Genomic DNA, 57,671 nt, shown 5'->3' with positions numbered 1-57,671 from the left:
GGCGACGAGGCCGACGAGGATCCCGAAGATCGGGCCGAAGCGGCGCAGCGACCGGCGCACGCGGGCCGTCCGGCCGGACTTGCCCGCGGAGTCCTTCGCCTCGTCCGGGGTGCCGGAGGAGGCCGCGGCGGCAGGGCTAGTCATTGGTGAGCTCGCAATCGATGGCCACGATCCCGGTGCCGACGAAGTCGTCGTGCTCGATGCTGAACCGGCGGTTGCGGGAGTGCCGGACGAAGAACGCGGACGTGTTGTCCCACAGCTCACCGCTCAACTGGTAGCCGCCGCCGAGCAGCGGAGGGCTGACCAGGCGTGCGCGCAGCCGGTGTTGGCCCGGGGACGTGTCCAGTGCCATCAGGGGGCTCTGCCGGTCGGACGCGAACACCTCCACGTTCTCGCTGTTGTGGATCGTGTAGGTGAAGGTGAGCTGGGGGATCGGGCGCTTGACGGTGTACAGGAGTTCCACGAAGACGTCCTCGCCGTGCAGGAACGTCGACGTCGTCGCCCCGTCCGCGTTGGTGAGCCGGGTGCGGCGGACCTCGAGGACGTCCGACTTCTCCAGCAGGGCGTCCTCCGCCGCGTCCTTGCGGACCCCCGACCGCATCGAGGCGCGTTCCTTGCGCAGGAACTCCTCGTAGGCCTGGGCGACCGGCCCGACCTCCCCGTCCTCGACGAGCTTGCCGCGGTTGATCCAGATCGCGCGGGTGCAGAACGCCTTCACGGTGCCGAGCGCGTGGCTGACGAAGAGGATCGTGCAGCCGCGCTCCCGGATCTGGCCCATCCGCTCGATGCACTTGAGCTTGAAGATCTCGTCGCCCACGCTCAGTGCCTCGTCCACGATCAGGATGTCCGGCTCGACGCTGGCCGAGACCGCGAACCCGAGTCGGGACTTCATGCCGGAGGAGTAGGTGCGGACGGGCTGGTTGATGTGCTCGCCGATGTCGGCGAAGTCGATGATCTCCTGCCGGCGGGCGTCCGCCTCCTCCCGGGGGATGCCCATCGCCAGGGCGCGCAGATAGATGTTCTCCACGCCGGTGAGCTGGGCGTCGAACCCGCTGGTCAGCTCCAGCATCGCGGAGATGCGTCCGTTCACCCGCACCGAGCCGCTGGTCGGGGTGGTGACCCCCGCGATGATCTTCGACAGCGTGGACTTCCCCGAACCGTTGCGGCCGAGGATCCCCACGATGTCGCCGCGTTCGAAGGTGGCGCTGACCTTGTTGAGGGCGACGAACCGGCCGCCGCTGGGAGCCTTCCGGAACGGGGCGATCGCGCGCGCCAGCGAACTGGAGTAGGTCCGGTAGACCTTGGTGAGGTCCTTCACCTCGACGGCGGGGCCGTCCGTCCTGGCCTCGTCGAACACCACGTCGGCGTGCGGGCTGGTCATCTGCGTCACCTCTACAGGACGTCGGCGAACTCGGGGGCCAGACGGGTGAAGACGAAGCTGCTCAGCAGCGTCAGCACAGCCATCAGGCCCCAGAAGTAGGCGGTGTAGGGAAGGGAGGACGTGACCCAGTTGTGCAGGACGAGGGAGTCCCGGTAGCCCTGGATCACGTAGGCGAGGGGGTTCGCGAGGATGATGTAGCGGAACGGCAGGCCGATCTTGGTGGCCGACCACAGCACGGGGGTCACCCAGAACAGCAGCTGCAGGCCGGACTTGATCAGGTGCCCGATGTCGGCGCTGATCGCGATCACCGCGGAGAACAGGGTCGAGACCACGAGGCTGAGGACGAGCCCGCACAGCATGTAGTAGGGCAGCTGGAACGCCGTGAACGTCAGGCCGTAGCCGCTGACCAGCAGGAGGATGATGTTCAGGCAGATCATCACCAGGTGCACGAGGAAGTGCGAGAGCACCTCCGAGACCGGCAGGGTGGCGACGGGGTAGCTCATCTTTGTGACGAACTGGGAGTTCCGGCGGATCGAGTCGCCGGCCTCACGCAGGCACTCCGACATGAAGAACCAGGCGAGGTTCCCCGGGATCAGCCAGAGGATGTACGGGGCGCCGACCGCGCTGCTCGCGCTGCCGCGCAGTCCGATCGACACCGCGAACCAGTAGGCGGTGATGTAGATGGCCGGCCGCAGCACCGCCCAGGTCACGCCCAGGGCCGAGCCGCTGTACCGCTTGGTGAGCGCGACCTGGGCCATGCCGTAGGTGCGCTGCCAGTTCTGGAAATTGATGAGGGCCAGTTCCCTGGTGGCGCGGATCGACTCGCCGAACATGTGACACTCCCGTGCTGCCGTGTAGGGGAACCAGCAACAGACAGCGGGATTGGACTGTACCCCTGTGCTGCGCGCGATCGGGAATCGGCGCTGCGGCGTGTCAACGTCCGAACAGTGCCTCGCGGCCGGGTGGGGTCATCATCGGGCCCAGCTGGACGGGTGCGGGCAGCCCCTGCGGGACACCGGGGAAGAGCAGGACGCCGCCCTCGGGGACGAGGTGCAGCGACGGCGTGCGACGGGTGCGGAGGGTGGATGCAGTGGTGGCCATGATGGAGAGTCCTCGGGTGGTGCCGCCGGCGCGACAGGGCGCGCAGGCAGCGAGTGGGTTGGGTTGGACGTCAGTGCGACATTCGACAACAACAACCCCGGAGCATGGCGACAGCGACGACGCGCGCCTGGTCCGGACTCATGGCGCACAGCCTAGGGCCGTCCGGGCCCGGCCGTGGAGCGGGGGTCTCGCATGCTGGGAAGGCCGACGGGAGCGCGAGGACCGACAGCGACCGCCGCCGGCCCGCAGTTCCCGTGCGGTCAGTGCCGGCCGCCCGACGGGGCGGCCAGGGCGGGCAGGCGAGAGTCGGCCGCGATCCGGAGGAGGGTTCCGACGACCGCACCGACGATCGCGAGGACAGCGGTCGCCGACCCGGCGGACCCGGTGAGCAGCGCTCCGAGCAGCACGGCGGTGAACGGCTGCCGCATCGCCGCGCCGGTCGCCGCGGCGATGGCCACGGCGGCGAGCGCCGCGACAGCCGAACCGGGCACCAGCAGGGCGGCCGCCCCCGCCACCAGTGCGCCGATCGAGATCGCGGGGAACAGGGGGCCACCACGGAAACCACCGCCGAGGCAGGCGATGTAGGCGACGAGCTTGGCCAGGAGGATTACGACGGCCGCACCCGCCGACCCGAGGGCGAGGTAGCTGGTCATCGACGCCTGACCTGCGAACAGCACCAGGTCGGGTGCCGCGCCGGTCAGGGCCGTGGCGGCGAGGGCTGCCAGACCGACGGCAGCCCCGGCGGCCAGGAGCGAGGGGATCGGGAAGCGTCGGGCGGTACGGTCGATCCGGACGGCGGCGAGACGAGCCACCAGGGCGAGCCCTCCGACCACGATGGCGAGGGGTACCGCGGTGGCCAGGTCGACGAGGGTCACGTCGGGATAGGCGCTGAGCCCGGGCAGCCTCAGCCCGACCTCGCCGAGGCCCGACCACTGCGCGACGCCGACCTGGAGGAGGTAGCCGCTGCCCAGCCCGGCCAGCGACGGCAGCAGGACGGCCGGACGGGTGACCTGCGTCCCGGCGGTCAGCCCGAGTTCGAGCAGGAGCACCATGGTCACCAGCGGGCTCCCCATCACGGCGCCGATGGCCGCCATCGCGCCGACCACCATCATGACCTGGCGCGCCGGGTCTCCGGGGCGTCGGACCAGGCCGGCACCGACAGCGGTGCCGAGGGCGACCAAGGGCGCCTCCGGACCCAACACGGCGCCGAAAGCGAGGCCGGCGAGGGCGGCGAGCAGCACGGAAGCGAGTTGGGCGGGCAGGATGTCGAGCGCCAGGCCGTCCAGCGGCGAGTGCCCGCCGTGCCCGGGTAACCGAACCGCAGCCCACGTGAGCAGGCCACCCAGGACGGGGAGTCCGAGGACGAGCCACCACGGCGCCTCGCCGAGACCGAGCGCCGCGGGCAGCTCGTGCCACAGGACGTGGGTGAGGGCGTGCTCCACCCAGACGAAGGCGGCGGCGCCGGCTCCTGCTGCCAGACCCACCACCGCGCCGAGTACGGACAGCCGGACGATCGCCCCCGCTCTCGCCGGGTGGGGATCCTGACCAGCCATCGCTTCCTTTCGCCTCTGGGTGCAAGCTACTGGACGGGGGCGCCGGACGACAGGTCTGGACCGGCGGTGGTCCGGGTCGGGTGCGTGGGGCGTCGCGATGCCATTCCGGCAACCTGCGACGGAGGATGGGACCGCCTCCCCGCCGTCCACCAGCAGGACGTCCGCGTCGCGCACCCACGGTCTGGGTCGGGGTGAGCGCCGGCAGCATGGTGATGACGCCACGGATCGGCGAGGAGTTCGTCGGCTGGGACCCGTCGCGCGGCGACGAGGTCCTCGGGCTGGTCGACTTCTCGATCTTCCCCCACCTGGACTACCCCGACTGGCCCGACAACAGCCTCGCGAGCGCGCGCCAGTGGGCGACCCACATCCCCGGGCCGGCATACGCGCTGGACGACCAGTCGGCCATCAGCGTGGTCGACGGCACGGTCACGGTCGTTTCCGAGGGACACTGGGAGCAGTTCCACAGCTGAGCCGCCGACTTCCGTCGGGCCTCACTCGGCGGCGCCACCTGCTACGGCCTGGGCACCTCGATCGTCGTCGGCGCACCCGCGTTGCCCGCCGCGTCCAGGCCGTAGATGCAGTAGGTGGCGGGGAGGTCGGACGACTCGAGCGTCAGCGGCACGATGAAGAAGTCCTGGTACGCGCTGGTGTCGGAGCAGTCGACGGTTCCCTTCGCCCCCCAGGTGAAGCGGACCGTGGTGATCTCGGGCGGGATCAGGTGCGGGCGGACGATGACCGTGCCGCCGCCGACGTCCTCGACGTCGGCGTTGGCGGCGAAGAGGGGCGGGGTGCGGTCGACGTCGAACTGCACCGAGGCCGCGCCGGCGTAATCGGTGCCGGCCACCGCGCAGAGGACGTAGCGTCCCTCCTCCTCGGGGAGGTCGACCGGCACGCTGACGCCGACCTGTTCCCAGTCCTCACCGGCCTTCGGGAGGGCCGCGGACGCCGCGCCGGTGTAGGTCGCGGACTGCTGGCAGGCGGTCCCGTCACCGAGCGGGGCGAGGGCGGTGCGGACCGTTCCGGCCGCGCGACCGACCAGGCTCGCGGCCGGCAGGCCGCCTGCCGAGTTCGGCTGGTCGCCCCCGCGGAAGGAGCCTCCGCCGGACTCCGCCCACACGCTCGACGTCGGCAGTGGGCAACCCGCGCCGAGGGCGAACACGCCTGTAGCGTCGAAGCACTTCCCGATGCCGGCCACGCTCTGCGCGTAGCTGGTGTGTTCGACCATCGTCGCGCCGTCGGCCGTGACCTCGCACGGGTGGTTGATCGCGCAGGCGCCCCCGTTGGCCGCGGTCGAGCCGCCCGTCGTCGTGTTGATCATGGCGACGATCGCGGTCGGGGCCCCGTCCGCGCCGACGGTGAACAGCGGCGACCCGGACGAACCCTGGATGATCCCGGGGCAGTCGTTCGACCACGCGCCGAACCACAGCCACAGCGACTCGATCAACGTGTGCTGCGCGCCGAGCGTGCAGTCGCCGCGGCGTAGCACCCACTGGTCGTGGTCGAGGTCCTGCACGGGGACGCCGACGTTCACCACGGCGGCCCCCTCGGCGGGCTCGGCGTCGATGATCCGGACCGGCTTGATGCCGAGGTCCTCGAGCGCGCCGAGGGTGGGCTCCAGCCGGACGATCGCGGCGTCGGTGTGCCGCATCGTGGAGTACTCGAGGCCGACGACGTCGACGCTCACCGTCGCGTCCTGGTTGCCCTGCGCGGCGAGGAACTCGGCCGTCCCGAACCAGTCGATGCCCAGCGTGGTCGCCTGCGGGGAGCGGCCGACGTCGCCGACGCAGTGGCCGTTCGTGAGCACGTAGGCCGGCCCCGTCCGCACCCCGGTGTCGATCAGCGTGCCCGTGCAGTTGGAGCCGGCGTTGAGCGAGGCGACCCCGCTGAACGCCGCCAGCTGGGAGAGCGGCAGGGGGTCGGCCGCGGTGACGGGTGTCGGGGTGGTCACGGACGCTGTCGTCGGGCCGGGCGCAGGGCTGCCCGTGCAGCCGGCTACGAGGAGCAGGAGTGCCAGGCAGCCTGCCGCGGCGCGGACGGGGCGAGGAGTAGCCACGGCGGTGGGCTCAGCGGCCGATGCCGGAGGCGATGATGCCGGTGACCACCACGGAGGTGATCGTCACGGTGGAGAAGCCCGCGACCACCATCTTGGGCAGAATCGAGCCCTCGATCGCCGCGACCTCCTCCGGGGTCTCGCCCGCGCCCTTGGCCGCCTCCTGGGAGAGGATCATCGTGCCCGGGAACCCGTACAGGGAGGTCAACCCGATGGCGATCGACATGGGCACCGAGTAGCCGAGCAGTTTGCCCACGCCTGCCGAGAAGAGCGCGATCCCGATCAGGCCGAACACGAACACCAGCAGCAGCGGCCAGGCCAGCGCGAGCAGGTCGGCGGGACGCAGCGTGGCCAGCGGGCCGAACACCATGATCAGGATGGCCAGCATCATCAGTCCGTACGCGTCGATTCCGGACAGCACGGACGGCTTGAACACGCCGGTCGCCCGCAGCGTGATGCCAAGGATGAGCGCCACCACGAAGGTGTTCAGCGTGCCCTGGGTGAGGTTGTTCACGCCGATGCTGACCAGCACGACGATGCCCACGCAGAACAGCGTCCCCGGGGTGGTGCGCAGGAAGTCGGGGAGGATGCCCTGGGACGCCTGGCCGGCTTCCTCGACGACCGGCGCCTCCAGGCGACCGGCCCGGTACTCGTCCTTCAGCCGCGCGGCCTCCGAGCGCAGGATGATCGAGGTCAACGGGAACCCGATCAGGCCCTGCAGCGCCGCGATCAGGACGGGGAACGCCGCCACGGTGGTGAGTCCGTGGCCCAGCGCCGCTTCCTGGACCATCAGTACGGAGATGGTCCCGCCGGACAGGGCGCCGATGCCGGAGATCATGAAGTCGCGCCCGGTGGCGAGCAGCTGACCGTAGTCGTCAATCCTCGGCATCCCGGTGCCGAAGATCAGCGTGGCGACGACCAGCAGCACGCCGATCCCCACCACCGTCGCGATGCCGATCAGGAGGGTCTTCCACTGCTTCTTGAAGTCGTCGAGGCTGATCACGGTGCCGAGGTGGACGATGATGAAGCCGACCACGACGCCGGCCAGGCCGAGCAGCGAGGACGCGGTGAGCAGGTCCGGCGGGAACAGGCCGGTCATGAACCCGATCAGGAAGATGATCGAGGCCACGAACAGGCTGGAGAGCAGCGACGCCGTCTTCTTCGCCACCCAGTCGCTGATCGTCCAGACCAGCATGACGACCACGAACGCCAGCACCGGATTCATCGTTTCCCCCTTGTGAGTGCTTTGACTTGCTAGAACGGCCAGACCACCGGCACCCAGAACACCGCGACCGCGAGGAACAGCAGGAGCAGCGGCAGGCCGAGCTTCCAGTAGTCGGTGAACCGGTAGCCGCCCGGCTCCATCACCATCGTGTTGGCAGCGGTCGCGACCGGGGTGAGGAAGGACGCGGCGCCGGCGACGGTGAGCGCCATCATGAACGGCAGCACGGAGGTGTGCAGGTCTGCGGCGAGCACGGTGGCGATGGGGGCCATGATCAGCACCGTCGCCGTGTTCGAGATCAGCTGTCCGAGCACCATCGTCAGCACGCACATCGCGGCCAGGGCCAGCGTGGGCGAGGAAGCGCCGATGACGTCCAGCAGCCCCTTCGCGATCAGGTCCGCCGTCCCGGTGCTGATGAAGGCCGTCGAGAGCGGGATCATGCCGCCGACGAGGACCACCGTCGTCCAGGACACCGACCGGTAGGTCTGGGTGGGGGTCAGGACGCCGGAGAGGACGACGGCCGCGGCCGCGAGCAGGCCCGCGACGGCCGGCGGGACGACCCCGGTCGCCAGCAGCACGACCATCGCGGCGAGGATGCCCATCGCGCGCTTGGCGCCGACGCCGAGCGGGACCGCCCTGCGCAGGGTGGCCGGGTCGTCCACGACCAGCACCTCGGGGCCGGCGGTGTGCTCCTGGAGGTGCTCCCACGTCCCGCGCAGCAGGAGGGTGTCGCCAGCCTGGAGGCGCGCGTCTGGGCCGGTCAGGTCCTCGCCAGCTCGCTGCAGGCCGAGGACGACGAGGTCGCCGCTGGGCGTGGTCATGCCGGGGAAGAGGTGCAGGCCGATGAGTTCGGAGCGGGGGGCGACGACGACCTCGGTGAAGCCCTTGCGGACGCCGACGAGTTCGGTCCCCTCAGGGAGCGCGTACTGCGCGCGGAGCGTGAGGGCGTGGTTGCTCACGTCCGCGGGGATCGCGGTCGGGGCGCGGTCGGGCAGCAGCCGGCGTCCGAACAGGGCGATGATCGCGATCGTGCCGACCACGAGCGGCACCCCGACCAGCCCGAACTCGAAGAAGGTGAACGGGCGCGCGCCGGCGTCCGCTGCAGCCTCGCTGACGATGATGTTCACCGGGGTGCCGGTGAGGGCGAGCATCGAGCCGGCGTGGGCCGAGAACGCCAGCGGCATCAGCAGTTGGCTGGGCGTGAGCCCGACCCGGATCGCGACGACGACCACGACCGGGATCAGGGCGGCGACCGCGCCGTTCACGCTGATCAGTGCGGTGAGGAACGCGACCAGCAGGCAGATCACGACGAGCAGGGGGGTGCGCTTCGTGCCGCCACGGCTGACCACCTGCTGGCCGGCCCACGCCGTCACTCCCGTGGCGTCCAGCGCCTCGGACACGATGAACAGGGCAGCGATGAACAGCACGGTCGGGTCGCCGAACCCTGCCAGCGCCTGGTTCAGGGTGAGGACGCCGGTCGCCCACAGCGCCAGGGCGACGCCGAGCGCGACGATGCCCATCGGCATGCGGTTCGACATGAACGCGACGACGGCCAGCACGAGGATCGTCAGGACAATCGCCACGGGACTCACGGCTGCACCTTAGCCGCAGACAGGGCCGGATTCGGGGGATTGGCGACGGTGGTTCCAACGCGCGAACGGCGTGGTTCGTTGTGGAGTCAGAGTGCCCGTCGCGGGGCTAGTGTCTGGGTTGTTCCGCCACGACGAAGGAGTACCGATGGCCAGTAGCCCACACAAGCTCGTTCCCTCCGATTTCACCCCCGTCCCTTCACTCGGACACAGCTGCGACGTGAGCGTCGTCGACGCCTTCGCCACGGACCTCGACGCGGTCGCGGTGCTGGTGCCGGCGGGCAGCGACCCGACCGCGGTCGTCGGACTCGGGGCGGACGCACTGGCCGCGGCGGGCTTCGACGCCTCGCCGGGCAGCAGCCTGGTCGTGGCCAGGGACGGCCACCCGATCGTCCTGGTCGGGCTGGGGGATGTCGACGGCTTCGACGCCGACCGGCTGAGGGACGCTGCCGCCGCGGCAGCCAGGGCGACGGCGAAGAAGGGCGGCCGGATCGGGATCGAGGTGCCCGATCTCGGCGTCGAGCCGCGCGTCGCCGGCCAGGTGCTCGCCGAGGGCGCCCTGTTGGCGCGCTACCGCTACTCGATCCTGAAGGCGGAGCCCAAGGAGGTGCCGCTGGAGCTGCTGCAGCTCAAGGTGGCGGGCGCGGACGCGTCCGAGCTGGCTGCCGGTGTCGCCGTCGCGCGGGTCACCGTCCGCGCAGCGGCGATCGCGCGCGACCTGGCGAACACCCCGCCCGGGCACCTCACCGCCACCGACATCGCCGACGTGGCGGCGGAGCTCGGCGCGGAATTCGGCTTCGAGGTGGAGTCCTACGGCAAGGCCCAGCTGATCGAGATGGGCTGCGGCGGCATCCTGGGGGTGAACGCGGGCAGCGAGGAGGAGCCACGACTGGTCGTGCTCACCTACACGCCGGGCGGTGACCCGTCCGGGCACCTCGGCCTGGTCGGCAAGGGGATCATGTACGACTCGGGCGGCATCAGCCTGAAGCCGTCCGACCCGATGCACCTGCTGATGAAGATGGACATGGGTGGTGCCGCGGCCGTCCTCGGCGCGTTCACCGCACTGCGTGACCTCGGCACGACCGCTGCGGTGTCCGGCTGGCTGTGCTGCACGGACAACATGCCGTCCGGCTCGGCCTACAAGCTGGGCGACGTCCTGACCGCGCGCAACGGCACGACCGTCGAGATCAAGAACACCGACGCCGAGGGCCGGATCGCGATGATGGACGGCCTCTCGCTCGCGGTGGAGGCGGGCGTGGACGCGATCATCGACATCGCGACGCTCACCGGCGCGGCCCTGATGGCTCTCGGCAAGTCGCGGGCTGCCGTGCTCGGCAACGACCAGGGCATGGTCGACCTGGTGCGCGACGCCGCGGCGGCCACCGACGAGCCGGTGTGGCAGTTGCCGCTGGAGCGCAAGTACCGCAAGCAGCTCGACTCCGACATCGCCGACCTCTCCAACCTCGGCGGGCCGCACGCGGGGGCCACGACCGCCGCGTTGTTCCTGGACGAGTTCGTGGCGGGCACGCCGTGGGCGCACCTCGACATCGCCGGGACGATGTCGACCGACGCCGACGACGCGTGGCGCTCTGCGGGGGCGACCGGTTTCGGCGCCCGGCTGCTGGCGAGGCTGGCCGCGGACTTCAGCGCCTGAGCGGAGGCCATCCTGCGGCTTGAGTGTGGGTTCGTGCACCGTGTTCGGTGGACGAACTCACACGGTCGCCCTCCGACCCTCACGTCCGGACCGGCACGCGGCGGGAACGGTGGCTCTCGGCGACGAACGCTGGCCCTCGAAGTCCGCGGATGGCTGGTGATCAGGCGTCGGCGCCGTCGTCCGCACGGCACCCCGACACGACGATGGCCCTGACCATTTCACCTGGTCAGGGCCGCCTTCGCTGGTGTCCGAGAGAGGACTTGAACCTCCACGCCCGATAAAGGGCACTAGCACCTCAAGCTAGCGCGTCTACCTATTCCGCCACCCGGACAGGGTGTGCCCGGGGATCGCCCGGACAGCCAGAGCACTATAGCCAATCGGCACGCCCGTTGGCGAAACGGCGCCTCGGTCCGGCGCGGACGGGTGGCAGGATGGCGGCATGGACGCCCCTCCCCGTGCCGCTGACGAGGTCGTCGGCCTGTGCCGTGACCTGATCCGCTTCGACACGTCCAATTTCGGCCCGTCCGGGTCGAAGGGGGAGCGGGAGGCCGCCGAGTACGTCGCCGCCCGGCTGGACGAGGTCGGCATCGCCAGCACCCTGCTCGAGTCCGAGGCGCGGCGCACCTCGCTGGTCGCCGAGTGGGCGCCCGTCGGTTGTGACACCTCCCTGCCTCCACTGATGATCCACGGCCACACCGACGTGGTGCCCGCGATGGCGTCGGACTGGCAGTTGGACCCGTTCGCCGGGGAGGTGATCGACGACTACGTCTGGGGACGCGGCGCCGTCGACATGAAGGATTTCGACGCCATCGTCCTGGCCGTCGTCCGCGAACGGCAGCGGACCGGACGCCCACCGCGCCGTCCGATCCGGCTCGTGTTCACCGCGGACGAGGAGGCCGGCGGCCCGCGCGGCTCCGGCTGGCTGGCCGAGCACCACCCCGACCTGCTCGCCGACTGCTCGGAGGCGATCGGGGAGGTCGGCGGTTTCTCTCTCACCGTCAACGAGCAGCGCCTGTACCTCATCCAGACCGCCGAGAAGGGCCTGGCCTGGCTGAACCTGATCGCCGACGGCACCGCCGGCCACGGCTCGATGCGCAACGACGACAATGCGATCACCCACCTCGCCGAGGCGGTCAGCAGGGTCGGCAGCTACCGGTGGCCGCCACGGATCCGTCCCGCCCAGCAGCAGTTCCTGGACGCGATCGAGACCGCCCTCGGCGTCCGCATCAGCACCGACGACGCCGAGCAGACCCTCGCCCGGCTCGGCTCGATCGCCCGGATGGTCGGTGCCACCATGTCCCACACCGCCAACCCGACCATGCTCGGCGGCGGCTACAAGGTGAACGTCATCCCCGGCCAGGCGACCGCCGGCATCGACGGACGGTTCATCCCCGGCCACGAGCAGGAGTTCTACGACACGATCACAGAGCTCATCGGCGAGAAGGTGCGCTACGAGGTCGTCACCGGCGACGTGGCCGTCGAGACCACCTTCGACGGCGACCTCGCGGCCGCCATGACCGCCAGCCTCCAGGCCGCCGACCCCGGCTCGCTGGCCGTGCCGTTCATGATGAGCGCAGGCACCGACGCCAAGGCATGGTCGAAGCTCGGCATCCGCTGCTTCGGTTTCGCGCCGCTGCGGCTGCCTCCCGAACTCGACTTCGTCGCGCTGTTCCACGGCGTGGACGAGCGCGTGCCGGTCGAGTCGCTCCAGTTCGGTTGTCGCGTCCTCGACGACTTCCTCGACCGGGCATGACTGTCCCGTCCCGGGCCACGTCGTTCGGCGCCGGCGTCGCCGCCTACGAGCAGGGCCGCCCCGAGTACGTCGACGAGCACGTCGCCTGGCTGCTCGACGGCGTGCGGGGACGCGTGCTCGACCTCGCGGCCGGCTCCGGCAAGCTGACCAGGGCCGTCACGCGGCTCGGCTTCGACATCGTCGCTGTGGACCCGGACGCGCAGATGCTCGCCCGCAACACCGGCGTCGAGACCCACTTGGGCACCGCGGAGGACATCCCGCTCCCGGACGCGAGCGTGGCCGCGGTGACCGTGGGCCAGGCGTGGCACTGGTTCGACCCCGCGCCCGCCGGGCCCGAGATCGCGCGCGTGCTGGTTCCCGGGGGCCGGCTCGGGCTGATCTGGAACACCAGGGACGTCACCCACCCCTTCGTCGCGGAACTGTCCACCATCATGGGCGCGTCCCCCGCGGAGCTGATGGTGGACGGCCAGGACGTCCCGCCCGCGCCGGGCTTCGGGCCGTTCGAGCGGGCGCGCTGGGATCGCGTCCGCTGGATGACCGGGGACGACCTCGTCGCCATGGTCGCCTCCCGCAGCCACTACCTCGTGGCGGACGCCGCCACCCAGGCGCAGATCGTCGCCGGCGTCCGCGACCTGCTGGCCCGGCACCCCCACACCGCCGGCCGCGACCGCTTCGAGTACCCGCTGCACACGACCGCGTACCGCGCGGACGCGCTGGCGGGCGGCTGACCGGCGGAGGGAAGGCGGGATCCCGGGTCGAACCCGGGATGACGGGGTGGTGGGGCGGGCGGACGCGCTAGCGGGCGGCTGATCGTCGGGCGCGGGAGGGCGAGATCCCGGGTCAAGCCCGGGATGACAGCTAGTTGGGCGGGATGACGGAGGCCTGCGGGCCTCAGCCCAGCGCGGCCAGGTGCTCGCGGGCGTGGCGGTGGCCGAGGAGTTCGTAGCCGACCACGACGATCGCGGGGGCGATCGCGACGATCATGACGCAGACCCCGAAGGGGGCGCCGGACGCGGCCAGGCCGAGGGCTACCACCAGCGTCACCACCACGCCGGCGAACAGGGCCAGGTGCAGCAGGTCGAGTTGCCGCACGAGCACCGCGTAGAGGACGAACAGCACAACCATGAACACCATCACCGGCATCGCCACGGCCTGGACGGCACCGAACGTCCCGACCTCCGCCGTGCCCTCGACGACGTACGCGGCGACGTCGAGGCCCGCGCCCATCGCGGCGACCGAGGCGAACAGCGGCAGGTGGCCGTAGCCGAACAGGAACGCCGCCCCTGGCCGCCGGTGCAGGATCTGCGCGAACGGCACGTTGAAGTAGACCCACCACACCCCGAAGGTGAGCACGGTGCCCGCGGCCACCAGCACGATCGCGTCCGGTGTCCAGCCGTACTCTGCGATCACCGGCTGGACGGCCGAGATCGTGCCCAGCACGCCCTCGCCGAGGGCGATGATCGTCAGCAGCCCGTACCGCTCGGCGATGTGGTGCGGGTGCCACGGCGTCCGCCCGGCCCTCCGCTCGGCGAGGAACGGGCCACCCAGTTCGACCACGTACAGCACGCACGCGCACGCCAGCGTGACCGGCAGGGACGCGTGCGAGACCGCCAGGGCCACCCAGCCGACCTGCGCGATCGCCGTGTAGGCGATGTACGCCTTCGCCGTCCTGCGGTACCGCGGTGACTGGACGGCGACGCGGGTCCACTGCACCACCAGCGCCAGCCGCATCACCACGTAGCCCGCGACCACCACCCGGTTCTCCAGGCCGTGGCCCTCATCCAGCGACTCGAACACGTCCGACAGGCCCAGCGCGAGGACGAGCACGCCGACCATCTGCACCATCGTGGTCAGCCGGTAGAACCAGTCGTCGGTGTCGAAGGCGGACGCGAACCAGCTGAAGTTGATCCAGGCCCAGATGATCGCGAACATCACGAACCCGAACGCGAGCAGCGCCACCCCGACGTGCCCCTCGGCCAGGACGTGGGCGAACTGGCCGGCCGCGATCCCGATCGCCGCGACGAACGCCAGGTCGAGCAGCAGCTCCAGCGACGTCGCAACGCGGTGGTGCTCGCCGGGTTCGCGCCCGGTCATCGGCCGCATCGGGTGGTTCAGCTGCGGAGTGGCCTCGGTCACGGTTCCCCTTCCCGGTTGGTGGCGACAGCATGCCCGACGCCGTCAGGGACGCCATCCGTCCCGACCCACGGTCAGACCGGACGCTCTCCCTGCGCCGCCCGCGCGACATAGGTCTCGATCCGTCGCGCCCTCGTCTCGGGACGCTTCGCGAGCGCGATCTGGCTGAGCACCATCTTCCGCACCCCGGCGGGGTAGGCGTCCCACGTGGCCCTGGCCACGGGATCGGCGTCCAGCGCCACGGCCAGCTCTTCGGGCTCCTCGAGGGCCTCGACCGAGTCGAACACCGTCCACAGGCCGTTGGCCTTCGCCTTCTCGATCTCGGCCAGGCCGGCGGGCTGCAGGCGTCCCTCGCGCTCCAGGTCGGCGACCCTGGCCTTGTTGGACGCCGACCACGGGCTGCCCGGACGCCGGTGGGTCATCCACAGCATCGAGCGGGTCTCGTCGAAGGGCCGCGACTGCCCGTCGATCCAGCCCCAGCACAGGGCCTCGCGGATCAACGCGTCATAGGTGAGGTGGACGCGTCCCGAGTTCGGCTTGCTGATCACCACCCAGACGCCACCGTCTCGTTCGTGTTGCCCGGCCAGCCAGTCGTGCCAGTCCGCAAGGCTCGACGGCTCGAACCGTTCGGCGTCCGCCATTCCCATGTCCGCTCCTCCCGGCGTCCTGTCGTCGTTCCGTCAGGGCGTGATGGTGGGTTCGTACCCCTCCCGGCCCGCGTTCGGACCACCGGAGACGTCGTCGAGGGCGGAGACGATCTCCGCGGGCAGCTCCAGCTCCTCGCAGGCGAGGTAGGGCTCGAGCTGCGCGACCGTCCGCGCACCCAGCAGGGGGGCGGTCACGCCCGGCGCGTCGCGCACCCACAGCAGCGCCACCTGCGCCGGGGTCAGGTCGAGCCCGTCGGCGGCCGTCGCGACCGCGTCCACCACCGCGCGCGAGCGGGGTTCGAGGTACGGCTCGACGAACCACGAGAAGTGCTCGGACGCGCCCCTCGACCCGCGTGGACGGCCCGTCCGGTACTTGCCGGTGAGGACGCCGCGTCCCAGCGGCGACCACGGGAACAGGCCCATCCCGAACGCCCGCACGGCGGGGAAGACCTCCACCTCGGCCCGCCGCGCGAGCAGCGAGTACTCGACCTGCGCGGACGTGATCGGCGTGCGGCCGGGGAACGCGGCCTGCCAGGTCGCGGCCTGCGCGGTCTGCCAGCCGACGAAGTTGCAGACCCCCGCGTAGCGGACGTCGCCGGCGGCCACGGCGGTGTCGATCGCGGCCAGCGACTCCTCCAGCGGCGCCTGGCCCCAGGCGTGCAGCTGCCACAGGTCGACGTACTCGGTGCCCAGCCGGCGCAACGAGCTGCGCAGGTCCGACAGCAGCGCGGCGCGCGAGGTGTCCACCACGCGCGCCCCGTCCCTGATCCCGAAGCCCGCCTTGGTCGCGATCACCAGGTCGTCGCGGTCGACGTCGCCGGCGCGCACCAGCCGCGCGAGCATCCGCTCGGCGTCACCGGCGGCGTAGGCGGCCGCGGTGTCGACCAGCGAACCGCCCGCGGCCACGAACGCCCGCAGCAGCGGCCGCGCGTCCTCGAGCCGGGTCTCCCTGCCCCAGGTGAGCGTGCCGAGCCCGAGGCGGGACACCGCCAGCCCGCTGCTCCCCACCGACCTGCGCTGCATCGTGCGACCCTACGGCTGCAGGACGCCGCCGACCAGCAGGCCCGCCACGAGGGCGGCCAGGGCCAGCCGGTACCAGACGAAGATCGAGAAGCTGTGCTTGCTGACGTAGCGGAGCAGCCAGTGGATCACGGCCAGGCCGATGCCGAAGGCGAGCACGGTCGCGAGGATGGTCGGGCCCCAGGCGAGGGTCGGGTCGTCGGGGATGTCCTTCAGCTTGAACACGCCGGAGATGAACACCGCGGGGATGGCCAGGAGGAACGCGTACCGGGTGGCGGCCTCCCTCTTGTAGCCGAGGAACAGCCCGCCCGCGATCGTCGCACCCGAGCGGGACACCCCGGGGATCAGGGCGAGCGCCTGCGCGAAGCCGAGGGCGATCCCGTCCCACCAGGTCAGCTGGGTGAGCTCGTAGCGGTTCCGGGCGACCCGGTCGGCGACCCACAGGACGATGCCGAAGCCGGCCAGCATGGCGACCGTGATCCACAGGTTTCGCAGCTGGGTGTCGATGGCGTCCTCGAAGAGCAGGCCGAGGACGCCGATCGGGATCGAGCCGATGATCACCAGCCAGCCCATCCGGGCGTCCGGGTCGTCGCGGGGGACGCGGCCCACGAGCGACTGCGCCCAGCGGCCGATGATCCGTCCGATGTCCTTCGCGAAGTACAGGATGACGGCGGTCTCGGTGCCGAGCTGGGTGACGGCGGTGAACGCCGCGCCCGGATCGTGGCCGCCGAAGAAGAGCTGCCCGACGATCGACTGGTGGGCGCTGGAGGAGATCGGGAGGAACTCGGTGAGTCCCTGGACGATGCCCAGCACGATCGCTTCCAACCAACCCATGTCGTGGGTCCCCTTTCGGCTCGCAGGACACCTTAGCCGGGCGGCCGGTCGGTCCCGTCGTGCGGTCGACACCGCCGGGTAGGCTGCGGCCCATGCGTGCCTGGATGAGTGTCGACGTGCCTGCGCTGCCCGGTGCGGGGCGGGGCAGGGTATGGGTGCACGACACCGTGAGCGGCCGCCTCCAGCCGGCTGGCCCGGAGGCCGGCGAGGCCCGGCTGTACGCCTGCGGGATCACGCCGTACGACGCCACCCACCTCGGCCACGCCGCCACCTACGTGGCCGTCGACCTGCTGCACAGGGCGTGGCTGGACGCGGGACTGGGCGTCCGCTACGCCCAGAACGTCACCGACGTCGACGACCCCCTGCTGGAGCGCGCGGAGGCCACCGGCGTGGACTGGGCTGCACTCGCGGAGGACCAGATCGAGCTGTACCGAACCGACATGGCCGCGCTCCGCGTGCTGCCCCCCGTTCGGCTGGACGGGGTGGTGGAGAACATCGACCGCGTGACCGACCTGATCGGCGTGCTGCGCGATCGGCAGGCCGTCTACCAGGTCCCCGACCCCGTGTATCCCGACTGGTACTTCTCCGTCACCAAGGCCAGCAACCTGCTGGAGGGGACCGGGATCTCGATGCTGGAGGCCGAGCACGTCTTCGCAGAGCGGGGCGGCGACCCCGAGCGTCCGGGCAAGCGGCACCGGCTGGACTGCCTGGTCTGGCGGCAGGCCCGTCCGGGGGAGCCGGCGTGGGACTCGTGGCTGGGCCGCGGGCGTCCGGGCTGGCACATCGAGTGCACGGCGATCTCTCTCGCGGAGCTGGGTGAGGACTTCGACGTCCAGGCCGGCGGACGCGACCTCGCCTTCCCGCACCACCCGATGTGTGCGGCGGAGGCCAGCGTTGCCACCGGCCAGCCGATGGCCAAGGTGTTCCTGCACACCGGAATGGTCGCCCTCCACGGCGAGAAGATGAGCAAGTCGCTGGGCAACCTCGTCTTCGTCAGCCGGCTGCGCGCCGAGGGCGTCGACCCGATGGCCATCCGGCTGGTGCTGCTCGCCCACCACTACCGCAGCGACTGGGAGTACACGGACGCGGCGCTCGCCGACGCGCAGGCACGGCTCGACCGCTGGCGCGCCGCGGTGGCCCGTCCGTCCGGCCCGGACGCGGGCGTCGTCCTCGAGGCCGTCCGCACCGCGCTGCGCAGTGACCTGGACGCCCCTGCTGCCCTCACCGCGATCGACGTCTGGGCCGGCGCCGACGGCGACGACGCGTCCGCCCCCGCGGTGGTTCGCGACCTCGCCGACGCGTTGCTCGGCATCGCCCTCTGATCCGGGAGCCCGCCTGACCCGGGCTCTTCGGTCGCCGCATCGCCGATGACGCGATCCTGCCGTTGGTCGCGTCCCAGCTGTCCCTGCCGTCACGTTCCGGCCGAATCGTGGCCGGATCACGTCACGTTCGCGGACGAGCGCCGACTCGCGCCGAGGTGCGACGGCCGGGGGGCCGTGCCGTCGTGTCCCGAGGGAACGTGGCGCGATCCTGCCGCTGGTCGCCGGAATCGTGACGGGAGCGACGGGTGGGACGCGGAGAGTGGCGGGATCGCGTCAGGCGACGCCGCCGGGGTGACGGACGTGCCGCGCCGGGGCTCCAGGCGCTCCTCCCACAGGTGGCGCGGACGGCGAGTGCGCCCTTCGCGAGCGCACCGGTAGGCTGGGCCCTCGTGAGCAAATCCTTCGAAGACCTCTTCGCCGAGCTGCGCCACCGCGCGGCGACCCGTCCGGAAGGTTCCGGCACCGTACGGGCACTGGACGCGGGCGTCCATGCGATCGGCAAGAAGGTCGTGGAGGAGGCCGCCGAGGTGTGGATGGCCGCCGAGTACCAGAGCACGGCGGAGGCCGCGGAGGAGATCAGCCAGCTGCTGTACCACCTCCAGGTCCTGATGATCTCGCTCGGGCTCGAGCTCGAAGACGTCTACGAGTACCTGTGAACGGATCAGTGGTGAACGGAACAGACCTGCTCAAGATCGCCGTGCCCAACAAGGGCTCGCTCGCCGAGTCGGCCAGCTCGATGCTGCGCGAGGCCGGCTACCGGCAGCGCACGGACGCCAAGGAGCTCGTCCTCGTCGACGACGCCAACGGCGTCGAGTTCTACTACCTGCGTCCGCGCGACATCGCCGTGTACGTGGGGGAGGGCACCCTCGACCTCGGGATCACCGGCCGCGACATGCTGCTGGACTCCGGCGCCGAGGCGGACGAGGTGATGGCGCTCGGCTTCGGCGGCACCCGGTTCCGGTTCGCCGCCCCCGGGGGGACCACCATGACCGTTGCCGACCTCGCCGGCTGCCGGATCGCGACGTCCTACCCGGGCCTGGTCCGCGACTACCTCGGCCGGTACGGCGTGACCGCACGGCTGATCCACCTCGACGGCGCCGTGGAGTCCTCGGTGCGCCTGGGCGTGGCCGACGTCGTGGCGGACGTGGTCGAGACCGGCACCACGCTGAAGCGGGCGGGGCTCGAACTGTTCGGGGACCCGATCCTGGAGTCGGAGGCCATCCTCATCCAGCGGCGAGGGGCGGACGCCCCGGCCGGGCTCGGCCTGCTCCAGCGGCGGATCAACGGCGTGATCACCGCGCGCGACTACCTGATGGTCGACTACAACGTGTCGTCGGACAACATGGAGGCCGCGTTCCGGGTCACGCCGGGGCTGGACGCGCCGACCGTCTCCCCGCTGGCGAAGGACGGCTGGTTCGCCGTCCGCGCGATGATCCCGGCGCGCGAGGCGCAGCGGATCATGGACGACCTGTGGGAGACCGGCGCCGACGCGATCCTGGTCACCAGCATCCACGCCTGCCGGCTGTAGTGGCCAGCCTCGGCCGGCCGAACGCGGCGTACGCGGGCGACCGCGGGGACGCCGACCCGCAACTGCGCGCGATGCTCGCCGCGGCCGTCGACCACGAGGGCTACCTGCGCGCGGTCGCCGCGCTCTGCACGGCGCGGTTCCTGCTGCCGGTGATGGCGCTCGGCGACGACGGGGGCGATGCCCCCGATCCGGACCGGCACGCCGAGCTGGGTGCCGCCGTCCTGCGACTGCCGGACGGACGCTCGGCGATCCCGGCCTTCACCGGCCTCGACGCGCTGGGCTCGTGGCGTCCGGGCGCGCGTCCCGTGCCGTGCCGACTGGACGAACTGGCGTCCTCTGCGCTCGAGCAGGGCGCCGTCGCCGTCCTGGTCGACCTCGCCGGACCGCACCCGCTGGTGATCGAGGGTGACCTGCTGGCCGAACTCGGCCGCGGGCGCCGCCTCGTGGAACTTCCCGACGGCGGCTGGGGCTGGCTGTTCGCCGAGCCGGGGGACGATTCGGCACCGGCGGGCCGGACAGGGTAGAGTGGACCCGATCGACCGCCGCCGAACAGGTGGCCGTCCGCACCAAGTGGAGTCCTGAACTCCCACCCGATCGCCTCCGGTGACGGGTCGGTACGCGGGGTCGCGCCACCGGCGCGTCCCGTTTCTTCAGGGTCTCCGCCTGCGCGGAGGCCCTTTTCCGGTTCCGGAACCGATCACGCCCCACCATCCAGCTTTGGAGGAACACATCAGTACTGAACCGCGGATCAACGATCGCATCCACGTGAACGAGGTACGCCTGGTCGGCCCTGCGGGCGAGCAGGTGGGTATCGTGCGCATCGAGGACGCCCTGCGCCTGGCCCGGGAGGCCGACCTCGACCTGGTCGAGGTGGCCCCGATGGCCCGCCCGCCGGTGGCGAAGTTGATGGACTACGGCAAGTTCAAGTACGAGGCGGCCCAGAAGGCCCGTGAGTCCCGGCGCAACCAGACCAACACGGTCATCAAGGAGATGAAGCTCCGGCCCAAGATCGACAGCCACGACTACGACACCAAGAAGGGTCACGTCGTGCGCTTCCTCAAGGCCGGCGACAAGGTGAAGATCACCATCATGTTCCGCGGCCGCGAGCAGAGCCGGCCCGAACTCGGCTTCAACCTGCTCAAGAAGCTCGCCGACGACGTGGCCGAGGACGGCTTCATCGAGTCGGCGCCCAAGCAGGACGGCCGCAACATGCTGATGGTGCTCGCGCCGACCCGCAAGAAGACCGAGGCCCGGGTCGAGGTGGAGGCGGCGAAGGCCGCGAAGGCCGCCGACCGTGCCGCCCACGCCGAGGCCGACCGCCAGGCGGAGGCCGAACTCCGTGCCGCTGCAGCCGCCGCGGCGCAGCCCAAGAAGAAGCGGGGGCCCGCGGACAACATGGACCCCGACATCGACCTGTAGAAGAGAAGAAGAGAAGGACGACGCTATGCCGAAGATGAAGACGCACTCGGGCGCCAAGAAGCGGTTCCGGATCACCGGTTCGGGCAAGGTCATGCACCGCCAGGCCGGCAAGATGCACCTGAACGAGCACAAGCCGACCAGCCGCACCCGTCGCCTCGACGGCGACAAGGTCGTTGCTCCGGGGGACGCCAAGAAGGCGCGTCGCCTGCTGGGCAAGTACAAGGCCAACTGAACCACCCGACCCGAAAAGCACTGAGGAGTAACCGCCATGGCACGCGTGAAGCGTTCCGTCAACGCGCAGAAGAAGCGTCGTGAAGTCCTGGACGCCGCATCCGGCTACCGGGGTCAGCGTTCACGGCTGTACCGCAAGGCCAAGGAGCAGCTGCTGCACAGCTACACCTACGCCTACCGTGACCGTCGCGCCCGCAAGGGCGACTTCCGGTCGCTCTGGATCCAGCGGATCAACGCGGCCTGCCGCGCCGAGGGGATGACCTACAACCGCTTCATCAACGGCCTGAAGAACGCCGGGGTCGAGGTGGACCGCAAGATCCTCGCCGAGCTCGCCGTCAGCGACAGCGGCGCCTTTGCGGCGCTGGTCGAGGTCGCGAAGGCCAACCAGCCCGCCCAGGCCGCCTGAGCAGAAGCACCTTTCCAACGGCCGGGCCCATGATGGAGGGGCCCGGCCGTTACCCATCCAGTGAAGGACCGACGATGACCGTCGCTTCGATCGAACTCCCCGAGCCGTCGCAGGCCGTCCTGCGTGCCGCCCGGGCCCTGCAACGGCGCGCGGAGCGCAAGGAGACCGGGAGGTTCCTGGTCGAGGGTCGACAGGCCGTGCGGGAGGCGCTCGCCGTGCCGGGCGTCGTCGAGGCGGTCTTCTTCCGCTGGGCGGCGGCGATGGACAACATCGACCTGTTCGAGCAGGCCAGGGCCGCCGGCGTCACCTACTACGGCGTCAGCGAGCAGAACCTCGCGACCCTCACCGACACGGTCACGCCGCAGGGCGTGGTCGCGGTGGCGCGGACGATCGACGTCCCGCTGAAGTCCGTCCTGGGCAAGCAGCCGGACCCGGGCAAGCCCCGCAAGAAGCACAGCCGCAAGAACGTCTCGCTGGTCGTCATCTGCGCGCAGGTGCGCGACCCGGGCAACGCCGGCACGGTGATCCGGTGCGCGGACGCCTTCGGCGCGGACGCCGTGATCCTGAGCTCCGACTCCGTCGAGCTGTACAACCCCAAGACCGTGCGGGCCAGCGTGGGGAGCATCTTCCACCTGCCGATCGTCGTCGGCGCCGACCTGACCGAGGCCATCGACGCCTGCCGCGCGGCCGGCATGCAGATCTTCGCGACGGACGGCGCCGCGGGCACCGACCTGACCGACCTCGACGCGCAGCTCGACCGACCGACCGCCTGGGTGATGGGCAACGAGTCCTGGGGACTGCCCGTCGAGCACCTGGCGCTCGCCGACCACACCGTGGCCGTGCCCATCTACGGGCACGCCGAGAGCCTTAATCTGGCCACTGCTGCCGCGGTGTGCCTGTACGCGAGCGCGAGCGCGCAGCGCGCGTCCAACTGAATCCGAGGAGTACCCATCCATGGCGCCTGACCAACCGGCCGACCTCAGCCAGAACGCGATCGACCGGGTGGTGGCCGACGCGCTGGCGGCGTTCGCCGCCGCGGGAACGAGCGCGGAGTTGAAGGCCGCCCGGTTGGCGCACGCCGGCGAGCGCTCGCCGCTCGCCCTGGCCAACCGTGCGATCGGCACGATCCCCGGTCCGGAGCGCAAGGACGCCGGCCAGCGGCTCGGCGCGGCGCGCGCCGCGGTGAACACCGCGCTGGCCGCCCGCGAGGAGGAGATCGGCGCCGCCGAACTGGCCCTGCGACTGGTCGAGGAGCGCATCGACGTCACGCTGCCGGTCGAGCTCGGCCCGCAGGGCGCACGGCACCCGATCACCGCGCTGATGGACCTGATGGGCGACGTGTTCGTCGCGATGGGCTGGGAGATCGCGGAGGGCCCGGAGGCCGAGGCCGAGTGGCTGAACTTCGACGCGCTGAACACGCGTCCCGACCACCCGGCCCGCTCGACGACCGACACGCTCTTCGTGGAGCCGCTGGCCAACCACGTCCTGCTGCGGACGCAGACCTCTCCCGTGCAGGCGCGGACGATGCTGGACCGCGAGCCGCCGATCTACATCGTGTGCCCCGGCAAGGTGTACCGGGCGGACGAGTTCGACGCGACCCACGTCCCGGTGTTCCACCAGCTCGAGGGGCTGTGCGTCGACAAGGGCATCACCCTCGCGCACCTGAAGGGGACGCTGGACCACCTCGCCCGCTCGATGTTCGGCGACGACATCGCCACGCGGATGCGTCCGCACTACTTCCCGTTCACCGAGCCGTCGGCGGAGGTCGACCTGCAGTGCTTCGTCTGCCACGGCGCCTCGGTCGGCAACCCGGACGCGCCGTGCCGCACCTGCAAGTCGCAGGGGTGGATCGAGTGGGGCGGCTGCGGTGTGGTGAACCCGCGCGTCCTTGTGGCCTGCGGCATCGACCCGGAGGTGTACTCCGGGTTCGCCTTCGGGATGGGGATCGAGCGGACGCTGATGTTCCGCAACAACGCCGCGGACATGCGGGACATGGTGGAGGGTGACGTGCGGTTCAGCCGCTCACTGAAGGGGATGGCACGATGAGGGCGCCGCTGGGCTGGCTGGCAGAGCACGTCGACCTGCCGGACGGCATGACCGGGCGCGAGCTGTCCGAGGTGCTGATCCGCGCCGGCCTCGAGGTCGAACGGGTCGACGAGGTCGGCTCCGACGTCAGCGGCCCGGTCGTGGTCGGCAGGGTGCTGGCGTTCGTCGACGAACCGCAGAGCAACGGCAAGACCATCCGCTGGGTGCAGGTGGACGTCGGCGCCGAGCACAACCAGCCGCACCCGGACCACCCGCAGGGCTGCCGCAGCGTGGTCTGCGGCGCGCACAACTTCGCCGTCGGTGACCTCGTGGTCGTCTCCCTGCCCGGCGCGGTGCTCGCCGGCGGCTTCGCGATCGCCGCCCGCAAGACCTACGGGCACGTCTCGGACGGGATGATCTGCGCCGAGGACGAGCTGGGCATCGGCAGCGACCACACCGGCATCATCGTGCTGCCGGCCGACGCCGGCCTGGCTCCCGGGGACGACCCGGCCGGGGTCCTGCTGCTGCGCGACGACGTCCTGGACATCGACGTCAGCCCCGACATCGGCTACTGCCTCTCGATCCGCGGCCTGGCCAGGGAGGCGGGCCAGAACCTCGGCGCCCGGTTCACCGACGTGGTGGACCGGCCCACGCCCGCGGCCGTCGCCGACGGCTACCCGGTCCGGCTGGAGGACCCTGCCTGCCCACTGTTCGTCGCGCTCGGCGTGACCGGCATCGACCCGTCCCGGCCCACCCCGCGCTGGATGGCGCGGCGGCTGGTGATGGCGGGGATGCGCTCGATCTCGCTCGCCGTCGACATCACCAACTACGTGATGCTTGAGACCGGCCAGCCGTTGCACGCGTACGACGCGTCCCTGCTCAGCGGCCCGATCGTGGTGCGCAGGGCACGGGCGGGGGAGACCCTGGTCACCCTCGACGACCAGACCCGCACCCTCGACGTCGGCGACCTGCTGATCACCGACGACTCCGGCCCGATCGGGCTGGCCGGCGTGATGGGCGGGCAGTCCACCGAGCTGCGTGACTCCACCACCGACGTGGTGGTCGAGGCGGCGAACTTCGACGCGAACACGATCGCCCGCACCCTGCGTCGGCACAACCTGCCGTCGGAGGCGTCCAAGCGCTTCCACCGCGGCGTCGACCCGGCTGCCGCGTACAGCGCCGCGCACCTGGCCGCGCGCCTGCTGGTCGAGCTCGCCGGGGGCACGCTGTCCGCTGCCGAGACCGTCGCCGGCGCGGTGCCGCCGGTGCCCACCCAGGTGATCGACGCCGACCTGCCCTCGCGGATCCTCGGGGTGGAGGTGGTTCCCGACCGGGTCGTGCAGATCCTGACCGAGAGCGGCTGCGCGGTGGCGCTCGAACCCGGAGCAGGCTCCGGTCCGGCGCGGCTGAGCATCGTCCCGCCGACGTGGCGTCCCGACCTGCGCGACCCTTACGACTACGTCGAGGAGGTCGGCCGCAAGGTCGGCTTCGACACACTGCCGTCCGTCGTGCCCGCCGCCCCGGTCGGACGCGGCCTCAGCCGCGGCCAGCGCGCCCGCCGCGCGGTCGGGACGCGGCTGGCCGACGCGGGCTTCGTGGAGGTGCTGACGTTCCCGTTCGCGAGCAGTGACGACCTCGACCGGATGGGTGTGCCCGCCGACGACCCGCGGCGTGCGCTGGTCCGTCTGGTCAACCCGCTCGCCGAGACTGCGCCCTACCTGCGCACCTCGATCCTGCCGGGGCTGTTCGCTGCCGTGGGCCGCAACACCTCCCGCGGCAACGACGACCTGGCCCTCTACGAGGCCGGTTCGGTGTTCTTCGCGGACTCGGGCGACGCGGCACCGCTGCCGTCGGTCGAACACCGGCCGTCGGCGGCCGACCTGGAGGCCATCGAGGCCGCCCTGCCCCGGCAGCCCCGGCACCTCGCCGCCGTGCTCAGCGGGCAGTGGCGACGTCCGGGCTGGAGCGACGGTGGCGAGCCGGCCGGCTGGGCCCAGGCCTTCGGTTTCGCCGACGCGGCCGCCGAGGCGCTCGGCGCACGCGTCGAACGGCGTGCGGCACAGGCTGCGCCCTGGCACCCGGGGCGCTGCGCGGCCCTGGTGGTGGGCGGTGAGGTCATCGGGCATGCCGGTGAGCTGCATCCCGAGGTAGTCGCTGCCTTCGGCCTGCCTGCGCGCGCGGCGGCCGTGGAACTCGACCTCGACGCGTTGATCCGGCTCGCCCCGGACGGCGGCTCGATCGCGCCGGTCTCGGGGCACCCCGTCGCCAAGGAGGACGTCGCGCTGGTCGTGTCCGACGAGGTCGGCGCCGCGGATGTCCGGCAGGCGCTCGCGGACGGGGCGGGGCCACTCCTGGAGTCGATCAGCCTGTTCGACGTGTACACCGGAGGCCAGGTTCCCGCAGGGCACCGTTCCCTGGCGTACGCGTTGAGGTTCCGGGCGCCGGACCGCACCCTGACCGACGCGGAGACGTCCGCCGCGCGCGACGCCGCCGTGGCGATCGCCGCCGAGCGCTGCGGGGCGGTGCTGCGCACCTTCTGAGCCCTTCCCACGCACGCACGAACGCCCTCCCTCCGGGGGGGGCGTTCGTGCGTTCGGGGACGGTGCGGTGGGCGATGGCTCACTCTTACGCAATTCTGCGTAGGACCTGGCGGTGCCCGTATTTGGGCCCACGTGCGTCCCCCCACGAGGGACCGAAATAGTCCCGACGTCCCCTTCAGGGGGACAAACTGTGAAATGAAGACGTCCCCCACCGGGGGACAGAATGTCTTTTTCCGTGATTGTCCACCGAAAGGGTGACCGGGCGGCAACGGGCTCGTCAAATGCCATCTGACAAGGTTATATGCCCCAACCTCCGGGGGATTGCAATCACGCTCCTTAACCACGGTCAAGCGTCCCTGAACTTCCTTCAATCAAAGTTCAGGGACGCTTGTCCGTTGAATCTCGCTGCGGATATTCTCCTGTCACTCATCCGACTATTAGGGGATCTCAGAAAGGGCAACAGCCGTGAAGAACACCACCGAGACCACGCGGCGGAGGGGCCGCAAGGTCGCAGCCGTCCTCGCCGGGGGCCTCGTCCTCGGCGTGGGCACCATGGCGACGCTCGCGTCGTGGAACGACGCCGAGTTCGCATCCGCCAGCTTCAAGGCCGGCGCCTTCAACCTGGAGGGCAGCGTCGACCAGTCGACGTTCAGCGAGCACGCGACCGAGGGGACCGCGGGATCGCTCAGCTTCGGCACCACCTACAACAACCTGCAGCCGGGCGACAGCGTGTACTCCGGCTACGCGATCCGGCTCGACAAGAACTCGACCTACAGTGCGACCGCCGTCGTCTCCCCGGGCACGTTCGCCGGCTCGACGACCGGCCTCAGCTACACCCTGTTCACCACGGGAACCGCCGGCTGCAGCGCCAGCTCCACCTCGACCGGCGTGATCGTCGCCGCGGGCACGGCGCTGAACTCCGTGGGCACGCCGGGCAGCATCTCGCTGGCCAAGAGCACGAACGTCGGCACGTCCGCCGGCGCCACCGTGTACCTGTGCTTCAAGGTCACTGCCGACACCAACCTGGTGCAGGGCCAGACCGCAGCCCCGATCTGGAAGTTCACGGCGACCTCCGGCGCCAGCTGACAGACCGGTTCCGACCCCGGTCCGGTTCGTCTCTCGCGCGAACCGGCCGGGGCCCAGGCCAGCAGGAGACCACACGATGTCCGTTCCCCCCCGCCGCAGGGCCGTCGAGGACGCGCAGGCCACGGCCGCGCGTCCCGGCGGCTTGCGCGCGTTCGGGCGGCGGCTCGTCGACGTGCTGCTGTGGACGCTCGGTGGCATCGGACTGCTCAGCCTCATCGCCGCGGTGGTCGCGCACGTGTGGGGGTTCTCGATCATCCTGTTCTCCACGGGGTCGATGAGCCCGACGATTCCCGCAGGGTCGGCGGCGCTCGTCCGTCTGGTCCCCGCCGCCCAGCTGGCCGTGGGGGACATCACCACCATCGAGCGACCGGGTCAGCTGCCGATCACCCACCGGATCACCTCGATCGCCCCGCTCGACGGCAACCCGTCGACGCGGGTGGTCACCATGCGCGGCGACGCCAACGCCACCGACGACCCCGCGCCCTATGTGGTCTCCGATGCCCGCGTCGTCGTGGCGTCGGTCCCCGGCGTCGCGCAGTCGGTCTCCGGGTTGCGCGACCCGCGGCTGATGGGCCTGCTCACCCTGCTCGCCGGGGTCCTGGTGACGTGGGCGTTCTGGCCCCGGCGCGGGCGCGGTGTGCCCGCGCTCGCAGACGAAGAACCCGAGCTGGCACTGGCGGGTGCCTCGAGCGGCACCGGGCCCTCCGGGGCCCGACCCGCCGGCGGCGGCCGGCGGGACGCCGGCCGGGAGGTGGCGCGGTGAGGAGGGGTGCGCGCTACCTCCCGGTGAAGCCGAAGGGACGCCGGCGCCTGGGCCTGCTGGGCGTCGGCGTCCTTGCGGTGATGAGTCTGGTCTGGCAGCAGCAGGCCACGCTGGCGAGCTACGTGGACGTCGAGTACGGCAAGGCCACCTTCACCGCCGCGACCCTGAAGGCGATCACCCCGACCTTCACCACCACGGCGGCGACCGTGACCGGCACGTGGGACGCCGCCAGCGGTTCGTGGGCGACCCCCGCGTACTTGTTCACCGGCGCGACCAGCTCGAGTGGTGCCAACGCGGCGACGGTCTATTCCGGCACTGCGACGACAGCCACGCAGAGAATCGGCTCCGGGACGCCCGCGTCCTACAGCCTCCCGTTCACCCGGGTCGCGGCCGGTGCCACCCATGCCTGCGGGATCGCGTCCGGCACCGTGTACTGCTGGGGGACGAGCGCCTCCGGTGGCCTCGGCCTCGGCAGCACCACGTCGGCGAAGGTGCCGACCGCGGTCACCGGCGGGGACCTGGGCACGAAGGTCGTCAGCGATCTGGTGGCGGGCACCGACTTCACCTGCGCTGTCGCGTCCGGCAAGGCGTACTGCTGGGGGCTCGGCACGAACGGCCAGCTGGGCAACGGCGGCCAAACGTCCTCGACGACGCCGAAGGCCGTCTCGTCGCTGACCGGCATCACCAGCATCGCGGCGGGGTCTGCGCACGCCTGTGCGGTGGCGTCCGGCAAGGCGTACTGCTGGGGGCAGGGCACCAGTGGGCAGATTGGCAACGGCGGCAGCAACCAGAAGGAGAGCCCGGACCTGGTAAAGACCGACGGGGTGCTCTCCGGGCGCACCGTCGCCAGCGTGGCGGCCGGCGGCTCGCACAGCTGCGCGGTGGCCGACGGGCAGGCGTTCTGCTGGGGCCTGGACTCGTCCGGCCAGCTCGGGAACGGGTCGACGACCGCGTCCAACACTCCGGTGGCCGTGGACACCTCCGGCCCGCTGATGGGGCGCATCGTCTCGGTGCTGACCGCCGGCACCTCGCACACCTGCGCTATCGCCGACGGGAAGGCGTTCTGCTGGGGCCTGGGTACGTCCGGACAGCTCGGCAACTCGGCGAGTGCCACCTCCCAGGTGCCCGTCGCCGTCACGACCTCGACCATGTCGGGAACCGTCACCGGCATCGACGGGGGCGCGGCCACCACCTGCGCGGTGGCCGCAGGCAATGCCTACTGCTGGGGCGACGGCACCAGCTCCGGCCTGGGCAACGGCGGCACCACGAGCGCGAACGCTCCCGTGCAGGCTGTCGGCTCCCTCAGCGGGCGCACGGTGACCCGCGTCAGCGCCGGCACGGCGTTCGGCTGTGCGACCTCCTCCGGGAAGCCCGCCTCCTGCTGGGGACTGGGCAGCAGCTACCAGCTCGGCGACAACGCCACCGCGAACAACACCACCCCGGGCGACGTCACCCTCTCCGGCAAGGCCTGCCCGGACGGCTCGGTGCGCGCCTCGGACACGACGTGCTCGCTGCTCCAGGGCACCGACTACTACTACCGGCTCGGTTACTCGATCGGCACCTGGGCGGCCCCCAACAGCGACTGGACCAAGGCGTCCACGACGACCCGCCCGGGCGTCAACCCGGCGGCGAGCAGCAGGACGAACACGTCGCTGACGCTGGGCTGGGACGCAGCACAGGAACCCGGCCAGGCCTACTCCGAGTACACCGTGGCCCGCTCGACGTCCAGCGACGGCAGCAGCCCCACGACCGTGGCGGTCACCGGTGACACGAGCTACACCGACGCCGGCGGGCTCGCCCCGAGCCGCACGTTCAGCACGGTCTCGGCCGGGGACGGCCACACCTGCGGGATCATCGGCACCGACCTGTACTGCTGGGGCCTGAACAGCAACGGCCAGCTCGGCATGGGCGACACCAACTCCCGTACGGTGCCCACGAAGGTCAGTGCCCTGGACGGCAAGAAGGTGACGGCGGTCTCGGCGGGCACGGCCCACACCTGCGCGATCGCGGACGCGAAGGTCTACTGCTGGGGACAGGGCACGTCCGGGCAGCTCGGCAACGGGGCCAACAACACCTCTTACGTCCCGGTACTGGTCAGCAACCAGACCGGGACACCCACCGTCGTCGCCGCCGGCACCGGCCACACCTGCGCCATCGCCAGCGGTGCCGCGTACTGCTGGGGCAGCAACAGCGACGGCCAGCTCGGCAACAACTCCACGACGAACAGCAACGTGCCGGTCGCGGTGAGCACGACCGGCGAGATGGGCACGCAGACGGTCGCGGCGATCGCTGCCGGCGGCGCCCACACCTGCGCGGTCGGAGTGGACAACCGTGCCTACTGCTGGGGCCAGAACACGTCCTACCAGCTCGGTAGCCGGTACTGCGCGATCACCATCCTGGGCATCTGCATCGGCACCCAGACCGCCGACCGCACCACGTCGGTGGCGGTGGACACCGACGGGGCGATGGGCACCTCGAGCGTGACCTCGGTCACGACCGGGACCTCCCACACCTGCGCGGTCGCCGCGGGCAAGGCGTACTGCTGGGGTCTGTCGGGCAGTGGGCAGCTGGGCAACGGCTCGACCTCCACGTCCACCCGACTCTCCCAGGCGGTGGTCACGACCACGATGTCGGCAACCGTGACCAGTGTGTCGGCCAGGTCCGATTCGACCTGCGCGATCGCGGGCGGTGTCGGCTACTGCTGGGGGCTGGGCACGTCCGGCCAGCTGGGGAACGGCGCCAGCGCGACAAGTTCCTCACCGGTGGCGGTGGCGGAGGCCGGGGCGATGAAGGCAGCGACGGTGACCTCCATCGCCAGCGGAACCGCGCACGGCTGTGCGGTCGCCGACGGTCTCGCGTACTGCTGGGGCAGCGGCGACAGCGGCCGGCTCGGCACCAGGGCGACGACGTCCACAACCTCCCCGCTGGTAGTCACGGCGGACGCTCTGTGCGCCTCCGGATCCACGGCGCTGGGCGACGGCAGCTGCTCGCTCGCGTCGGGCACCACCTACTACTACCGCGTCACTTTCACCCTCGACGGCAACACGACCACCAAGGGTGACTGGACAGGCATCAAAACCTCCAGCTAGGGCTACCGGGACTCACTCGCACGCAGGTGCGCCTTTCGGCCCCGAATGGCAGGGCGCTCCCGTCGCCGACACCCGATCCGCGGCCTTCGGCCCCGGTCGCGCCCAGTCAGGGCTACGCATTCGGGGCGGAAAGCCGCAAAGTCGTGAGCCCTGCCTCTTGCCGGCCACGATTTCGGGGCCGAAAGTCGCGAAGCCGGCGATGCCAGCCGGCTCAGGGCGTGAGCGCCTCCGCGGCCGCCCGCGCGGCGCTCGGCAGGGCCGTGCAGATCCGGGCGAGGACCGTTTCGTCATGGACGGCGGAGAGGAACCACGCCTCGTAGGCGGACGGGGGCAGTGCGACCCCCGCGTCCAGCATCGCGTGGAAGAAGGCGCGGTAGGCGCCCGCGTCCTGGCGCTGGGCGGACGCGTAGTCGGTGACGGCGTCCTCGACGCCCCAGAACACCGAGAACAGTGACCCCGCGCGCTGCAACCGGTGCGGGACCCCGGCGACCCGCAGCGCGGCCTCGACCTCTGCGGCCAGAGTCGCCGCGGCCACGTCCACCCGGGCGTAGACGTCGGTGTTCGCCAGCTGCAGCGTGCGGATCCCCGCTGCCGTCGCGAGCGGATTCCCCGAAAGCGTCCCGGCCTGGTAGACGGGACCCAGCGGTGCCAGGAGGTCCATCAGGTCGGCACGCCCGCCGATCGCGGCCAGCGGCATCCCGCCGCCCACGACCTTGCCGAAGGTGAACAGGTCCGGGGTGACGACGCGTCCCTCGTGGCCCCACCAGCCGGCGTCGGAGACCCGGAACCCGGTCAGGACCTCGTCGTAGATCAGCAACGCGCCGTGCGCGGCGGTGAGCTCGCGCAGCGCGGCGTTGAAGCCGGGCTCGGGCGGGACGATGCCCATGTTGGCCGCGGCCGGCTCGGTGATCACCGCGGCGATTTCGTGCCCGCGCTGCTCGAAGGCGAGCGCGAGTGCCTTCACGTCGTTGTACGGCAGGACGAGGGTCTGGGCCGCGGCCGCGGCGGGCACACCGGCCGAGCCGGGCAGCCCCGCGGTCGCGACGCCGGAACCGGCCGCCGCCAGCAGCGCGTCCGAGTGGCCGTGGTAGCAGCCGGCGAACTTCACGACCAGGTCGCGCCTGGTGGCGCCCCTCGCCAGTCGGACGGCGGTCATGCAGGCCTCCGTCCCGGTGGAGACGAACCGCACCTTCTCCGCCAGCGGCACCCGGCCGCGGACGAGTTCGGCCAGCTCCGCCTCGGCGAGCGTGGGAGCGCCGAACGACAGCCCGCGGGACGCCGCCGCCTGCACGGCACCGACGACCTCGGGGTGGGCGTGGCCGAGGATGGCCGGCCCCCACGAGCCGACGAGGTCGACGTACTCGCGTCCGGCCACGTCCCACAGCAGCGCGCCCTCGGCGCGGGCCACGAACACCGGCGTCCCGCCAACGGATCCGAAGGCCCGGACGGGGGAGGACACACCGCCGGGGATGACCCTGCTCGCGCGGTCGAACGCCTCGGCGTTGGTGCTCATCGCAGCCACCCCGCCAGTTCGAGGGCGGCGTAGGTGAGCACGATGTCGGCGCCTGCCCGCGCGATCGCCGTGACCGACTCGACCAGCGCGGCCTGCCGGTCGATCCAGCCGTGCTCGGCCGCGGCGGCGATCATCGCGTACTCGCCGGAGACCTGGTAGGCGGCGACGGGGACGCGCGTCCACGCGGCGACGTCGGCCAGCACGTCGAGGTAGTGGCCGGCGGGCTTCACCATCAGGATGTCGGCGCCCTCCAGCTCGTCGAGGGAGGCCTCGAGGCGTCCCTCGCGGCGGTTGGCCGGGTCCTGCTGGTAGGCGCGTCGGTCCCCGACGAGCGACGATCCGACGGCCTCGCGGAACGGACCGTAGAAGGCGGACGCGTACTTGACCGCGTAGGCGAGGATGCCGACGTCGGTGAACCCGGCGAGGTCGAGGCCGGAGCGGATCGCCGCGACCTGACCGTCCATCATCCCGGACGGGGCGACGAAGTGGGCGCCGGCCCTGGCCTGGGAGACGGCCTGGCGCACGTACAGCTCGACGGTGGCGTCGTTGGCGACCGTCCCGTCCGCGGCCAGGACGCCGCAGTGCCCGTGGTCGGTGAACTCGTCCAGGCAGGTGTCGGCGAAGATCGGCAGGTCGTCCCCGGTCTCGCCACGGACGGCGGCGATCGCGCGGTTGAGGATGCCGTCGTCGGCCCAGCCGGCGGAGCCGGTCGCGTCCTTGTCGTCGGCCTCGGGGACGCCGAAGAGGACGATGCCGCCGAGGCCCGCCGCGACCGCGCGTCCGGCCTCGGCGCGGACGGAGTCGAGCGTGTGCTGGACGACACCGGGCAGCGAGTTGATCGGACGCGGCGCGTCCAGCCCGTCCGCGACGAACACCGGCAGCAGGAGCTGCGCTGGCTGCACGCGGGTCTCGGCCACGAGCCTCCGGATCGCCGGGGTGCTGCGCAGCCGCCGTGGCCGCCGGACGGGTGGGATCATGCTCTGCTCCTCCTCGAAGGTCCCCGTTTCACCGACTCGTCGGAGTCATGGCGTGAGTGCCGTGCGCTGTGGACAGTGTCGGTGGGGTGGCGTCCATTCTCTCGCACCGGCGGGGGTGGGGTGCGCGGTGGCGGAAGGAGCGGGACGGCCCGGGGGATGGAAGACTGGGCGCATGGGCAACCGGCGTGTGCGTGACATCGAGTGCTTCCTGACCGACATGGACGGCGTGCTGGTCCACGAGGAGCAGCCGATCCCCGGGGCGGCCGAACTCCTGCAGCGCTGGGTGGACACGTCCCGGCGGTTCCTGATCCTGACGAACAACTCCACCTACACGCCGCGCGACCTGGCCGCGCGGCTGGCCCGGTCGGGCCTGGAGGTGCCGGAGGAGAACCTGTGGACGTCGGCGATGGCGACGGGGGCGTTCCTGAAGTCGCAGTCGGGGGAGCGGACGGCCTACGTGATCGGCGAGGCGGGCATCACCACCGCACTGCACAGCGCCGGCTTCGTGCTCACCGACACCAACCCGTCCTACGTGGTACTGGGGGAGACCCGCAACTACTCGTTCGAAGCGATCACCACGGCCATCCGGCTCATCAACGCCGGCGCCCGGTTCATCGTGACGAACCCCGACACGACCGGCCCTTCGCCGACCGGCGTTCTGCCCGCGACGGGTGCGGTGGCCGCCATGATCACGGCCGCGACCAACCGGCAGCCCTACGTGGTGGGCAAGCCGAACCCGATGATGTTCCGCTCGGCGATGAACCGGATCGAGGCGCACTCCGAGACGACCGCGATGATCGGCGACCGGATGGACACCGACATCGTGGCCGGCATGGAGGCGGGCCTGCTCACCGTCCTCGTCCTGTCCGGCGTGACCGCCCGCGAGGAGATCGAGACCTTCCCGTATCGTCCCAACCTCGTCCTCGACTCGGTCGCCGACCTGGTCCCCGAGCTGTAGCCCGTCCCCTCGTACCGACAAGGTGGACGGTTTGTCGTGAGTTCGCCGCAGTTCCGTCCACCTTGTGGTGGACGGGTCGCGGGTCGGGGTCAAGGTGGACGGATCGTCGTGAGTTTGCCGCACTTGGGTCCACTTTGTGGTGGACGGGTCGCGGTCGGCGTCAAGGTGGACGGTCTGTGGTGCGCCGGGGTGCCAGGGCCGTGGGTCGTCCGTGGTCGACGCGGCCGCCGCTGTCATCCCGGGCTTGACCCGGGATCTCGCTGTCCCGTCTGCGTCAGGGTGGACGGTTTGTCGTGAGTTCGCCGCACTTGGGTCCACTTTGTGGTGGTCGGATTCGTCGACGAGGTCGGGCTCTTCGTGCCTGGCGTGGCCCGAATCCCCGCCGACCGGTCAGGCGAGCGCGCGCAGCGCGGCGTCCGCGATGGACGCGGCGTCGGGGCGGACGGCGACCGCGGCCACGTCCAGTCCTACGCCTCGGGCGGCGGCGGCGGACGGTTCCCCGAGTGCGATCACCCGCGGGCCCGGCAGCCCTGCAGACGCGACGGCGGAGCGCGCCACAGACCCGGCGGTGACCAGCACCGCGTCGAGGCCACCCTCTTGCCAAAGGCTGACCACTGCCTCGGGCAGAGCCGCGGGCACCGTCCGGTAGACGGCGACGTTGCGGACCTCCCAGCCCTTCGTCGCCAGCCCTGCTGTCGGCTCGGCCGAGTGTTCCGCCGCTCCCGGCAGCAGCACCCGGCCGGGGCCGGACGCGAACGCTGCGGCCAGCGCGGACCCGCCCCCGTCGGCCACGAGGTCGACGGCGAACCCCGCCGCGGCCAGGGCGGACGCGGTCGCCGGCCCGACGGCGGCGACGCGCACCCCGGCCAGTCGCCCGGCATCGAGCGCGGCGACCGTGCGCGGCGAGCTGACCACCAGCCAGTCCCAGTTCTCGGCGAGGGCGGCCTCCAGTTCGTCGCCCGCGAGAGCCTCGAACCAGGTGAACACAGCTTCCACCACGTCGGCACCGGCGGCCTCCAGCGCCTCGCTCGTTCCGGCCGGCAGCCGGTCCGGGACGAGGATGCGGCGCCCGGTGAGCGGCCTGGGCTTGCTCGCGGCCAGGTCCACCAGCCCCGCGGCGCCCGCGTCCAGCAGTTGCAGGGCGACGCGGTCGCCGAGCGCGACCGCGGCGTCCTCGGTGGCGTCGCCGTCGTCCGATCCACGCACCTGAGCCGAGCCGTCCACGGCCACCACGGTGGCGTCCAGCCGCAGCCGTCCGTCCGCCACCACGGCGTACGCGGCCACCGGGGCGGCACAGCCGGCCTCCAGCCGGGCGAGCACCGCTCGTTCGGCGAGCGCCGCCAGCCTCGTGGGACGGTCATCGAGCCCACCCAGCGCCGCGAGGAGCTCTGCCGGGGCGTCCGCCCGGCACTCCACAGCCAGCGCGCCCTGGGCGGGTGCCGGCAGGAAGTCGGACGCGTCGAGCCGCTGCGTGATCGCATCGGCCAGCCCGAGCCGGCGCAGGCCGGCGGCGGCCAGCACGACCGCGTCGAGGTCGTCGCCCGCGCGGCGCAGCCGGGTCTCCACGTTGCCGCGGATCGCCACCACCTCGAGGTCGGGACGCAGGGCGAGCAGCTGGGCGGCACGGCGGGGCGAACCGGTGCCCACCTTCGCGCCGCGGGGGAGCGTCGCCACCGTCCACCCCTCGCGGGCGCAGAGCGCGTCGGACGGGTCCTCGCGCGTGAGGACGGCGGCGAGGAGCAGCCCGTCGGCCGCGGCCGTGGGCAGGTCCTTGAACGAGTGGACGGCGAAGTCGGCCTCACCGGCGAGGACGGCGGCCCGCACCGCCCCGACGAACACCCCGGCGCCGCCGAGGCTGGCCAGCGGCGCGGTGGACACGTCGCCGTGGGTGGTCACCTTGACGAGTTCGACCTCGTGGCCGAGCGCCCGCAGGGCGTCCGCGACCGTGCCCGACTGCGTCCAGGCGAGCGCGGAACCCCGGGTGGCGAGGCGGAGCTTCACCGTGTCGGGTCCTGGGCGAGCCCCGGCGCGACGGGGGCGTCGCGGCGCGGGTTCGCGCAGCAGCCGCCGAAGCAGAACTGCCCTGGCCCGGGCTCGGGCGACCCCGTCCGCAGCTCGGTGGCGATGCGCGCGGCGAGATCGGCGACGAACCCCGGATGCGTCCCGACCGTCGGCGTCCGGATGAGGCGGACGCCGAGTTCGGCCGCGGTCTCCTGGGCTTGCGTGTCGAGGTCCCAGATCACCTCCATGTGGTCGGAGATGAAACCGATCGGCACCAGCACGACGTCGGTCGTGCCGGACGCGGCGAACTCGCGCAGCGCGTCGTTCACGTCCGGTTCGAGCCACGGCACCTGCGGCGGGCCGCTGCGGGACTGGAAGACGAGGTCCCACGGCTTGGCGACGCCCGTGGCCGCGGCGATCGCCTCCACGACCCGCGCGGCGACCCAGCGGTGCTCGGTGAGGTAGGCGTCGCCCTCGGGGCCGGCGTTGCGCGCGGCGACTGTGGGGATGGAGTGGGTGGTGAAGACCAGCCGGGTGCTGTCGGGGGCCAGGTCGAGGTCGGCCGGCAGGCTGGCCAGGAGCAGCTCGGTGATGGCCCCGACGAAGGCAGGGAGGTCGTAGAACGGCGGCAGTTTGCGCGCGTCGACGTCCACCTGGCCGTCCGCCAGGGCCAGGCCGAGGTCCTCGCGGTACTGCCGGCACGAGGAGTACCCGGCGTAGGCGGCGGTCGCGACGGCCAGGACCCGGCGGTGGCCGCGTCCCGCGAGGTCGGCCAGCACGTCCGGTACGAACGGAGGGGAGTTCCGGTTGGCGAGCACGGTCTCGATGTCGACGCCCTGCGCGCGGAGCGCGTCGGCCAGCGCCGCTCGCAGGGCTCGGTTCTGGGCGTTGATGGGGCTGACCCCGCCGAGGGTGAAGTAGTGCTGGCCCACCTCGACCAGGCGCTCCCTCGGGATGCCGCGTCCCGCCGTGACCCGCTCGAGGAACGGCACGACCTCCTCGGTGCCCTCCGGACCGCCGAAGCCCATCAGCAGCACCGCGTCGTACTTCAATGAAGTACTCATCGCAGCACCCTGGGCAGGTCGGACGCCTCGATCCGGTGGCCGGTGTAGAACGGCACCTCGACCCGGACGTGCCGCCGTGCCCCGGTCGCGCGCAGGTGGCGCATCAGGTCGGTGAGCTCGACGAGCTCGTCCGCCTCCAGCCCGAGGATCCACTCGTAGTCGCCGAGGGCGAACGCCGCCACGGTGTTGGCGAGCACCTCCGGGTAGTCCCGCCCCTTCAGGCCGTGCTCCGCCAGCAGCGCCCTGCGCTCCTCCTCGGGGAGCACGTACCACTCGTAGGAGCGGACGAAGGGGTAGACGGTCAGCCACCGCTTCGGCTCCTTGCCCTGCAGGAAGGCGGGGGCGTGGTCGCGGCTGAATTCGGCCTGGCGATCGACGCCGAACGCCGACCAGACCGCATCGACCGCCCCGCCGAACGCCTCGCGCTGGAAGCGCCGCTGGGCCTCCTGGAGGTCCTCGGCCGACTGCCCGTGCAACCAGACCAGGACGTCGGCGTCCGCCGGCATGCCGTGGACGTCGTAGAGCCCGCGCGTGGTGATCCCCGCGCCCGCAAGGTCCGCGACCAACTCCTGCGTGAGGCCGGCGATGTCGACGGGAACGGGCCCCCGGCGGGCGAACACGGCGTAGCAGGTGTAGTGGATCTCTTCGGTCGACTGGGTCATGAGGGCACCCTAACTGGAAACAGATGTGCTGGTGGCCAGAGCGATCCCCGCCTGGCGGCGACCGTCCGCGACGCAGTCGGGAACGCCTACACCGTGCAGTGCGGAGCCGGCCACCCGCCAGGCCGGCAGGTGGGCGAGCCCTGCCTCCGCGGCCGCCACGCGCGCGGGGTGTCCGACGGTGTACTTCGGCATGACGGACTGCCAGCGGGCGACCCGGGTGAGGGTGGGCCGCTGCCTCGCGCCGAGCACCGTCCCGACGTGGTCGACCACCCGTTCGAGCAGGACGTCCTCCGCGGCCAGCGCGATCTCACCGAGCCGTTCCGGGACGAAAGCGCGGATCAGCACGGCGTCCTCCGGGGCCCTGCCCGCCCACTTGGCCGAGCTCACCGTGATGCCGCTGATCGGCGCGGGATCGGCCTCCAGCCAGCCGTGCGTCTCCACCGGTGTGGCGAACGCGGACGCGGGGTAGCAGAGGGTTACCACGGTGGAGGTGGCCAGTGGCACCCCCGAGAGGGCCCGTGCGGCCTCGGGTGCCGGCACCGCCAGGAGCGCTGCCGAACTGGCCACTCCACCGGCCAACACCACCGCGTCCGCCGCCTCGACCGTCCCGTCGCCGAGCACCGCCTCGACGCCGCCCGAAGGGCTCGGCCGCAGTTCAGTCACTCCGGTGCCGGTCCGCAGATCGGCTCCGGCCTCCACCAGCCGGCCGGAGACCGCGTCCACCAGGCTGCCCAGCCCGCCGCGCAACGTCCGGAACGGCGACCCGGGGCCGCGGCCGGCGGCCCTGGTCTTCCTCCCGGACGCGAGCGCAGCCAGCATCAGGCTGCGGTGCGCGGCTTCGTCGGCCCTCAGCGACGGTAGGACCGCGTCCAGGCTGAGCTCATCGACGCCGGCGCCGTAGATGCCGCCCACCATCGGGTCGGCGAAGCGGCGGACGATGCCCCCGCCGAGCCGCGCCCGCAGGAACGCGCCGATCGCGACGTCCTCACCGTCGCGCAACTGCCGGGGCAGGACGAGGTCGAGGCCGGCGCGGAGCTTGTCGGCAGGGGAGAGGATCCCGGTGGTGACGAACGGGCCGAGCCGCGTGGGCAGCACCATGCCCATCCCCGCGGGCAGCGGACGCAGTTTCCCGCGCGAGCGCAGGTAGACGACCCGCGCCCCGGTGGTACCGACCAGGTCGTCGCCGAGGCCGACCTCGGTGGCCAGCCGGGACGCCGCCGGCCGGTAGCTGACGAACGAGTCCGGCCCGTGCTCGATCAGCAGTCCGTCGGCGTGCTCGGTGTGCAGCTTTCCGCCGAGCCGGTCCGAGGACTCGACCAGCAGCACGTCGGCCGGCGGGCGTTCCCCGTCCCCGCGGGCGGCCTCCCAGGCCGCGGCGAGTCCGGTGATGCCGCCCCCGACGACCAGCAGCCTCACCGGGCGAGGCTCGCGCCCGGCTTGGGCACATACGGGCAGAGCGGGTCGGACTCGAGCGGGTCGCCCGTCCAGGCGTAGGCCCGTGCGCGGGAGCCGCCGCACCAGTCGTGGTACTCGCAGGCGCCGCAGCGTCCCTTGAACTGGTCGGGGTCGCGCAGGGCACGCATCACCGGCTGGTCGCGGTACAGGCTGACCAGCGACGCGTCCTTCACGTTGCCCACGCTCAGCGGCAGGAAGCCGGACGGGGTGACCTCGCCGAGGTTGGAGACGAACACGATCCCGTTGCCGTCGCGGATGCCGAACGAGCGCGACAGCGGCAGCGACTCTACCTCCTCCTTGGACTTGCCCGCGCGCAGCATCGGCGCGGCCATCAGCCGGCGAAAGTGCATGGCCTCGGTGGTCTTCACGCGGAACGACGCCTCGCGGTTCGCCCGCGCCGCCCACAACAGCCACTTCTCGGCCTCGCCGGGGAGAGCTCGGTGAGCTCGGTGCCGCGTCCGATGGAGATCAGGAAGAACAGGCTCCACTGCATCAGGGTGTGCGCGCTGAGCAGCTCGTACACGGCGGGCAGGTCGGCGGCCGTGGTGGCGGTGACCAGCGTGTTCACCTGCACGGGCAGCCCCGCCTCCGCGGCGATGTCGAGCGCCTCGATCGTGGCGTCGAAGGTGCCGGGCACCATCCGGACGCCGTCGTGGAAGGCCGCAGTCGACCCGTCCAGCGACAGCGAGATGGCCTGGACGCCCATCTCCTTCATCCAGAAGATCCGCTCGCGGGTCAGCAGCGGGGTGACCGCGGGGGCCAGCGAGACGCCGATCCCGCGTTCGGTCGCGGCAGCGAGCAGTTCGGGCAGGTCGGGACGCCGCAGCGGGTCGCCACCGGTCATCACGACGTGGGGCAGCGCCTCGCCGGGGCCGGCGAAGCCGAGGATGTCGTCCAGCAGGGCGATCGCCTGGGTCGTGGAGAGTTCGCCCGGCATCGCGTCCGGCATCGCGGTGGCCCGGCAGTGCCGGCAGGCCAGGCCGCAGGCGTTGGTGAGCTCCCAGTAGACGATCATCGGCGCCCGGTTGTACGCCCAGCCCTCCGGCTTGACCGCGCCGATGCCGTGGGCGTGGCCGTGGGCCGGGCGGGTGGTGGTCGGGTGCGCCATGTCAGGACTCCTCGGGCGGGATCGAATGCACCAGCTCGACGAGCCGGGTGAGCGTGTCGGGGTCGGTCGTGGGCGGGACGCCGTGGCCGAGGTTGAAGACGTGTCCGGGGGCGGCAGCGCCGCGGCGGACGACGTCGCGCGCGGCGGCCTCCAGCGTCGGCCAGTCGGCCGTCAGCAGGGCCGGGTCGAGGTTGCCCTGCAGCGGCACATCGCCGCCGAGCAGGTCGGACGCCTCGTCCAGGCCGATGTCGGACGCCACGCCCACCACGTCGGCGCCGGCGGCACGCAGGTCGCGGAGGAGGTCCCTGGTGGCGGTCCCGAAGTGGACGCGCGGAACGCCCAGGTCGGCGACGGCGGCGAACACGGCGGCCGAGTGCGGCTGGACGGCGCGCCGGTACTCCTCGGGGGAGAGCCGGCCCACCCAGGAGTCGAACAGCTGCACGGCGGACGCGCCGGCGCCGATCTGCGCGCGCAGGAAGGCGGCCGTGATGCCGGCCACCCAGCCCAGCAGCCGGTGCCACGTGTTGGGATCGGACGCGAGCAGGGCGCGGGTCGCGGGCAGGTCGCGGTCGGGCCGCCCTTCGACGAGGTAGGAGGCGAGCGTGAACGGCGCGCCGGCGAAGCCGATCAGAGGGACGTCACCGAGCCGATCCACCGACAGCGCGACGCCGTCGCGGACCGGCGCCAGCGCGTCCGGGTCGAGCTCGGGGAGGGAGGCGACGTCCGCCGCGGTGCGCACCGGCGCGTCCAGTACCGGTCCCACGCCGGGGACGATGTCGACGCCGACCCCGGCCAGCCGGAGCGGAACGACGATGTCGGAGAAGAAGATGCCGGCGTCCACGTCGTGCCGCCGCACGGGCTGGACGGTGATCTCCGCGGCCAGGTCCGGGTCGAGGCAGGCGTCCAGCATCGACGTGCCCTCGCGGATCGCCCGGTACTCGGGCAGCGAGCGTCCGGCCTGCCGCATGAACCAGACCGGCCGGCGGCTGACCTGCGCACCGCGGTAGGCGGCCAGCAGCGGTGCCGCCTGCAGGGGAACTCACGCGTCAGCCTCGACCTCGATGCCGAACAGCGTCTGCAGGGCGTGGGAGTAGTCGGCGAGTTCGCCGGTGCGGGCGAGTTCGGCTGCGCGCAGCGACGGCGTGTGCAGCAGGGCGTTCGACACCCGGCGCAGGGAGCGGGCCACCGCTGCGGCGGTGTCGGGGTCGTAGCGCCGCGCCGCGGCCTCGATCTCGCGCTCGATGAACTGGCTGACGTGGGCTCGCATCGCCGTCACGGCGGGTGTCGCCGCGCGGCCCTGCTCGAGGTGGAGGTAGGTCTCCACGCCACGATTGACGAGGTCGCGCGCGGCGAGCACGGCTGCGGTCTGCCCGGCCGGGGCGTGCGCGCCGATCTCCTCCAGGTCGATCAGGTCGACGAACAACAGGTCTCCGGCATCGGGGGCGACGTCCCCGGACAGCGACAGGTCGAGGACGGGCAGCAGCGCGGTGAGCCCGGAGCGGGCGCGGGTCAGCAACCCGGCGTCGATGCCGGCACCGGTGGACCCCTCGCTGCCGCTGCAGGTGACCAGCAGGTCCGCGGCGGCCAGGGCATCGGCGAGGCCGTCCATCGGGACCGGCCGGACGGGGTGGGACTCGGCGAAGCGGCCCGCCCTGTCGGTGGAGGACCAGACGAGGATGTCGGTGCAGCCCCGGCGCTGGAGCGTGGCGGTGACCACGCGGGCGTAGCTTCCTGTGCCGACCACGAGGGCGGTGCGGCCGGCGAGCGCGAAGTGCCTCTGCTCGACGAGGTCGAGGCCGACCTGGGCGATCGAGCGCCCGGCCGCACCGAGGTCGGTCTGCGACGTGACGGCCTTGGCCGTGGTCAGCGCGGCGTGGAACAGGCGATGCAGGGACGCGCTCGCGCGGTCGCCGGACGCGGCGAGCGCCTCGCGGACCTGACCGATGATCTCGGCCTCGCCCACCACCATCGAGTCGAGCCCGCTGGTGACCTCGAGGAGGTGCTGGACGGCCGCCTGGCCCGCGTACACCTGGAACTGGTCGACGAGGGCGCGGTGGTCCTCGGGGAGCGAGCGGCGCAGGGCGCCGAGGACGAGTTCGAGGCCGCCGTGGAAGCTCTCCGACTCGAAGTACACCTCGAACCGGTTGCAGGTGCTGAGCAGGACGAGGCCCGGCAGTTCCGCCGCGTCGAGTTCGGCCAGCGACGGCTGCGTCACCTGACCCAGCTGTGCCAGGTCCTCGAGCGGGATGAGGTGGTGGCTGACGCCGACGGCGGAAACGGGCACGCCCAGCATGGTAAACCCTTCTCGGGCCCGCCCTTTCCGCGGCGCCCGGCCCGCACGGGCAGACGACACGATCGGATCAAACCGTGGACACGGGTGGAATATTCATTCGTGCTGCGGCATAGTCATGCTTATGACGATCAAGGTCGCGGTGGCCGGAGCCACCGGCTACGCGGGCGGGGAGGTGCTGCGGCTCCTGCTCGGCCACCCCGAGGTGGAGATCGGCGCGTTGACCGCCGGAGCCAACGCGGGCACCCCGCTGCTGTCCCACCACCAGCACCTCACGCCGTTGGCCGGCCGGACGGTGGAGGCCACGACGCCGGAGGCGCTGGCCGACCACGACGTCGTCTTCCTCGCGCTCCCGCACGGCCACTCCGCCGCCGTAGCCGCGCAGCTGGGTCCCGACGTGCTCGTGGTGGACGCGGGCGCCGACCATCGGCTCAGCGACCCCGCCCAGTGGCGGAAGTTCTACGGCAGCGACCACGCCGGCACCTGGCCCTACGGCCTGCCCGAGTTGCCCGGCCAGCGCGAGGTGCTGGCGAGCACCCGCCGGATCGCCGTCCCCGGCTGCTATCCGACCACCGTGACGCTGGCCCTGCTGCCCGCGCTCACCGGCGGCCTCGTCAGCGGCAGGGACGTGGTCGCGGTGGCGGCGAGCGGCACGTCCGGCGCGGGCAAGTCGCTCAAGGCGAACCTGCTCGGCTCGGAGGTGATGGGCTCGGCCAGCGCCTACGGCGTCGGTGGTGTGCACCGGCACGTCCCGGAGATCCTGCAGAACTTCGCCCTGCTCGGCGCGGAGGCCCCGACCCTGTCGTTCACGCCCGTGCTCGCCCCGATGGCGCGTGGCATCCTCGCCACGGTCACCGCACCGCTGCCCGCGGGCATCCCGGTCGACGTCGTCCGCTCCACCTACCTCGCCGCGTACGGCGACGAGCCGTTCGTGACGGTGCTGCCCGAGGGTCTGTGGCCGCAGACGCAGTCGATCGTCGGCTCGAACGCCGTCCACGTCCAGGTCACGGTGGACGAGGCCGCCGGACGGCTGGTCGCCGTCGCAGCCCTCGACAACCTGACCAAGGGCACTGCCGGCGGAGCCATCCAGTCCATGAACATCGCCCTCGGCCTCCCCGAAGCTCTCGGCCTCACCACGGTCGGAGTCGCACCGTGAGCGCGGGCCTTGTCATCCGGGGCTCCACCCGGGATCTCTCCCTCCCCGTCATCCCGCCCATCCTTCCTGTCATCCCGGGCTTGACCCGGGATCTCTCTCCGAACGGAGCCGCACAGTGAGCGTCACCGCAGCCAAGGGGTTCACCGCCGCCGGTGTCTCCGCCGGGATCAAGGCGTCCGGCAAGCCGGACCTGGCCCTGGTCGTCAACGAGGGGCCGGACGCGCACGCCGCCGCCGTCTACACCTCGAACCGGTTCACCGCCGCCCCCGTCCAGTGGAGCCGGCAGGTGACGGCGAACGGACGCCTGGCCGCGGTCGTCCTGAACTCCGGCGGCGCCAACGCGTGTACCGGAGCGGCCGGGCTGGCGGACGCGAAGCAGATGGCCGAGTGGACGAGTGCGGAGGTTGGCTGCGCTGTCGAGGACGTCGCCGTGTGCTCGACGGGACTGATCGGCGTCCGGCTGCCCATGGACGCGGTGCTGACCGGCATCGAACTCGCCGCGCAGGACCTCGCGTCCACCGGCGGCCCGTCCGCCGCCGAGGCGATCCGCACCACCGACACGGTCGCGAAGCAGGCCGTGTACACCTCGCCCGCGGGCTGGACGATCGGCGGCATGGCGAAGGGTGCGGGCATGCTCGCGCCGGCGCTGGCCACCATGCTCGTCGTGATCACGACCGACGCGGTCGTCCCGCCCGCCGGGCTCGACGCCGCCCTGCGCACCGCGACCGGCTTCACCTTCGACCGCACGGACTCCGACGGCTGCATGTCGACGAACGACACGGTCGTGCTGATGGCGTCCGGCGCGTCCGGTGTGGCGCCCGACGCCGCCGAGTTCTCCGAGGCGCTGACCGGGGTGTGTGCGGACCTGGCCCGGCAGTTGCTGGCCGACGCCGAGGGCTCCGCCCACGACATCGAGGTGCGCGTCGAGGGCGCGGCCACCGAGGCGGACGCTCTCGCTGTCGCGCGCGCGATCGCCCGCAGCAACCTGTTCAAGTGCGCCGTCTTCGGCAACGACCCGAACTGGGGCCGCGTGCTCGCCTCGGCCGGCACCGTCCCCGCCGAGTACGACCCCGAGCACGTCGACGTCGCGTTCAACGGCGTCCGGGTGTTCGTGGACGGCCAGTTGGGCGCCGACCGCTCCGAGGTGGACCTCACCGGGCGCGACGTGCTGGTCGAGGTGCACCTGCACGCCGGGGACGCGTCCGCGGCGATCTGGACCAACGACCTCACCTACGACTACGTCAAAGAGAACGCGGAGTACTCCTCATGAGCGATGCGGGCAGCAAGGCGGAGATCCTGATCGAGGCCCTGCCGTGGCTGGAGAGCTACGTGGGGAAGACGATCGTGGTGAAGTACGGCGGCAACGCGATGGTCGACGACGACCTCAAGGCGGCGTTCGCGAGGGACATCGTGTTCCTGCGCACGGTCGGGGTGAAGCCGGTGGTCGTGCACGGCGGCGGCCCGCAGATCTCGTCGATGCTGAAGCGGCTCGGCATCGAGAGCGAGTTCCGCGGCGGGCTGCGGGTGACCACGCCCGAGGCGATGGACGTGGTGCGCATGGTGCTGATGGGACAGGTGAACCGCGAGCTGGTGGGCCTGCTGAACGCGCACGGTCCGCTCGCCGTCGGCCTCTCCGGTGAGGACGCCGGGCTGCTGATCGCTGAGCGCAAGGGCCTTGAACTGGACGGGGAGGAGATCGACCTCGGCCTGGTCGGGGAGGTGGCGGAGGTGAACCCCGGTGCTGTGGTCGACCTGATCAACGCGGGCCGGATCCCCGTGGTCGCGACGGTCGCCCCTGACGAGGAGGGCCAGGTGCACAACGTGAACGCCGACACCGCCGCCGGTGCGCTGGCGGCGGCGCTGGGGGCCGAGCGGCTCGTGGTGCTCACCGACGTGCCGGGCCTGTACCGGGACTGGCCGCACTCCACCGAGGTGATCCGCCAGATCGACGTGGACGCGCTGGCCGCGCTGCTGCCGACGCTGGCGTCCGGCATGATCCCGAAGATGGAGGCGTGCCTGAACGCCGTGAAAGCGGGCGTCCCCAAGGCCACCGTGATCGACGGCAGGGTCGCGCACTCATTGCTGCTGGAGATCTTCACCGACGCAGGGGTGGGCACGATGGTGCTCGGCCCGTCCTACCGGGCGCTGTCATGAGCGTCGTCGCGACCGGGGGCAGCCAGGCGGAGCTGACCACGCGGTACACGCACGCGGTGATGAACACGTTCGGGCCGCCGAAGCGGGTGTTCGTCCGTGGCGAGGGCGTGTCCCTGTGGGACGCGGACGGGAACCGCTACCTCGACCTGCTCGCGGGGCTGGCCGTGAACGCGCTGGGCCACGCGCACCCGCAGGTGCTCGGGGCGATCTCGGCGCAGCTGTCGACGCTGGGACACGTGTCGAACTTCTTCGCGACGCCCACCCAGATCGCGCTGGCCGAACGGCTCGCGGGCTTCGCGACGGTGAACGCGCCGGGGACACCGGCCCGGGTGTTCTTCACGAACTCGGGCACCGAGGCGAACGAGGCCGGGTTCAAGATCACCCGGCGGACCGGCCGGACGAAGCTCGTCGCGATGGAGGGGGCGTTCCACGGCCGCAGCCTCGGGGCGCTCGCGCTGACGGCGAACCCGGCGTACCGGGAGCCGTTCGAGCCGTTGCCGGGTGACGTCGTGTTCGTGCCCTACGGCGACGCGGACGCGCTGGCCGCGGTGCTGGACGAGACCGTTGCGGCGGTGATCGTCGAGCCGATCCAGGGCGAGAACGGCGTGGTGGAGCCGCCGTCGGACTTCCTGGTGAGGGCGCGGGAGCTGACGACCGCCGTCGGCGCACTGCTGTGGATCGACGAGGTGCAGACCGGGCTGGGTCGCTGTGGCGCCTGGCTGGCCAGCTCCGCGTCCGGGGTCACGCCCGACATCGTCACGTTCGCGAAGGGCCTGGGGAACGGGTTCCCGGTCGGGGCGTGCGTCGCGACCGGGGCGGCGGCGTCCCTGCTGGGTCCGGGTTCACACGGGACGACGTTCGGAGGCAACCCGGTGGCCGCGGCGGCAGGGCTCGCCGTGATCGGGATCATCGAGCGGGACGGCCTGCTGGACCGCGTGGTCGCAGCGGGGGAGCGGCTCGCGTCCGGGATCCTTGGCCTCGACCACCCGCAGGTGACCGCCGTCCGGGGACGCGGCCTGCTCCGCGGCGTGGTGCTCGCCGACCCGATCGCTGCCGCCGTTGCCGAGGCGGCCCTGGACGCCGGCTTCGTGATCAACGCCCCCCGACCGAACGTGCTCCGGCTCGCCCCGCCGCTGACCATCAGCGATGCCGACATCGACCGTTTCGTCGCCGCGCTGCCCGCGCTGCTCGACGCGGCCGCGTCGCCCGCCGGTACCTCGGGGGCGCGCACTCCCTCGCATTCGGTGGCGTCGCCGTCGGCCTCCGGTGGGTCGGCTTCTGGCGGGTCGGCTTCGGCGCAACCCGGTTCGGTGCCGCGCACACCCGTGCCGCCCGCTTCGGTGCCGCCATCTGATGGCACGCCCGCAGCGGCATCGGCACCGGAAGACGCTGTCCCCGAGCACCTCGCGACGGCAACGACTTCGGGCGGGCCGACACAGGCCCAGGAGCCGCTCGGCAGGGACACGACCCCAACCCCGAACCCGACCACGACCCCGACCCCGGCCGATGCCTCCCCAGCTCCAGCCGGCGGGCAGCCATGACCGAGCAGCGCACACCGATGACCAAGTCGGCGCGCCAGTCGCGGATCGCCGAGCTCATCGAGCGCGAGTCGATCCGCAGCCAGGCCGACCTCGCCGGCCGGCTGGTCGACGACGGCATCGCGGTCTCCCAGGGCACCCTGAGCAAGGACCTCCTGGAGCTGGGCGCGGTCCGCGTCCGCACCTCGACCGGCGAGCTCGCCTACGCGCTGCTGGCCGGCGAGCACGGCCCCGGCGCGCCGTCAGCCGAGGCGCGGCTGGCCCGACTCTGCGGGGAGCTGCTGCTGTCGGCGGAGGGCTCGGCCAACCTGGCGGTCCTGCGCACGCCCCCGGGTGCCGCGCAATTCTTCGCGTCCGCCATCGACAAGGTCGGCTGGACCTCCGTCCTCGGCACGATCGCCGGCGACGACACCGTGGTGCTCGTCACCAGGGCGGCCGACGGCGGGGCCGCGATGGCGGAGGCCTTCCTCGGCCTTCACCTGAGCTGAGCCGTATCGTCATCCCGCACCACCTTCCTTCCCCGACACCGGGGCCAGAACTCCGAGAGGACCACCATGACCGACGCCACTGACAGCGGACGCCTGTGGGGCGGCCGCTTCGCCGGCGGCCCGGCGGAGGCCATGTTCGAACTGAGCCGGTCGACGCAGTTCGACTGGCGGCTCGCCCGCCACGACCTCGCCGGTTCGAAGGCGCACGCCGTGGCGCTGCACGCCGCGGGGCTGCTCACCGACGACGAGTTCGCCGCGATGGAGATCGGGCTGGACGAACTCGACGGCGACGTCGCCTCCGGAGAGTTCGTCCCCGCCCCGACCGACGAGGACGTGCACGGCGCGCTCGAGCGCGGCCTGATCGAACGGGTCGGCGCGGAACTCGGCGGACGGCTGCGGGCGGGGCGCTCCCGCAACGACCAGATCGCGACGCTGATCCGCGCCTACCTCCGGGACGCCAACCAGCTCCTGGCCACCGACCTGCGGACGCTCGCCGGCGCCCTGGCCACGCAGGCGGAGGCGAACCTCGGCGCGATCATGCCCGGCCGCACGCACCTGCAGTCCGCGCAGCCCGTCCTGCTCAGCCACCATCTGCTCGCCCACGCCTGGCCGCTCGTGCGCGACCTGCAGCGGCTCCACGACCTGGACGCGCGGCTCGCGGTCAGCCCGTACGGGTCGGGTGCGCTCGCGGGGACGTCGCTGGGCCTCGACCCGGAGTTGGTCGCGCGAGAGCTGCGCTTCGCCTCGTCCGTGCCGAACAGCATCGACGGCACCGCGGCCCGGGACCTCGTGGCGGAAGAGGCGTACGTGCTCGCCCAGATCGGGGTCGACCTGTCCCGGCTCAGCGAGGACGTCATCCTGTGGTGCACGCACGAGTTCGGATTCGCGACGCTCGACGACGCGTGGTCGACCGGGTCGAGCATCATGCCGCAGAAGAAGAACCCGGACGTCGCCGAGCTCGCCCGCGGCAAGGCCGGACGCCTGATCGGCAACCTGGCCGGCCTGTTGGCCACCTGCAAGGGGCTCCCGCTCGCGTACAACCGCGACCTGCAGGAGGACAAGGAGCCGGTCTTTGACGGCCTCGACCAACTGCGCGTGCTGTTGCCCGCCATCACCGGGATGGTGTCGACGCTGGTGTTCCACCACGACCGCATGGCCGAACTGGCGCCGCGCGGGTTCTCGCTGGCCACCGACGTCGCGGACTGGCTGGTGCGCCGCCGGGTGCCCTTCGCCCGCGCGCACGAGATCGCGGGTGCGTGCGTGAAGTACTGCGAGGCGCGCGGCATCGAGCTGTCCGACCTGACGCCGGCACAGCTCGCCGAGATCTCCCCGGAGCTTTCCGACGGCGTCCTCGACGTCCTCACCGCCGACGGCTCGGTCGCGTCCCGCAACGGACGCGGGGGACAGCGCCCGACGCCGTCCGCGCCCAACTCGCCGAGCTGCGGGCCGCCCTGACTCCCTGACCGTCCACGACAAGGTGGACGCTTTGTCGCGAGTTCACAGCAGATGCGTCCACCTTGTGGTGGACGCTTCCGCGGGGGCGACCACCCGCCTCATTCACCTCGTTCAACGGACGGTTCCGCGGGACCGGCTGCCGTTCCGTCCACGTTGTGGTGGACGGTTTGTCGCGAGTTCGCCGCGCATCCGTCCACCTTGTGGTGGACGCAGGCCCGCTCAGCTGACCTCGAGGCGGTCCCAGCGTCCGCGGGTGCGGCGGAACACGCGAAGGTCGGTCCAGGTGGCCAGCCGGCCGACGGCCGCGGCGAGGAGGCGTGCCGCCTGCCAGGCGGACGCGTCCTCCTCGGCGTCGTTGCCGGTCGGCACCACGAAGCGGACGGTCACCCTCGGCGCGCCCGTCCCCCTGGCCAGCGGCTCGACGTCGACGAACGAGTCCTCGACGTGCCAGCCTGACGCCACCGCCGCTCGCGCGGCCTCCAGCACGGACGCCGGGTCGACGCCGGCGTGGACCTCCACGATCCCCGCGCTGGCCCTGAACGACGCCATGTGCCACCTCCGGGAGAAGGCTACGGTGCCGTCCTGACACCCCGGTGCGGACGGAGCCGAGACGCCCCAGTACGCTTACGCAGCGTGAATGCGGTGATCGACGAACTGACCTGGCGGGGCTTCATCGCCCACTCGACCGACCCGGACGCGCTGGCGTCCGCCTTCGACAGTGGGCAGGTGAGCTCCTACGTCGGGTTCGACCCGACCGCGCCGAGCATCCACATGGGCAACCTCGTCCAACTGATGCTGGCCCGCATCCTCCAGTCCGCCGGCCATCGCCCCTACCTGCTGGTCGGCGGGTCGACCGGGCTCATCGGTGACCCGAAGCAGAGCTCGGAGCGCAACCTCAACCCGAAGGAGATCGTCGGGGAGTGGGTGGAGCGGATCAGGGCGCAGGTGAGCCGCTTCGTCGATTTCGACGGGCCCGCCGCGGCGGTGGTCGTCAACAACTACGACTGGACGTCCGAGATGTCCGCGCTGGACTTCCTGCGCGACATCGGCAAGCACTTCAGCGTGAACCGCATGCTCGACCGCGAGGTCGTCAAGGCGCGCTTGGAGTCGGGGATCTCCTACACCGAGTTCTCCTACGTCCTGTTGCAGTCGCTGGACTACCTGGAGCTGTTCCGACGGCACGGCGTCACGCTGCAGACCGGAGGCTCCGACCAGTGGGGCAACATCACCGCCGGCGTGGACCTGATCCGGAGAGCCGAGGCGGCGCGTGTCCATGCACTGGCCACGCCGCTGCTGACCAAGGCGGACGGGACGAAGTTCGGCAAGACCGAGTCGGGCACCGTGTGGCTGGATCCCGCCATGACGAGTCCCTACGCCTTCCACCAGTTCTTCCTGAACGCCGAGGACGCGAAGGTCGTGGAGTACCTGCGGATCTTCACCCGGCGCAGCGCCGAGGAGATCGACGACCTGGGCAGGCAGACCATGGAGGCCCCGCACCTGCGGGCGGCGCAGCGGGCCCTCGCCGACGACATCACCGACCTCGTGCACTCGCCGGCGGAACGGCAGGCTGCGACCGCAGCCGCGTCCGCCGTGTTCGGACGCGGGGAGCTCCGCGACCTCGACCCGGCGGCGCTGGAGGCTGCGACGGGGGAGCTCGGTGCCGTGCGGCTGGAGTGCGGGGACGAACTGCCGACTGTGGTGGACGCCCTGGCCGAGTCGGGGATCGTCTCGAGCAAGTCGGCCGCCCGCAGGGCGATCGCCGAGGGAGGCGCCTACCTGAACAACGTCAAGGTCACTGACGTCGACGCCCGGATCGGGTCCGGGGACCTCCTCGACGGCCGCTTCCTCGTCCTCCGCAGGGGCAGGAAGACGGTCGGAGCGGTCGAGATCGTGCGCTGAGCACGGCAGACACGCCCGGGCGTCCGTCCGATTTGACCACCGCGTTACACCTGCGTAATCTTCATCGAGCGCTGCCGGTGACACGGACGAAGTCGGAACTCCGACACGGCCGAACCGGGCGCCGAACCCACCAAGATCCGCACGGATACGGTGTGTGCCCATGCCAGGGCCCACCAAGGTCCGCAACGGTGTCGCGGGCGGGGGAGGGAAGAAGGAACCGATTTGACAGCCGGCTCCCGACTCCGTAAAGTAAGACGAGTGCCCCGAGCGGAGGTCGAAGACCGAAGCAGAGGTGCGAAACCCGATCTGACTAGGCCAAACGGTCCAGCCAGGGAGGAAGTGGGAGAGCTTCCCCGATTTGACATCGAGAAAGCGACTCACTAAAGTAAGTCGAGTTGCTCCAAGCAATGGTCTGAAAGCCAGAGCGCGGAACGCACCCGAAACTTGAGAACTCAACAGCGTGCTTTAAAAGTCAATGCACAATAAATGCACTCCTCGGAGTGCGAAATCAACCCCGTCCCGGGGATGTGCCAGACGCAAGTCGAACACTGACCCGGAACGGATTCCTTTGATTATTGAGCAGATTCAGCAATGAGTCTGCGTCAGTATCAGACCGAAGTTGACGGTAACCGGGCATAAAAGCCCACACCGAAATTTTTCAACGGAGAGTTTGATCCTGGCTCAGGACGAACGCTGGCGGCGTGCTTAACACATGCAAGTCGAACGGTGACGAGGAGCTTGCTCCTCTGATCAGTGGCGAACGGGTGAGTAACACGTGAGCAACCTACCCTTGACTCCGGGATAACAGCTGGAAACAGCTGCTAATACCGGATACGACCCTGGCGGGCATCTGCCGGGGTGGAAAGCTCCGACGGTCAAGGATGGGCTCGCGGCCTATCAGCTTGTTGGTGAGGTAACGGCTCACCAAGGCGACGACGGGTAGCCGGCCTGAGAGGGCGACCGGCCACACTGGGACTGAGATACGGCCCAGACTCCTACGGGAGGCAGCAGTGGGGAATATTGCACAATGGGCGAAAGCCTGATGCAGCAACGCCGCGTGCGGGATGACGGCCTTCGGGTTGTAAACCGCTTTCAGCAGGGACGAAGCGCAAGTGACGGTACCTGCAGAAGAAGCACCGGCTAACTACGTGCCAGCAGCCGCGGTGATACGTAGGGTGCGAGCGTTGTCCGGAATTATTGGGCGTAAAGAGCTTGTAGGCGGTCCGTTGCGTCGGAAGTGAAAACTCAGGGCTTAACCCTGAGCCTGCTTTCGATACGGGCGGACTTGAGGGATGTAGGGGAGAACGGAATTCCTGGTGGAGCGGTGGAATGCGCAGATATCAGGAGGAACACCAGTGGCGAAGGCGGTTCTCTGGACATTTCCTGACGCTGAGAAGCGAAAGCGTGGGGAGCAAACAGGCTTAGATACCCTGGTAGTCCACGCCGTAAACGGTGGGCACTAGGTGTGGGACCCATTCCACGGGTTCCGTGCCGTAGCTAACGCATTAAGTGCCCCGCCTGGGGAGTACGGCCGCAAGGCTAAAACTCAAAGGAATTGACGGGGGCCCGCACAAGCGGCGGAGCATGCGGATTAATTCGATGCAACGCGAAGAACCTTACCTGGGTTTGACATATACCGGAAACATCTGGAGACAGGTGCCCCGCAAGGTCGGTATACAGGTGGTGCATGGCTGTCGTCAGCTCGTGTCGTGAGATGTTGGGTTAAGTCCCGCAACGAGCGCAACCCTCGTTCTATGTTGCCAGCGGTTCGGCCGGGAACTCATAGAAGACTGCCGGGGTCAACTCGGAGGAAGGTGGGGATGACGTCAAGTCATCATGCCCCTTATGTCCAGGGCTTCACGCATGCTACAATGGCTGGTACAAAGGGCTGCAATACCGCAAGGTGGAGCGAATCCCATAAAGCCAGTCTCAGTTCGGATTGGGGTCTGCAACTCGACCCCATGAAGTCGGAGTCGCTAGTAATCGCAGATCAGCAACGCTGCGGTGAATACGTTCCCGGGCCTTGTACACACCGCCCGTCAAGTCATGAAAGTCGGTAACACCCGAAGCCGGTGGCCTAACCCTTGTGGAGGGAGCCGTCGAAGGTGGGACCGGTAATTAGGACTAAGTCGTAACAAGGTAGCCGTACCGGAAGGTGCGGCTGGATCACCTCCTTTCTAAGGAGCCATTGGCAGGCCTAATCAACCTGTCCAGCGCTTCGTTCCATCGCACACGTCGATGGCGGAGCAGGCACCCAAGTGGAACATTGACCATTAAGTTGAGCCACCTGGCTCGTCAGTACAACCGTCCGGTTCGCCGGCGGAGTGGAACCTCGAGACCAGGAGCTGAGCCCAAAGCACGCTGTTGGGTCCTGAAGGGTCGGTTGCTCAGCAACAACTCTTCTGCGGACCAGCTGCCGGCCTCGCCACGTGCGGAGTCGACCCTGGGACCGCCCGTTACTTGAGAACTGCACAGTGGACGCGAGCATCTTTGTAGTGAAATAACAAGCTACTAAGGGCAGTCGGTGGATGCCTAGGCATCAAGAGCCGATGAAGGACGTTGTAACCTGCGATAAGCCCCGGGGAGCTGGTAAACGAGCTTCGATCCGGGGATCTCCGAATAGGGAAACCTCGAAAGAAACCGGAGTAATGTCCGGCGACCTCTACCTGAACACATAGGGTAGTTGGAGGGAACGTGGGGAAGTGAAACATCTCAGTACCCACAGGAAAAGAAAACAACCGTGATTCCGTAAGTAGTGGCGAGCGAACGCGGAAGAGGCCAAACCCAGTGTGTGTGATAGCTAACAGGCGTTGCATGCTGGGGGTAGTGGGGCCGCTCCGACCAGGCTGTTAACTGGTCAGGGAGTCAAAAAAGATCAATGAAGTCGAAGGACTCTGGGAAGTTCCGGCACAGAAGGTAACACCCCTGTAGACGTAAGTTGATCTCTCCCGAGCGTCACCCCAAGTAATGCGGAACCCCTGAAATTCCGCATGAATCTGGCGGGACCACCCGTTAAGCCTAAATACTCCTTGATGACCGATAGCGGACAAGTACCGTGAGGGAAAGGTGAAAAGTACCCCGGGAGGGGAGTGAAATAGTACCTGAAACCGATTGCCTACAATCCGTCGGAGCCTGCAAGGGTGACGGCGTGCCTTTTGAAGAATGAGCCTGCGAGTTAGTGGTACGTGGCGAGGTTAACCCGTGTGGGGAAGCCGTAGCGAAAGCAAGTCCGAATAGGGCGACATAGTCGCGTGCTCTAGACCCGAAGCGTAGTGATCTATCCATGGCCAGGGTGAAGCGACGGTAAGACGTCGTGGAGGCCCGAACCCACTTGGGTTGAAAACCGAGGGGATGAGCTGTGGATAGGGGTGAAAGGCCAATCAAACTACGTGATAGCTGGTTCTCCCCGAAATGCATATAGGTGCAGCGTCGCGTGTTTCTTACCGGAGGTAGAGCACTGGATGGTCTAGGGGGCCCACAAGCTTACCGAAATCAGCCAAACTCCGAATGCCGGTAAGTGAGAGCGCGGCAGTGAGACTGTGGGGGATAAGCTTCATAGTCGAGAGGGAAACAGCCCAGAACACCAGCTAAGGCCCCTAAGAGATTGCTAAGTGGAAAAGGATGTGGAGTTGCACAGACAACCAGGAGGTTGGCTTGGAAGCAGCCACCCTTGAAAGAGTGCGTAATAGCTCACTGGTCAAGTGATTCTGCGCCGACAATTTAGCGGGGCTCAAGCAATCCGCCGAAGCTGTGTCATTCGCCTTGTAACCAGGCCTTCGTGGTCCAGGTGGGCGGATGGGTAGGGGAGCGTCGTGTGCGCGGTGAAGCGGCGGGGTAACCCAGCCGTGGAGAGCACACGAGTGAGAATGCAGGCATGAGTAGCGAATGACGGGTGAGAAACCCGTCCGCCGAATATCCAAGGGTTCCAGGGTCAAGCTAATCTGCCCTGGGTAAGTCGGGACCTAAGGCGAGGCCGACAGGCGTAGTCGATGGACAACGGGTTGATATTCCCGTACCGGCGAAACAACGACCCTGCCGAGGTGAGTGATGCTAAACACGCAAGAGTCGGCGGCGGACTTCGGTCCAAGCCGGCTTGAGTCTGTGACCCGAACTCATATTAGGCAAGCTGCGGAGGGACGCAGGAAGGTAGCCCAACCCGGGCGATGGTAGTCCCGGGCTAAGTGCGTAGGGCGAGGTGTAGGCAAATCCGCACCTCACGTGCCTGAGACATGACGGCGAGGAAGCCTCTGGCTTCTGAAGTGGGTGATCCTATGCTGCCTAGAAAATTTTCGTGAGCGAGTTGTTAGCCGCCCGTACCCTAAACCGACACAGGTGGATAGGTAGAGAATACCAAGGCGATCGAGAGAATCGTGGTGAAGGAACTCGGCAAAATACCCCCGTAACTTCGGGATAAGGGGGACCTGACGTGTTACCGGACTTGCTCCGGGAAGCACTGAGGGTCGCAGAGACCAGGCCCAAGCGACTGTTTACTAAAAACACAGGTCCGTGCCAAGTTGAAAGACGATGTATACGGACTGACTCCTGCCCGGTGCTGGAAGGTTAAGGGGAAGTGTCAGCGCAAGCGAAGCACCGAACTTAAGCCCCAGTAAACGGCGGTGGTAACTATAACCATCCTAAGGTAGCGAAATTCCTTGTCGGGTAAGTTCCGACCTGCACGAATGGAGTAACGATTTGGGCGCTGTCTCCACCACGAACTCGGCGAAATTGCACTACGAGTAAAGATGCTCGTTACGCGCAGCAGGACGGAAAGACCCCGGGACCTTTACTATAGTTTGGTATTGGTGTTCGGTACAGCTTGTGTAGGATAGGTGGGAGACTTTGAAGCAGGGACGCCAGTTCTTGTGGAGTCAACGTTGAAATACCACTCTGGCTGTTCTGGATATCTAACCTAGGTCCATTATCTGGATCAGGGACAGTGCCTGATGGGTAGTTTGACTGGGGCGGTCGCCTCCCAAAATGTAACGGAGGCGCCCAAAGGTTCCCTCAGCCTGGTTGGCAATCAGGTTTTGAGTGTAAGTGCACAAGGGAGCTTGACTGTGAGAGGGACACCTCAAGCAGGGACGAAAGTCGGGACTAGTGATCTGACGGTGGCACGTGGAAGCGCCGTCACTCAACGGATAAAAGGTACCCCGGGGATAACAGGCTGATCTTGCCCGAGCGTCCATAGCGACGGCATGGTTTGGCACCTCGATGTCGGCTCGTCGCATCCTGGGGCTGGAGTCGGTCCCAAGGGTTGGGCTGTTCGCCCATTAAAGCGGCACGCGAGCTGGGTTTAGAACGTCGTGAGACAGTTCGGTCCCTATCCGCTGCGCGCGTAGGAATCTTGAGAGAGGCTGTCCTTAGTACGAGAGGACCGGGACGGACAAACCTCTGGTGTGCCAGTTGTTCTGCCAAGAGCACGGCTGGTTGGCTACGTTTGGAAGTGATAACCGCTGAAAGCATCTAAGCGGGAAGCACGTCTCAAGATGAGGGTTCCCACAGAGTTAATCTGGTAAGGCCCCCGGAAGACCACCGGGTTGATAGGTCGGATGTGGAAGTGCAGCAATGCATGGAGCTGACCGATACTAATAGGCCGAGGGCTTGTTT

General features: G+C 70.5%; 47 protein-coding genes, 1 tRNA gene, 2 rRNA genes and 2 pseudogenes (1 of these 52 running past the window's edge). 27 read left to right on the top strand and 25 right to left on the bottom strand.

All coding sequences use genetic code 11. The features are described 5' to 3' along the window. The 5 genes from QM779_RS06210 to QM779_RS06190 form a co-directional block, all read right to left on the bottom strand. A protein-coding gene (locus tag QM779_RS06210) for a UPF0182 family protein (protein WP_428533246.1) crosses the window boundary here: on the bottom strand, window positions 1-144 show its 5' end (the start). It extends 2,439 nt beyond the left edge of the window; only the first 144 of its 2,583 coding nucleotides appear in the window; its start codon is at window positions 142-144; its stop codon lies beyond the left edge, outside the window. Then, window positions 137-1,381, bottom strand: coding sequence for an ABC transporter ATP-binding protein (locus QM779_RS06205; RefSeq protein WP_428533243.1), 1,245 nt, complete (start codon window positions 1,379-1,381; stop codon window positions 137-139). Before QM779_RS06205 ends, QM779_RS06210 begins: the two co-directional genes overlap by 8 nt. Window positions 1,382-1,392: 11 nt before the next feature. After that, window positions 1,393-2,214 (bottom strand): ABC transporter permease, encoded by an 822-nt coding sequence (locus QM779_RS06200; RefSeq protein ID WP_428533240.1) that lies wholly within the window; start codon window positions 2,212-2,214, stop codon window positions 1,393-1,395. A gap of 100 nt (window positions 2,215-2,314) precedes the next feature. Next, on the bottom strand, window positions 2,315-2,482 hold the full coding sequence (locus tag QM779_RS06195; protein WP_428533237.1) for a hypothetical protein: 168 nt from the start codon (window positions 2,480-2,482) through the stop codon (window positions 2,315-2,317). A 260-nt stretch (window positions 2,483-2,742) separates the two neighbouring features. After that, a complete protein-coding gene (locus QM779_RS06190; protein ID WP_428533234.1) occupies window positions 2,743-4,035 on the bottom strand; it encodes a chloride channel protein in 1,293 nt (430 codons plus the stop codon). Window positions 4,036-4,226: 191 nt separating this feature from the next. Here QM779_RS06190 and QM779_RS06185 point away from each other — a divergent pair, with 191 nt between their 5' ends. Next, window positions 4,227-4,505 carry a Type 1 glutamine amidotransferase-like domain-containing protein gene (locus QM779_RS06185; protein ID WP_428533231.1) on the top strand — a complete coding sequence of 93 codons (279 nt, stop codon included), beginning with the start codon at window positions 4,227-4,229 and terminating at the stop codon, window positions 4,503-4,505. 41 nt (window positions 4,506-4,546) lie between these two features. On the opposite strand, the gene QM779_RS06180 is transcribed toward QM779_RS06185, so the two are convergent. Genes QM779_RS06180 through QM779_RS06170 form a run of 3 tightly spaced genes read right to left on the bottom strand, consistent with a single transcriptional unit; the run spans window position 4,547 to window position 8,899 of the window. Continuing rightward, window positions 4,547-6,088 (bottom strand): trypsin-like peptidase domain-containing protein, encoded by a 1,542-nt coding sequence (locus tag QM779_RS06180; protein ID WP_428533228.1) that lies wholly within the window; start codon window positions 6,086-6,088, stop codon window positions 4,547-4,549. Window positions 6,089-6,098: 10 nt separating this feature from the next. Next, the gene (locus QM779_RS06175) at window positions 6,099-7,310 is read right to left on the bottom strand and encodes a hypothetical protein (protein WP_428533225.1); all 1,212 of its coding nucleotides are present in this window, start codon (window positions 7,308-7,310) and stop codon (window positions 6,099-6,101) included. A gap of 29 nt (window positions 7,311-7,339) precedes the next feature. Further along, window positions 7,340-8,899: an SLC13 family permease gene (locus tag QM779_RS06170; protein WP_428533222.1), complete on the bottom strand. Its 1,560-nt coding sequence runs from the start codon at window positions 8,897-8,899 to the stop codon at window positions 7,340-7,342. Between the two features lie 217 nt (window positions 8,900-9,116). Here QM779_RS06170 and QM779_RS06165 point away from each other — a divergent pair, with 217 nt between their 5' ends. Continuing rightward, window positions 9,117-10,550 (top strand): leucyl aminopeptidase family protein, encoded by a 1,434-nt coding sequence (locus QM779_RS06165; protein ID WP_428533219.1) that lies wholly within the window; start codon window positions 9,117-9,119, stop codon window positions 10,548-10,550. 242 nt (window positions 10,551-10,792) lie between these two features. On the opposite strand, the gene QM779_RS06160 is transcribed toward QM779_RS06165, so the two are convergent. Next, window positions 10,793-10,881: transfer RNA gene (locus QM779_RS06160), tRNA-Leu, on the bottom strand. A gap of 108 nt (window positions 10,882-10,989) precedes the next feature. On the opposite strand from QM779_RS06160, the gene QM779_RS06155 reads away from it, so the two are divergent. Then, on the top strand, window positions 10,990-12,303 hold the full coding sequence (locus QM779_RS06155; protein ID WP_428533216.1) for a M20/M25/M40 family metallo-hydrolase: 1,314 nt from the start codon (window positions 10,990-10,992) through the stop codon (window positions 12,301-12,303). Beyond that, window positions 12,300-13,031 carry a class I SAM-dependent methyltransferase gene (locus QM779_RS06150; RefSeq protein WP_428533213.1) on the top strand — a complete coding sequence of 244 codons (732 nt, stop codon included), beginning with the start codon at window positions 12,300-12,302 and terminating at the stop codon, window positions 13,029-13,031. The genes QM779_RS06155 and QM779_RS06150 overlap by 4 nt, the downstream gene beginning before the upstream one ends. A 163-nt stretch (window positions 13,032-13,194) precedes the next feature. On the opposite strand, the gene QM779_RS06145 is transcribed toward QM779_RS06150, so the two are convergent. The 4 genes from QM779_RS06145 to QM779_RS06130 all read right to left on the bottom strand — a co-directional run bounded on the left by QM779_RS06145 (window position 13,195) and on the right by QM779_RS06130 (window position 16,937). Further along, window positions 13,195-14,439, bottom strand: a complete 1,245-nt coding sequence (locus QM779_RS06145) for a low temperature requirement protein A (protein WP_428533210.1) — start codon at window positions 14,437-14,439, stop codon at window positions 13,195-13,197. A 71-nt stretch (window positions 14,440-14,510) separates the two neighbouring features. Beyond that, the gene (locus tag QM779_RS06140; RefSeq protein WP_428533207.1) at window positions 14,511-15,083 is read right to left on the bottom strand and encodes a YdeI/OmpD-associated family protein; all 573 of its coding nucleotides are present in this window, start codon (window positions 15,081-15,083) and stop codon (window positions 14,511-14,513) included. Between the two features lie 33 nt (window positions 15,084-15,116). Next, window positions 15,117-16,106: an aldo/keto reductase gene (locus QM779_RS06135; RefSeq protein WP_428533204.1), complete on the bottom strand. Its 990-nt coding sequence runs from the start codon at window positions 16,104-16,106 to the stop codon at window positions 15,117-15,119. Between the two features lie 9 nt (window positions 16,107-16,115). Beyond that, window positions 16,116-16,937 (bottom strand): undecaprenyl-diphosphate phosphatase, encoded by an 822-nt coding sequence (locus tag QM779_RS06130; protein WP_428533201.1) that lies wholly within the window; start codon window positions 16,935-16,937, stop codon window positions 16,116-16,118. 92 nt (window positions 16,938-17,029) lie between these two features. On the opposite strand from QM779_RS06130, the gene mshC reads away from it, so the two are divergent. The 13 genes from mshC to QM779_RS06065 all read left to right on the top strand — a co-directional run bounded on the left by mshC (window position 17,030) and on the right by QM779_RS06065 (window position 31,346). Next, entirely contained in the window at window positions 17,030-18,259 is a 1,230-nt protein-coding gene (gene mshC / locus QM779_RS06125) for a cysteine--1-D-myo-inosityl 2-amino-2-deoxy-alpha-D-glucopyranoside ligase (RefSeq protein ID WP_428533198.1), read from the top strand. 389 nt (window positions 18,260-18,648) lie between these two features. Beyond that, window positions 18,649-18,915: a phosphoribosyl-ATP diphosphatase gene (locus QM779_RS06120; RefSeq protein ID WP_428533195.1), complete on the top strand. Its 267-nt coding sequence runs from the start codon at window positions 18,649-18,651 to the stop codon at window positions 18,913-18,915. An 11-nt stretch (window positions 18,916-18,926) separates the two neighbouring features. Beyond that, window positions 18,927-19,787 carry an ATP phosphoribosyltransferase gene (gene hisG, locus QM779_RS06115; RefSeq protein WP_428533192.1) on the top strand — a complete coding sequence of 287 codons (861 nt, stop codon included), beginning with the start codon at window positions 18,927-18,929 and terminating at the stop codon, window positions 19,785-19,787. Continuing rightward, the gene (locus QM779_RS06110) at window positions 19,787-20,311 is read left to right on the top strand and encodes an SseB family protein (protein WP_428533189.1); all 525 of its coding nucleotides are present in this window, start codon (window positions 19,787-19,789) and stop codon (window positions 20,309-20,311) included. The genes hisG and QM779_RS06110 overlap by 1 nt, the downstream gene beginning before the upstream one ends. 241 nt (window positions 20,312-20,552) lie before the next feature. Further along, window positions 20,553-21,206: a translation initiation factor IF-3 gene (gene infC / locus QM779_RS06105; RefSeq protein WP_428533186.1), complete on the top strand. Its 654-nt coding sequence runs from the start codon at window positions 20,553-20,555 to the stop codon at window positions 21,204-21,206. Window positions 21,207-21,231: 25 nt separating this feature from the next. Then, entirely contained in the window at window positions 21,232-21,438 is a 207-nt protein-coding gene (rpmI, locus tag QM779_RS06100) for a 50S ribosomal protein L35 (protein WP_428533183.1), read from the top strand. A 36-nt stretch (window positions 21,439-21,474) separates the two neighbouring features. Continuing rightward, a complete protein-coding gene (gene rplT, locus QM779_RS06095) occupies window positions 21,475-21,843 on the top strand; it encodes a 50S ribosomal protein L20 (RefSeq protein ID WP_428533180.1) in 369 nt (122 codons plus the stop codon). A 74-nt stretch (window positions 21,844-21,917) separates the two neighbouring features. Continuing rightward, a complete protein-coding gene (locus QM779_RS06090; RefSeq protein ID WP_428533177.1) occupies window positions 21,918-22,778 on the top strand; it encodes a TrmH family RNA methyltransferase in 861 nt (286 codons plus the stop codon). A gap of 19 nt (window positions 22,779-22,797) precedes the next feature. After that, window positions 22,798-23,889, top strand: coding sequence for a phenylalanine--tRNA ligase subunit alpha (gene pheS, locus QM779_RS06085; protein WP_428533174.1), 1,092 nt, complete (start codon window positions 22,798-22,800; stop codon window positions 23,887-23,889). Then, window positions 23,886-26,408 carry a phenylalanine--tRNA ligase subunit beta gene (gene pheT / locus QM779_RS06080; RefSeq protein ID WP_428533171.1) on the top strand — a complete coding sequence of 841 codons (2,523 nt, stop codon included), beginning with the start codon at window positions 23,886-23,888 and terminating at the stop codon, window positions 26,406-26,408. The genes pheS and pheT overlap by 4 nt, the downstream gene beginning before the upstream one ends. A gap of 465 nt (window positions 26,409-26,873) precedes the next feature. Further along, the gene (locus QM779_RS06075) at window positions 26,874-27,494 is read left to right on the top strand and encodes a SipW-dependent-type signal peptide-containing protein (RefSeq protein ID WP_428533168.1); all 621 of its coding nucleotides are present in this window, start codon (window positions 26,874-26,876) and stop codon (window positions 27,492-27,494) included. A gap of 76 nt (window positions 27,495-27,570) precedes the next feature. Further along, the gene (locus QM779_RS06070) at window positions 27,571-28,257 is read left to right on the top strand and encodes a hypothetical protein (RefSeq protein WP_428533165.1); all 687 of its coding nucleotides are present in this window, start codon (window positions 27,571-27,573) and stop codon (window positions 28,255-28,257) included. Beyond that, window positions 28,254-31,346: a hypothetical protein gene (locus QM779_RS06065; protein ID WP_428533162.1), complete on the top strand. Its 3,093-nt coding sequence runs from the start codon at window positions 28,254-28,256 to the stop codon at window positions 31,344-31,346. Before QM779_RS06070 ends, QM779_RS06065 begins: the two co-directional genes overlap by 4 nt. A 211-nt stretch (window positions 31,347-31,557) precedes the next feature. Here QM779_RS06065 and hemL read toward each other — a convergent pair whose 3' ends face one another. Both hemL and hemB read right to left on the bottom strand, forming a co-directional pair. Then, complete coding sequence (gene hemL / locus QM779_RS06060; RefSeq protein WP_428533159.1) at window positions 31,558-32,859, bottom strand: glutamate-1-semialdehyde 2,1-aminomutase; 1,302 nt, start codon at window positions 32,857-32,859, stop codon at window positions 31,558-31,560. Further along, window positions 32,856-33,836: a porphobilinogen synthase gene (hemB, locus tag QM779_RS06055; RefSeq protein ID WP_428533156.1), complete on the bottom strand. Its 981-nt coding sequence runs from the start codon at window positions 33,834-33,836 to the stop codon at window positions 32,856-32,858. The genes hemL and hemB overlap by 4 nt, the downstream gene beginning before the upstream one ends. Before the next feature lie 172 nt (window positions 33,837-34,008). Here hemB and QM779_RS06050 point away from each other — a divergent pair, with 172 nt between their 5' ends. Then, entirely contained in the window at window positions 34,009-34,794 is a 786-nt protein-coding gene (locus QM779_RS06050; protein WP_428533153.1) for an HAD-IIA family hydrolase, read from the top strand. A gap of 390 nt (window positions 34,795-35,184) precedes the next feature. Here the strand turns inward: QM779_RS06050 and QM779_RS06045 are convergent, their stop codons facing one another. The 9 genes and pseudogenes from QM779_RS06045 to QM779_RS06005 all read right to left on the bottom strand — a co-directional run bounded on the left by QM779_RS06045 (window position 35,185) and on the right by QM779_RS06005 (window position 43,368). Next, window positions 35,185-35,901: a uroporphyrinogen-III synthase gene (locus QM779_RS06045; RefSeq protein ID WP_428538315.1), complete on the bottom strand. Its 717-nt coding sequence runs from the start codon at window positions 35,899-35,901 to the stop codon at window positions 35,185-35,187. After that, window positions 35,884-36,795: pseudogene (gene hemC, locus QM779_RS06040) on the bottom strand (hydroxymethylbilane synthase); the annotation flags it as partial. The gene QM779_RS06045 and the pseudogene hemC, both read right to left, overlap by 18 nt. Beyond that, window positions 36,792-37,859 carry a ferrochelatase gene (locus QM779_RS06035; protein ID WP_428533150.1) on the bottom strand — a complete coding sequence of 356 codons (1,068 nt, stop codon included), beginning with the start codon at window positions 37,857-37,859 and terminating at the stop codon, window positions 36,792-36,794. The gene QM779_RS06035 and the pseudogene hemC, both read right to left, overlap by 4 nt. Continuing rightward, window positions 37,856-38,521, bottom strand: coding sequence for a hydrogen peroxide-dependent heme synthase (gene hemQ / locus QM779_RS06030; protein ID WP_428533147.1), 666 nt, complete (start codon window positions 38,519-38,521; stop codon window positions 37,856-37,858). Before hemQ ends, QM779_RS06035 begins: the two co-directional genes overlap by 4 nt. A gap of 9 nt (window positions 38,522-38,530) precedes the next feature. Then, a complete protein-coding gene (gene hemG, locus QM779_RS06025; protein ID WP_428533144.1) occupies window positions 38,531-39,937 on the bottom strand; it encodes a protoporphyrinogen oxidase in 1,407 nt (468 codons plus the stop codon). Beyond that, window positions 39,934-40,344: a hypothetical protein gene (locus QM779_RS06020; RefSeq protein ID WP_428533141.1), complete on the bottom strand. Its 411-nt coding sequence runs from the start codon at window positions 40,342-40,344 to the stop codon at window positions 39,934-39,936. The genes hemG and QM779_RS06020 overlap by 4 nt, the downstream gene beginning before the upstream one ends. Next, window positions 40,341-41,084, bottom strand: a complete 744-nt coding sequence (locus QM779_RS06015) for a radical SAM protein (protein WP_428533138.1) — start codon at window positions 41,082-41,084, stop codon at window positions 40,341-40,343. Before QM779_RS06015 ends, QM779_RS06020 begins: the two co-directional genes overlap by 4 nt. Before the next feature lies 1 nt (window position 41,085). Next, window positions 41,086-42,117 (bottom strand): uroporphyrinogen decarboxylase, encoded by a 1,032-nt coding sequence (gene hemE, locus QM779_RS06010; RefSeq protein WP_428538312.1) that lies wholly within the window; start codon window positions 42,115-42,117, stop codon window positions 41,086-41,088. Between the two features lie 6 nt (window positions 42,118-42,123). Next, window positions 42,124-43,368 carry a glutamyl-tRNA reductase gene (locus QM779_RS06005; RefSeq protein ID WP_428533135.1) on the bottom strand — a complete coding sequence of 415 codons (1,245 nt, stop codon included), beginning with the start codon at window positions 43,366-43,368 and terminating at the stop codon, window positions 42,124-42,126. A 130-nt stretch (window positions 43,369-43,498) separates the two neighbouring features. On the opposite strand from QM779_RS06005, the gene argC reads away from it, so the two are divergent. The 6 genes and pseudogenes from argC (at window position 43,499) to argH (ending at window position 50,173) form a co-directional block, all read left to right on the top strand. Then, entirely contained in the window at window positions 43,499-44,530 is a 1,032-nt protein-coding gene (argC, locus tag QM779_RS06000; RefSeq protein ID WP_428533132.1) for an N-acetyl-gamma-glutamyl-phosphate reductase, read from the top strand. Between the two features lie 115 nt (window positions 44,531-44,645). After that, window positions 44,646-45,800 (top strand): bifunctional glutamate N-acetyltransferase/amino-acid acetyltransferase ArgJ, encoded by a 1,155-nt coding sequence (gene argJ, locus QM779_RS05995; RefSeq protein ID WP_428533129.1) that lies wholly within the window; start codon window positions 44,646-44,648, stop codon window positions 45,798-45,800. Then, the gene (gene argB / locus QM779_RS05990) at window positions 45,797-46,684 is read left to right on the top strand and encodes an acetylglutamate kinase (protein WP_428533126.1); all 888 of its coding nucleotides are present in this window, start codon (window positions 45,797-45,799) and stop codon (window positions 46,682-46,684) included. The genes argJ and argB overlap by 4 nt, the downstream gene beginning before the upstream one ends. Further along, window positions 46,681-48,225: an acetylornithine transaminase gene (locus tag QM779_RS05985; protein ID WP_428533123.1), complete on the top strand. Its 1,545-nt coding sequence runs from the start codon at window positions 46,681-46,683 to the stop codon at window positions 48,223-48,225. The genes argB and QM779_RS05985 overlap by 4 nt, the downstream gene beginning before the upstream one ends. Then, window positions 48,222-48,710, top strand: coding sequence for an arginine repressor (locus QM779_RS05980; protein WP_428533120.1), 489 nt, complete (start codon window positions 48,222-48,224; stop codon window positions 48,708-48,710). The genes QM779_RS05985 and QM779_RS05980 overlap by 4 nt, the downstream gene beginning before the upstream one ends. A gap of 66 nt (window positions 48,711-48,776) precedes the next feature. After that, window positions 48,777-50,173 (top strand): annotated as a pseudogene (argH, locus tag QM779_RS05975) (argininosuccinate lyase). Between the two features lie 211 nt (window positions 50,174-50,384). Here the strand turns inward: argH and QM779_RS05970 are convergent. Next, window positions 50,385-50,714, bottom strand: coding sequence for a hypothetical protein (locus tag QM779_RS05970; protein WP_428533117.1), 330 nt, complete (start codon window positions 50,712-50,714; stop codon window positions 50,385-50,387). Between the two features lie 84 nt (window positions 50,715-50,798). Here QM779_RS05970 and tyrS point away from each other — a divergent pair, with 84 nt between their 5' ends. The 3 genes from tyrS to QM779_RS05955 all read left to right on the top strand — a co-directional run bounded on the left by tyrS (window position 50,799) and on the right by QM779_RS05955 (window position 57,671). Then, on the top strand, window positions 50,799-52,064 hold the full coding sequence (gene tyrS, locus QM779_RS05965) for a tyrosine--tRNA ligase (RefSeq protein WP_428533114.1): 1,266 nt from the start codon (window positions 50,799-50,801) through the stop codon (window positions 52,062-52,064). Between the two features lie 658 nt (window positions 52,065-52,722). Then, window positions 52,723-54,241: ribosomal RNA gene (locus tag QM779_RS05960) — 16S ribosomal RNA — on the top strand. A 324-nt stretch (window positions 54,242-54,565) separates the two neighbouring features. Further along, window positions 54,566-57,671, top strand: a 23S ribosomal RNA gene (locus QM779_RS05955). The 16S and 23S rRNA genes sit together here, the layout of an rRNA operon.

The organism is Propionicimonas sp. (genome assembly GCF_049840635.1).
GTDB lineage: Bacteria > Actinomycetota > Actinomycetes > Propionibacteriales > Propionibacteriaceae > Propionicimonas.
The sequence above is the reverse complement of the archived record's forward strand: the minus strand, read 5'-3'. Positions and strand labels throughout refer to the sequence as shown.

Coding starts and splice junctions, on each gene's coding strand:
- QM779_RS06205 (WP_428533243.1), bottom strand. CDS start 1,381: ATGACCAGCCCGCACGCCGACGTGGTGTTCGACGAGGCCAGGACGGAC.
- QM779_RS06200 (WP_428533240.1), bottom strand. CDS start 2,214: ATGTTCGGCGAGTCGATCCGCGCCACCAGGGAACTGGCCCTCATCAAT.
- QM779_RS06195 (WP_428533237.1), bottom strand. CDS start 2,482: ATGGCCACCACTGCATCCACCCTCCGCACCCGTCGCACGCCGTCGCTG.
- QM779_RS06190 (WP_428533234.1), bottom strand. CDS start 4,035: ATGGCTGGTCAGGATCCCCACCCGGCGAGAGCGGGGGCGATCGTCCGG.
- QM779_RS06175 (WP_428533225.1), bottom strand. CDS start 7,310: ATGAATCCGGTGCTGGCGTTCGTGGTCGTCATGCTGGTCTGGACGATC.
- QM779_RS06155 (WP_428533216.1), top strand. CDS start 10,990: ATGGACGCCCCTCCCCGTGCCGCTGACGAGGTCGTCGGCCTGTGCCGT.
- QM779_RS06150 (WP_428533213.1), top strand. CDS start 12,300: ATGACTGTCCCGTCCCGGGCCACGTCGTTCGGCGCCGGCGTCGCCGCC.
- QM779_RS06140 (WP_428533207.1), bottom strand. CDS start 15,083: ATGGGAATGGCGGACGCCGAACGGTTCGAGCCGTCGAGCCTTGCGGAC.
- QM779_RS06135 (WP_428533204.1), bottom strand. CDS start 16,106: ATGCAGCGCAGGTCGGTGGGGAGCAGCGGGCTGGCGGTGTCCCGCCTC.
- QM779_RS06130 (WP_428533201.1), bottom strand. CDS start 16,937: ATGGGTTGGTTGGAAGCGATCGTGCTGGGCATCGTCCAGGGACTCACC.
- mshC (WP_428533198.1), top strand. CDS start 17,030: ATGCGTGCCTGGATGAGTGTCGACGTGCCTGCGCTGCCCGGTGCGGGG.
- rpmI (WP_428533183.1), top strand. CDS start 21,232: ATGCCGAAGATGAAGACGCACTCGGGCGCCAAGAAGCGGTTCCGGATC.
- rplT (WP_428533180.1), top strand. CDS start 21,475: ATGGCACGCGTGAAGCGTTCCGTCAACGCGCAGAAGAAGCGTCGTGAA.
- QM779_RS06090 (WP_428533177.1), top strand. CDS start 21,918: ATGACCGTCGCTTCGATCGAACTCCCCGAGCCGTCGCAGGCCGTCCTG.
- pheS (WP_428533174.1), top strand. CDS start 22,798: ATGGCGCCTGACCAACCGGCCGACCTCAGCCAGAACGCGATCGACCGG.
- pheT (WP_428533171.1), top strand. CDS start 23,886: ATGAGGGCGCCGCTGGGCTGGCTGGCAGAGCACGTCGACCTGCCGGAC.
- QM779_RS06070 (WP_428533165.1), top strand. CDS start 27,571: ATGTCCGTTCCCCCCCGCCGCAGGGCCGTCGAGGACGCGCAGGCCACG.
- hemL (WP_428533159.1), bottom strand. CDS start 32,859: ATGAGCACCAACGCCGAGGCGTTCGACCGCGCGAGCAGGGTCATCCCC.
- hemB (WP_428533156.1), bottom strand. CDS start 33,836: ATGATCCCACCCGTCCGGCGGCCACGGCGGCTGCGCAGCACCCCGGCG.
- QM779_RS06050 (WP_428533153.1), top strand. CDS start 34,009: ATGGGCAACCGGCGTGTGCGTGACATCGAGTGCTTCCTGACCGACATG.
- QM779_RS06035 (WP_428533150.1), bottom strand. CDS start 37,859: ATGAGTACTTCATTGAAGTACGACGCGGTGCTGCTGATGGGCTTCGGC.
- hemQ (WP_428533147.1), bottom strand. CDS start 38,521: ATGACCCAGTCGACCGAAGAGATCCACTACACCTGCTACGCCGTGTTC.
- QM779_RS06015 (WP_428533138.1), bottom strand. CDS start 41,084: ATGGCGCACCCGACCACCACCCGCCCGGCCCACGGCCACGCCCACGGC.
- argC (WP_428533132.1), top strand. CDS start 43,499: ATGACGATCAAGGTCGCGGTGGCCGGAGCCACCGGCTACGCGGGCGGG.
- argB (WP_428533126.1), top strand. CDS start 45,797: ATGAGCGATGCGGGCAGCAAGGCGGAGATCCTGATCGAGGCCCTGCCG.
- QM779_RS05985 (WP_428533123.1), top strand. CDS start 46,681: ATGAGCGTCGTCGCGACCGGGGGCAGCCAGGCGGAGCTGACCACGCGG.
- QM779_RS05980 (WP_428533120.1), top strand. CDS start 48,222: ATGACCGAGCAGCGCACACCGATGACCAAGTCGGCGCGCCAGTCGCGG.
- QM779_RS05970 (WP_428533117.1), bottom strand. CDS start 50,714: ATGGCGTCGTTCAGGGCCAGCGCGGGGATCGTGGAGGTCCACGCCGGC.